43 protein-coding genes (2 of these 43 cut by a window edge) are annotated in these 57,671 nt (G+C 43.8%); 28 read left to right on the top strand and 15 right to left on the bottom strand.

The window, feature by feature from the left end; genetic code table 11:
- A protein-coding gene (fadJ, locus tag PSI14_RS06970; RefSeq protein ID WP_273575201.1) for a fatty acid oxidation complex subunit alpha FadJ crosses the window boundary here: on the top strand, positions 1 to 706 show its 3' portion. Its footprint begins 1,472 nt before the window's first position; 706 of the gene's 2,178 nt are visible here — the last part of the coding sequence; its start codon lies beyond the left edge, outside the window; it ends in the stop codon at positions 704 to 706.
- A 225-nt stretch (positions 707 to 931) separates the two neighbouring features.
- A complete protein-coding gene (gene sixA / locus PSI14_RS06965) occupies positions 932 to 1,417 on the top strand; it encodes a phosphohistidine phosphatase SixA (RefSeq protein ID WP_273575200.1) in 486 nt (161 codons plus the stop codon).
- 85 nt (positions 1,418 to 1,502) lie between these two features.
- Here the strand turns inward: sixA and smrB are convergent, their stop codons facing one another.
- On the bottom strand, positions 1,503 to 2,045 hold the full coding sequence (gene smrB, locus PSI14_RS06960; protein WP_273575199.1) for an endonuclease SmrB: 543 nt from the start codon (positions 2,043 to 2,045) through the stop codon (positions 1,503 to 1,505).
- Positions 2,046 to 2,245: 200 nt separating this feature from the next.
- On the opposite strand from smrB, the gene hutI reads away from it, so the two are divergent.
- From hutI to PSI14_RS06900, 12 genes are all read left to right on the top strand, one after another.
- Complete coding sequence (gene hutI / locus PSI14_RS06955; RefSeq protein WP_273575217.1) at positions 2,246 to 3,598, top strand: imidazolonepropionase; 1,353 nt, start codon at positions 2,246 to 2,248, stop codon at positions 3,596 to 3,598.
- Positions 3,599 to 3,616: 18 nt separating this feature from the next.
- Positions 3,617 to 4,576 carry a formimidoylglutamase gene (hutG, locus tag PSI14_RS06950; protein WP_273575197.1) on the top strand — a complete coding sequence of 320 codons (960 nt, stop codon included), beginning with the start codon at positions 3,617 to 3,619 and terminating at the stop codon, positions 4,574 to 4,576.
- Positions 4,577 to 4,607: 31 nt separating this feature from the next.
- Positions 4,608 to 5,327, top strand: coding sequence for a histidine utilization transcriptional repressor HutC (hutC, locus tag PSI14_RS06945; protein WP_273575196.1), 720 nt, complete (start codon positions 4,608 to 4,610; stop codon positions 5,325 to 5,327).
- Between the two features lie 291 nt (positions 5,328 to 5,618).
- On the top strand, positions 5,619 to 7,313 hold the full coding sequence (hutU, locus tag PSI14_RS06940; protein WP_273575195.1) for a urocanate hydratase: 1,695 nt from the start codon (positions 5,619 to 5,621) through the stop codon (positions 7,311 to 7,313).
- Positions 7,314 to 7,327: 14 nt separating this feature from the next.
- Positions 7,328 to 8,887, top strand: coding sequence for a histidine ammonia-lyase (hutH, locus tag PSI14_RS06935; RefSeq protein ID WP_273575194.1), 1,560 nt, complete (start codon positions 7,328 to 7,330; stop codon positions 8,885 to 8,887).
- A gap of 92 nt (positions 8,888 to 8,979) precedes the next feature.
- A complete protein-coding gene (locus tag PSI14_RS06930) occupies positions 8,980 to 10,338 on the top strand; it encodes an L-histidine transporter HutT (RefSeq protein WP_273575193.1) in 1,359 nt (452 codons plus the stop codon).
- Between the two features lie 225 nt (positions 10,339 to 10,563).
- Complete coding sequence (prmB, locus tag PSI14_RS06925; RefSeq protein ID WP_273575192.1) at positions 10,564 to 11,496, top strand: 50S ribosomal protein L3 N(5)-glutamine methyltransferase; 933 nt, start codon at positions 10,564 to 10,566, stop codon at positions 11,494 to 11,496.
- A gap of 214 nt (positions 11,497 to 11,710) precedes the next feature.
- Positions 11,711 to 12,796 (top strand): chorismate synthase, encoded by a 1,086-nt coding sequence (gene aroC, locus PSI14_RS06920; protein WP_273575191.1) that lies wholly within the window; start codon positions 11,711 to 11,713, stop codon positions 12,794 to 12,796.
- Positions 12,797 to 12,884: 88 nt separating this feature from the next.
- Entirely contained in the window at positions 12,885 to 13,685 is an 801-nt protein-coding gene (locus PSI14_RS06915) for a sulfite exporter TauE/SafE family protein (RefSeq protein WP_273575189.1), read from the top strand.
- A 21-nt stretch (positions 13,686 to 13,706) separates the two neighbouring features.
- Complete coding sequence (locus PSI14_RS06910) at positions 13,707 to 14,258, top strand: elongation factor P hydroxylase (protein ID WP_273575188.1); 552 nt, start codon at positions 13,707 to 13,709, stop codon at positions 14,256 to 14,258.
- A 22-nt stretch (positions 14,259 to 14,280) separates the two neighbouring features.
- Complete coding sequence (locus PSI14_RS06905) at positions 14,281 to 14,556, top strand: YfcL family protein (RefSeq protein ID WP_273575187.1); 276 nt, start codon at positions 14,281 to 14,283, stop codon at positions 14,554 to 14,556.
- Between the two features lie 878 nt (positions 14,557 to 15,434).
- Positions 15,435 to 15,968, top strand: coding sequence for a GNAT family N-acetyltransferase (locus tag PSI14_RS06900; protein WP_273575186.1), 534 nt, complete (start codon positions 15,435 to 15,437; stop codon positions 15,966 to 15,968).
- Between the two features lie 109 nt (positions 15,969 to 16,077).
- On the opposite strand, the gene mnmC is transcribed toward PSI14_RS06900, so the two are convergent.
- Positions 16,078 to 18,126 (bottom strand): bifunctional tRNA (5-methylaminomethyl-2-thiouridine)(34)-methyltransferase MnmC2/FAD-dependent 5-carboxymethylaminomethyl-2-thiouridine(34) oxidoreductase MnmC1, encoded by a 2,049-nt coding sequence (gene mnmC / locus PSI14_RS06895; protein WP_273575185.1) that lies wholly within the window; start codon positions 18,124 to 18,126, stop codon positions 16,078 to 16,080.
- 204 nt (positions 18,127 to 18,330) lie between these two features.
- Between mnmC and fabB the strand changes: the two genes are divergently transcribed.
- Positions 18,331 to 19,545 carry a beta-ketoacyl-ACP synthase I gene (gene fabB, locus PSI14_RS06890; protein WP_273553691.1) on the top strand — a complete coding sequence of 405 codons (1,215 nt, stop codon included), beginning with the start codon at positions 18,331 to 18,333 and terminating at the stop codon, positions 19,543 to 19,545.
- 95 nt (positions 19,546 to 19,640) lie between these two features.
- Here fabB and PSI14_RS06885 read toward each other — a convergent pair whose 3' ends face one another.
- From PSI14_RS06885 to PSI14_RS06875, 3 genes are read right to left on the bottom strand one after another with little or no spacing between them, the layout of a single operon-like run.
- The gene (locus PSI14_RS06885; RefSeq protein ID WP_273575183.1) at positions 19,641 to 21,161 is read right to left on the bottom strand and encodes a tripartite tricarboxylate transporter permease; all 1,521 of its coding nucleotides are present in this window, start codon (positions 21,159 to 21,161) and stop codon (positions 19,641 to 19,643) included.
- A gap of 10 nt (positions 21,162 to 21,171) precedes the next feature.
- Entirely contained in the window at positions 21,172 to 21,603 is a 432-nt protein-coding gene (locus PSI14_RS06880) for a tripartite tricarboxylate transporter TctB family protein (RefSeq protein WP_273575182.1), read from the bottom strand.
- A 13-nt stretch (positions 21,604 to 21,616) separates the two neighbouring features.
- Positions 21,617 to 22,591, bottom strand: coding sequence for a Bug family tripartite tricarboxylate transporter substrate binding protein (locus tag PSI14_RS06875; RefSeq protein WP_273575181.1), 975 nt, complete (start codon positions 22,589 to 22,591; stop codon positions 21,617 to 21,619).
- A gap of 313 nt (positions 22,592 to 22,904) precedes the next feature.
- On the opposite strand from PSI14_RS06875, the gene tctD reads away from it, so the two are divergent.
- Both tctD and PSI14_RS06865 read left to right on the top strand, forming a co-directional pair.
- On the top strand, positions 22,905 to 23,582 hold the full coding sequence (gene tctD, locus PSI14_RS06870; protein ID WP_273575180.1) for a transcriptional regulator TctD: 678 nt from the start codon (positions 22,905 to 22,907) through the stop codon (positions 23,580 to 23,582).
- A gap of 60 nt (positions 23,583 to 23,642) precedes the next feature.
- Positions 23,643 to 25,088 carry a sensor histidine kinase gene (locus tag PSI14_RS06865; protein WP_273575179.1) on the top strand — a complete coding sequence of 482 codons (1,446 nt, stop codon included), beginning with the start codon at positions 23,643 to 23,645 and terminating at the stop codon, positions 25,086 to 25,088.
- Here the strand turns inward: PSI14_RS06865 and PSI14_RS06860 are convergent.
- Positions 25,038 to 25,940 (bottom strand): DMT family transporter, encoded by a 903-nt coding sequence (locus tag PSI14_RS06860; RefSeq protein ID WP_273575178.1) that lies wholly within the window; start codon positions 25,938 to 25,940, stop codon positions 25,038 to 25,040. The genes PSI14_RS06865 and PSI14_RS06860 overlap by 51 nt on opposite strands.
- A 177-nt stretch (positions 25,941 to 26,117) precedes the next feature.
- Here PSI14_RS06860 and pdxB point away from each other — a divergent pair, with 177 nt between their 5' ends.
- From pdxB to PSI14_RS06810, 10 genes are all read left to right on the top strand, one after another.
- The gene (gene pdxB, locus PSI14_RS06855) at positions 26,118 to 27,245 is read left to right on the top strand and encodes a 4-phosphoerythronate dehydrogenase PdxB (RefSeq protein WP_273575177.1); all 1,128 of its coding nucleotides are present in this window, start codon (positions 26,118 to 26,120) and stop codon (positions 27,243 to 27,245) included.
- A gap of 50 nt (positions 27,246 to 27,295) precedes the next feature.
- Complete coding sequence (locus tag PSI14_RS06850) at positions 27,296 to 28,306, top strand: aspartate-semialdehyde dehydrogenase (RefSeq protein WP_273575176.1); 1,011 nt, start codon at positions 27,296 to 27,298, stop codon at positions 28,304 to 28,306.
- Positions 28,306 to 29,154 carry a tRNA pseudouridine(38-40) synthase TruA gene (gene truA / locus PSI14_RS06845; RefSeq protein ID WP_273575175.1) on the top strand — a complete coding sequence of 283 codons (849 nt, stop codon included), beginning with the start codon at positions 28,306 to 28,308 and terminating at the stop codon, positions 29,152 to 29,154. Before PSI14_RS06850 ends, truA begins: the two co-directional genes overlap by 1 nt.
- 56 nt (positions 29,155 to 29,210) lie before the next feature.
- A complete protein-coding gene (locus PSI14_RS06840; RefSeq protein ID WP_273575174.1) occupies positions 29,211 to 29,909 on the top strand; it encodes a DedA family protein in 699 nt (232 codons plus the stop codon).
- Between the two features lie 146 nt (positions 29,910 to 30,055).
- Entirely contained in the window at positions 30,056 to 31,003 is a 948-nt protein-coding gene (accD, locus tag PSI14_RS06835; RefSeq protein WP_273575173.1) for an acetyl-CoA carboxylase, carboxyltransferase subunit beta, read from the top strand.
- On the top strand, positions 30,996 to 32,291 hold the full coding sequence (gene folC, locus PSI14_RS06830; protein WP_273575172.1) for a bifunctional tetrahydrofolate synthase/dihydrofolate synthase: 1,296 nt from the start codon (positions 30,996 to 30,998) through the stop codon (positions 32,289 to 32,291). The genes accD and folC overlap by 8 nt, the downstream gene beginning before the upstream one ends.
- A complete protein-coding gene (gene dedD, locus PSI14_RS06825; protein WP_273575171.1) occupies positions 32,281 to 32,862 on the top strand; it encodes a cell division protein DedD in 582 nt (193 codons plus the stop codon). The genes folC and dedD overlap by 11 nt, the downstream gene beginning before the upstream one ends.
- A gap of 346 nt (positions 32,863 to 33,208) precedes the next feature.
- Positions 33,209 to 33,697 carry a colicin V production protein gene (gene cvpA, locus PSI14_RS06820; protein ID WP_273575170.1) on the top strand — a complete coding sequence of 163 codons (489 nt, stop codon included), beginning with the start codon at positions 33,209 to 33,211 and terminating at the stop codon, positions 33,695 to 33,697.
- A 32-nt stretch (positions 33,698 to 33,729) separates the two neighbouring features.
- On the top strand, positions 33,730 to 35,247 hold the full coding sequence (gene purF / locus PSI14_RS06815; protein ID WP_273575169.1) for an amidophosphoribosyltransferase: 1,518 nt from the start codon (positions 33,730 to 33,732) through the stop codon (positions 35,245 to 35,247).
- A gap of 109 nt (positions 35,248 to 35,356) precedes the next feature.
- A complete protein-coding gene (locus PSI14_RS06810) occupies positions 35,357 to 35,947 on the top strand; it encodes a UbiX family flavin prenyltransferase (RefSeq protein WP_273575168.1) in 591 nt (196 codons plus the stop codon).
- A gap of 27 nt (positions 35,948 to 35,974) precedes the next feature.
- Here PSI14_RS06810 and PSI14_RS06805 read toward each other — a convergent pair whose 3' ends face one another.
- From PSI14_RS06805 to PSI14_RS06780, 6 genes are all read right to left on the bottom strand, one after another.
- A complete protein-coding gene (locus PSI14_RS06805; protein ID WP_273575167.1) occupies positions 35,975 to 36,643 on the bottom strand; it encodes an alanine--tRNA ligase-related protein in 669 nt (222 codons plus the stop codon).
- 39 nt (positions 36,644 to 36,682) lie between these two features.
- Entirely contained in the window at positions 36,683 to 37,618 is a 936-nt protein-coding gene (locus PSI14_RS06800) for a LysO family transporter (protein ID WP_273575165.1), read from the bottom strand.
- A 3-nt stretch (positions 37,619 to 37,621) separates the two neighbouring features.
- A complete protein-coding gene (lysA, locus tag PSI14_RS06795) occupies positions 37,622 to 38,854 on the bottom strand; it encodes a diaminopimelate decarboxylase (protein WP_273575164.1) in 1,233 nt (410 codons plus the stop codon).
- Entirely contained in the window at positions 38,835 to 39,809 is a 975-nt protein-coding gene (locus PSI14_RS06790) for a PLP-dependent cysteine synthase family protein (RefSeq protein ID WP_273575162.1), read from the bottom strand. Before PSI14_RS06790 ends, lysA begins: the two co-directional genes overlap by 20 nt.
- Positions 39,810 to 40,174: 365 nt before the next feature.
- The gene (locus PSI14_RS06785) at positions 40,175 to 41,092 is read right to left on the bottom strand and encodes a TIGR01777 family oxidoreductase (protein ID WP_273575161.1); all 918 of its coding nucleotides are present in this window, start codon (positions 41,090 to 41,092) and stop codon (positions 40,175 to 40,177) included.
- 151 nt (positions 41,093 to 41,243) lie between these two features.
- The gene (locus tag PSI14_RS06780; protein WP_273575160.1) at positions 41,244 to 41,864 is read right to left on the bottom strand and encodes a glutathione binding-like protein; all 621 of its coding nucleotides are present in this window, start codon (positions 41,862 to 41,864) and stop codon (positions 41,244 to 41,246) included.
- A 204-nt stretch (positions 41,865 to 42,068) separates the two neighbouring features.
- Here PSI14_RS06780 and yfcD point away from each other — a divergent pair, with 204 nt between their 5' ends.
- Complete coding sequence (gene yfcD, locus PSI14_RS06775; protein ID WP_273575159.1) at positions 42,069 to 42,593, top strand: NUDIX hydrolase YfcD; 525 nt, start codon at positions 42,069 to 42,071, stop codon at positions 42,591 to 42,593.
- 135 nt (positions 42,594 to 42,728) lie between these two features.
- Here the strand turns inward: yfcD and PSI14_RS06770 are convergent, their stop codons facing one another.
- From PSI14_RS06770 to PSI14_RS06760, 3 genes are all read right to left on the bottom strand, one after another.
- Positions 42,729 to 43,355 (bottom strand): beta/gamma crystallin domain-containing protein, encoded by a 627-nt coding sequence (locus PSI14_RS06770; RefSeq protein ID WP_273575158.1) that lies wholly within the window; start codon positions 43,353 to 43,355, stop codon positions 42,729 to 42,731.
- 362 nt (positions 43,356 to 43,717) lie between these two features.
- Complete coding sequence (locus PSI14_RS06765) at positions 43,718 to 54,658, bottom strand: non-ribosomal peptide synthetase (protein ID WP_273575157.1); 10,941 nt, start codon at positions 54,656 to 54,658, stop codon at positions 43,718 to 43,720.
- Positions 54,659 to 54,662: 4 nt separating this feature from the next.
- Positions 54,663 to 57,671: the 3' portion of a non-ribosomal peptide synthetase gene (locus tag PSI14_RS06760; RefSeq protein WP_442316485.1), read on the bottom strand. 7,002 nt of this gene lie beyond the right edge of the window; 3,009 of the gene's 10,011 nt are visible here — the last part of the coding sequence; its start codon lies beyond the right edge, outside the window; it ends in the stop codon at positions 54,663 to 54,665.

Genomic DNA, 57,671 nt, shown 5'->3' with positions numbered 1-57,671 from the left:
GAAACAGGGAAAAACAGCCATTGTTGTCGGGGATAAAGCGGGATTCTATGTGAACCGAATTCTGACTCCTTACATTAATGAAGCGGGTTATTGTTTAGTGGAGGGGGAGCCGATTGAACATATTGATAATGCCTTAATGAATTTTGGTTTTCCTATTGGCCCAATCAATTTATTGGATGAAGTTGGCATAGATGTGGGCACCAAAATCATTCCTATTTTGGTAGAGCAATTGGGAAGTCGATTTGCTGCACCAGAGTTTTTGGACGCAATTTTGAAAGATGACCGCAAAGGCAAGAAAAATGGTCGTGGCTTCTATTCGTATACAAACAAAAAGGGTTTATTCTGGTCTTTTGGGAAAAAAGCCAAAAAAGTGGATGCATCTATCTATTCTTTATTAAAAATCAAACCTGCCGTAAAAATGTTGCCTGCTGATATTGCCCAGCGTTGTGTGATGCTTATGTTGAATGAAGCAGTTCGCTGTTTGGATGAGGGCATTATCAGAAACCCTCGTGATGGTGATATTGGTGCTGTATTTGGTATCGGATTCCCGCCATTCTTGGGAGGGCCATTCCGTTATATTGATAAGCTTGGTAGTGGTAAAGTCGTAGAAGTTTTACGGCGTCTGGAGTCGCAATATGGGGAAAGATTTGCTCCCTGTGAGCGCTTAGTCCAGATGGCTGAACAGAAAAATAAATTTCATGCATAACTAAATTTTATTTTTAAATCAATCAGATCGGCTCTTTTAGTTAAGGGCCGATTTTTTTATGGAAAATAATTGATTGTTTATAAAATCTATAGGGTATATATCGAGTATTAGCTTGATAATAGTGCCTGAGCTTACTTATTAATACTGTATAACCAATGGAATGTCTCAAAAAAGGCTAGTGTGAGTGGTCTTGGGATAGGTTTGCAATTAACTAAACGGTGGATTATGTACGTTTTTATTATGCGTCACGGTGATGCTGCTTTAGACGCAATCAGTGATGCAACACGGGAACTTACGCCTCAAGGGTGTCAAGAATCACAGAAAATGGCTTGTTGTCTTTCGCAGCAATCGCCTGATATTGAATGTGTTTTGGTCAGTCCTTATATCCGTGCAGCACAAACGCTGAAAGTAGTGAGAGAAAATTTGGCACTTCCTGACGATGAAGAAGTGCTGGCTGAGTTGACACCATCGGGTGATGTAGCGTTGGTTGCCAGTTATTTACACGTTTTGTCAACACAAGGGTGTAAATCTGTATTGGTGGTTTCTCATTTGCCGTTGGTTGGGTATTTGGTTTCTGAACTTTGCCCTGGGCAAATTCCCCCGATGTTTGCTACCTCCAGCATCGCTTGTGTCGAGTTGGATCACCAAACAGAAAAAGGGTGTCTGTTATGGCAAACATCTCCAGCACAGTTAGCAAAAAAACCTAACTAGACACCTTAATTATTGGTCTTTCATTACTGGTCTTTCATTACTGGTCTTTAATTACCAAATACTTTAATTCAATATAAAGACCAAATTAGCGCTGCGTAAACTCCTCCATCTCTACCAAAATGAGTAACGCAGCGTTCCCACCCCACTCTTTAGGGGCTTGATGGAAGGCAATAATATCAGGATGCTGAGCAAGCCATAACGGAGTTTGTTGTTTGAGAATATGTTTACCGTGACCATGCATAACACAGGCGCAATAAACGTTTTCACGACGACAGGCTGCAATTAATGCCCCAATTTCCTGTTTAGCTTGTAATTGGGTTAATCCATGTAGATCCAGAAAAAGCTCTGGGGAATAATCTCCACGACGCAATTTTTTCAGTTCATAATGATTGGCCCCTTCCCGAATATAACGAGTCGGGCCTTCCATATCTAAATTTGGCTGAAACTCATCGGAAAAATAGTAACTGGCATCGACCTGTTCTTGCATCAAGCGTTCAGAGGCAACATGGTTAATTTTGTTTCTTTTCGGAGGATGGGAAACCTTATCTTGCACCAGACGACGGGTTCCCGTAACGGATGTTCTAAATAGACTGATGTCTTCTGAGTTTAGTTGATGTTTTTTCTTCATTGCACGTTAATTTGCTTACAACTTTTGGTAAGTGTACATGATTTTTTGTGATTTTTCTTGGAAGCTATTGTTTTAAGTAACAAGTTGTTCACAAAATGATTTGACAATTATGTTTGGTTATAAAATAAATGTATATACAACATGAGGTCTGATACAAACAAGAAAAATAACAGGATGGTACAATGTCGATTGAACTAACAATGTCGATTGAACTAAGAGACACTGATGTCATATGGCGCAATGCCAAACTTGCTACAATGAACCCTGCAATTAAAAACACTTACCGTGCAAATGGTGATGGTGACAAAATTTATAGTGACCATATTGATGGTCTCAGCAGTTACGGCATATTAGAACAGCATGATCTTATTGTGAGGGATGAAAAGATCTTGGCGATTTTGCCGATGGGTAGCATACCAGCCAACCAGTGTAAGATTATAGATGTGGAGCAGCGGCTAATCACACCGGGCTTGATCGATTGCCACACTCACTTAGTTTTTGGCGGCAATAGAGCTTCTGAGTGGGAACAGCGCTTGAATGGCGTTTCTTATGAAGAAATTAGTGCAAAAGGTGGAGGTATTAATTCCACAGTCAATGCCACTCGTAATAGTTCAGCTCAACAATTGGAAATCGTGTCCCAGAAGCGTCTTAATGCATTGATTGCCGAAGGTGTGACAACAATTGAAATGAAATCAGGTTATGGGCTGGATCTGATAAATGAAGAAAAACAGTTGAATGTCGTGCGGACACTGGCACAGAAAAACCCCATCGAAATTAGCCCGACATTACTTTCTGCTCATGCCGTCCCTCCTGAATATAAACATGATCCTGATGCCTATATCGATTTAGTCTGTGATTCCATCCTGCCCACTCTCTGGCAAAAACAGTTATTCGAAGCTGTAGATGTATTTTGCGAAACTGTTGGTTTCAATCTGAAGCAAACCAAGCGTCTTTTTGCAACAGCAAAACGGCTGAATATTCCCGTGAAAGGCCATGTTGAGCAACTTTCCAATTTGGGAGGAAGCGAACTGGTTGCTGAATATCAAGGTTTGTCAGTTGATCACATTGAGCATTTGGATGAAAAGGGAATTGAAGCTCTCAGCCGTAGTGGAACAGTAGCTGTGTTGCTGCCCGGAGCATTTTATTTTCTGAGGGAAACTAAACGCCCTCCCATTGCGTTATTGCGCCAATATGGTGTCCCGATGGCTATTTCGACAGATTTCAACCCCGGCACCAGTCCTTTTGCTTCTTTACGCCTGATCATGAATATGGCTTGCGTACAATTTGGTTTAACGCCAGAAGAAGTGTGGCAGGGAGTAACTATTCATGCTGCCCGGGCATTAGGACGAGCGGATAGTCATGGTCAATTGGCAGCAGGTTTTATGGCTGATTTTATTGTATGGGACGCCCAGAATCCGGTTGATATCTTGTACGAACTGGGACATAACCCACTGGTTTATCGTGTTTATCACGGTGAAATCATGCATCGTGATCAATTAAATCGCCTTAGCGAATTAAATTATCTTAACGAACATCCTATTTGCGATAATTAACGGTGGCGAGGAAAAAATATGAATCTATGGCATCCAACATCAGAAAATATTTGGCAAGGGCGTAATGATCTTGCAGAAGCTGATAATGCATTACGTGTATTCCAAACAATAAAACAACCTGTCAGTTTCACTCCAGCAGAATTTCCTCACCACATTGCGCTATTGGGATTTGAATGCGATGAAGGCGTCAAACTCAATCAGGGGCGTCTGGGCGCGAAATCGGGACCTGAATATTTGCGCCAATCGTTGGCAAACTTAGCGAGTTATGATGGCCATGATAGGTTGGTGGATTTAGGAAATATTCGCGCCAATCCTGGTGAATTGAGTGAGGCGCAGAAGGCACTCAGTGATGCGGTATATGAATGCCAGCAGCATAATATGAAGACGCTGATCTTTGGTGGTGGACATGAAACCGCATTTGCCCATGGAATGGGGATTTACCGTGCGTTCCCAGAGCGGCGTGTTGGCATCATCAATTTTGATGCACATTTGGATCTGCGAAATGCGCCGCAGCCCACATCAGGAACCCCATTTCGGCAACTTGCCCATTACTGCCAGCAGAATCATCGCCCATTTAACTACAGTTGTGTTGGAGCTAGTTTGGCATCAAATACCCAAGCGTTATTGGATGAAGCTAATCATCTTGATGTCACAATTATTTGGGATACTCATTGCGTTGAATCCATGTTGGATAAGGTACAGCAGCAACTGCAAGATATAATCAATCAGGTTGATATTATTTATATGACGATTGATTTGGACGTGTTGCCAATTTGGCAAATGCCCGCCGTTTCTGCCCCTGCGGCGCTGGGGATTCCACTGGAGCGTTTATTGCCATTGGTTCAACTCATCTGTCAGAGCAAAAAATTGCAAGCCGTAGATTTAGTTGAGCTTAATCCTTTGTATGATATTCAAGGAATGGGCGGGAAAGCGGCCGCTCGTCTGGCATGGCAGTTGGTGCACTGGTGGAACGGATAGGCTGATGAGGAGCGTCAGTGGAGGAGAATAAGTGGAAGAGAGCAAAAATAAACCCGTGCCTTTGTATGCAAAAGTTAAACAAGCGATTATTGAAAAAATCTATACGGGGGAATGGAAACCGCATGATCGGGTTCCTTCGGAAGCTGAACTGGTCAAGCGATTTAACTGTAGTCGCATGACGGCTAACAGAGCATTGAGGGAGCTAACGGCAGAAGGTTTTCTATTTCGTTTGCAAGGAGTGGGATCGTTTGTTTCTGAGCCGAAAGGGCAATCTGCTTTATTTGAGATCCACAGTATTGCAGATGAAATTGCTTCCCGCTCTAACCGACATAGTTGCAAGGTGCTGAAACTCTCTGAAGTGAACGCCAATATGACTCAGGCTGTGGAATTCAATATTGCAGTAGGCACACTTCTTTATCATTCCATCATTGTCCATTATGAAAATGATGTACCGGTGCAAATTGAGGATCGCTATGTCAATGTTCAGGCAGCACCGGAGTATGTGAGGCAAGATTTTAGTCAGCAAACGGCCCATGATTACTTATCTCAGGTCGCACCACTGACAGAAGGAGAGCATGTTGTTGAAGCCGTTGCGGGAGATGCCCGTTCTTGTCGATTATTGCAAATTGAAGTCAATACACCTTGTTTGTTAATTAGCCGCCGCACTTGGTCGAAGGAATTTATTGTTTCCAGTGCTAAGTTATTGTTTCCAGGGCATCGATATAAATTGAAAGGACGTTTTAGTTCATAGTTTGTCTATCCAACCACAAAAAACCTCTTTTTCCTTTTTGGGCAGAAGAGGTTTTTTCATCAATCATTGTGACAGGAATGTAAAATCAATGTGACATTAAACACAAAACCAGCAAAAATATTTCCCTATTTATCACGGAATAAATCATTGTCATTTTATTGATTTTTATCATAAATAGTATTGCTCTCCGTATTATCAACTTTATCTTCGTCACATTTTTGCCTATTGAATATACATGTATATACAACTATACAATTAACAAAATCCATAAAGATGAAATAGGAAAAAACCGTGACGATGCAAAATAATAAATTCAGCAACGTAACCATTCGCTCTCCCAGAGGGACGCAACTCACAGCAAAAAGTTGGTTGACCGAAGCTCCACTTCGTATGCTCATGAATAATCTTGATCCCGATGTAGCAGAAAATCCCTGCGAATTGGTCGTTTATGGCGGAATTGGTCGTGCCGCCAGAAACTGGGCTTGCTATGAAAAAATCGTTGAAACTCTGAAAAATCTGGAAAATGACGAAACCCTGCTGGTGCAATCCGGTAAGCCCGTGGGCGTGTTTAAAACCCATGAGAACGCCCCACGTGTATTAATTGCAAACTCGAATTTGGTTCCACATTGGGCGACATGGGAACATTTTAATGAATTAGATGCCAAGGGACTGGCAATGTATGGTCAGATGACTGCCGGTAGTTGGATCTACATTGGAAGTCAGGGCATTGTTCAGGGTACTTACGAAACTTTTGTGGAAGCAGGTCGTCAACACTACAGCGGTAACTTAACCGGACGTTGGGTTTTGACTGCGGGTTTGGGAGGAATGGGTGGAGCCCAGCCACTGGCTGCAACATTGGCAGGTGTGTCTTCATTGACCATTGAGTGCCAGCAAAGCCGCATTGATTTTCGTTTGCGCACCAAATATGTGGATGAGCAGGCTGTTGATTTGGATGATGCTTTGGCGCGTATTGAACGTTATACCCAAGAAGGCAAAGCAGTATCTGTAGCATTGTGCGCTAATGCTGCTGAAATTTTGCCTGAATTGGTTCGCCGTGGTGTGCGTCCTGATATGGTAACAGACCAGACCAGCGCTCATGATCCATTACATGGCTATTTGCCTGCTGGTTGGACATGGGAAGAGTACTGCCGCCGTGCTGAAAGTGAACCAGACGTCGTGATTCAAGCGGCAAAAGCGTCGATGGCTGTACATGTCGAAGCCATGCTGGCTTTCCAAAAGCAGGGCATACCTACATTCGATTATGGTAATAACATCCGCCAAATGGCAAAAGAATCAGGTGTTGAACACGCCTTTGATTTCCCCGGATTTGTTCCTGCCTACATTCGTCCTCTGTTCTGCCGTGGTATCGGTCCTTTCCGCTGGTCGGCACTCTCCGGTGATCCTGAAGATATTTATAAAACTGATGCCAAAGTCAAAGAGTTATTGCCGGATGACACCCATTTACACCGTTGGTTGGATATGGCGAAAGAGCGCATCAGTTTCCAAGGGTTGCCTGCACGTATTTGCTGGGTAGGTTTGGGAGATCGTGCCAAATTAGGATTGGCATTCAATGAAATGGTTCGCAGCGGGGAACTTTCCGCACCTATCGTGATTGGCCGTGACCATTTGGATTCCGGCTCTGTTGCCAGCCCTAATCGTGAAACTGAATCCATGCAAGATGGTTCTGACGCTGTTTCTGATTGGCCGTTGTTGAATGCCTTGCTGAATACCGCCAGTGGAGCGACATGGGTTTCTCTGCATCATGGTGGTGGCGTTGGGATGGGGTTCTCTCAACATTCCGGCATGGTCATTGTTTGTGATGGAACTGATGAAGCCGCTGAACGCATTGCCCGTGTATTACACAACGATCCAGCAACGGGAGTTATGCGCCATGCTGATGCGGGTTATGAGGTAGCTATCCAGTGTGCGAAAGAGCAGGGACTAAACCTGCCAATGTTAGACCTGCCAGTGTCTGATACAAAATAAGGAGCGTTGTTGAAATGAGAAACATTACTATTCATCCGGGAAAAATGACACTTGAAGAATTACGCCATGTTTATCAGCATCCTGTTCACATTAGTTTGGACGAACAATGCTTTCCTGCCATTGAGAGCAGTGTCGCTTGTGTGAATCGCATCATCAGTGAAAACAGAACGGCTTATGGTATCAATACAGGTTTTGGCTTACTGGCGAATACCCGTATTGCTGAACAGGATTTGGAAGAATTGCAGCGCTCCATCGTGCTGTCACATGCTGCGGGAGTCGGTGAGCCTCTGCCGGATGAAATTGTCCGATTGATTATGGTACTGAAAATCAACAGCCTTGCCCGTGGCTACTCTGGCATTCGTCTGGAGGTGATTCAGGGGCTGGTTGCCTTGGTCAACGCTGAAATTTATCCTTGCATTCCAAGCAAAGGTTCAGTGGGGGCTTCCGGTGACTTGGCTCCATTGGCACATATGAGCCTGTTATTGTTGGGAGAAGGGAAAGCCCGCTATCGTGGTGAATGGCTGCCAGCAAAAGTCGCACTGGAAAAAGCAGGACTCAAGCCGATTTGTTTGGTTGCAAAAGAAGGGCTGGCGCTACTGAATGGTACACAAACTTCTACAGCTTTTGCTTTGAAAGGGCTTTTTGCCGCTGAAGATTTACTTGCATCAGCTATTATTTGTGGTGCCTTGTCTGTTGAAGCCGCGCTTGGCTCCCGTAAACCATTTGATGCGCGTATTCATGGTGCGCGAGGTCAGAAAGGCCAAATTGATGTGGCAGCCCTTTACCGTTTGGTATTGGAAGACCAGAGTGGAATTTCTGACTCGCACAAAAACTGCCCGAAAGTCCAAGATCCTTATTCATTGCGCTGCCAGCCACAAGTAATGGGGGCTTGTTTAACCCAAATCCGCCATGCTGCTGACGTAATTATGATTGAAGCCAATGCGGTTTCAGATAATCCGCTGGTATTTGCTGAAGAAGATGAAGTGATTTCTGGTGGTAACTTCCACGCTGAACCCGTTGCTATGGCATCGGATAATCTGGCGATCGCTTTGGCAGAAATTGGTTCATTGTCGGAACGCCGTATTGCCTTGCTAATGGACGGTAATATGTCCCAGTTGCCACCATTCTTGGTCAAAAACAGCGGTGTGAACTCCGGTTTTATGATTGCTCAAGTGACTGCGGCGGCTCTGGCAAGTGAAAACAAAGCGTTGGCGCATCCTTCCAGTGTCGATAGTCTGCCAACTTCTGCCAATCAGGAAGATCACGTTTCAATGGCACCCGCCGCAGGTCGTCGCCTGTGGGAAATGGCAGATAACGTGCGTGGAATTTTAGCAATTGAATGGTTGGCGGCATGTCAGGGCATGGATTTTCGTCATGGCTTGCAGAGCAGCCTGATTTTGGAGAAAGCCCGCCATATTCTCCGCAATAAAGTCGCGCATTATGATAAAGATCGCTTTTTCGCACCGGATATTGAGGAAGCAATCCAGTTGTTGGCTGAGCAGCAACTTTCTGCATTGTTGCCTGTTGGCAAGATCATAGAAAACATAGAAAACATAGAAATCATAGAAAACTAAGTACAAACACATCGTTTTAGGCCGGATAGCATTCGGCCTTATCGTAGTATTTATCTCTTCCAATCTAATAATAAAAGACACAAGGATAAATCATGCAAAACATCTCACAACTCAAGCGAGGGCTGAGCGTTCGCCACATTCGATTTATGGCTCTGGGATCGGCAATTGGCACAGGTCTTTTCTACGGTTCAGCGGAGGCCATTAAAGCGGCGGGGCCAGCGGTATTGTTGGCTTATGCAATAGGTGGCGCGGCAGTATTCATGGTCATGCGGGCATTGGGGGAAATGGCGGTACATCGTTCTGCACCGGGATCTTTCTCTTATTATGCCACCCACTATTTAGGGCCACTGGCGGGTTTTCTGACCGGATGGACTTACGTTTTTGAAATGTTAGTTGTTTGTCTTGCTGACGTCACCGCGTTCGGCATCTACATGAAGCTCTGGTTTCCCCATGTTGAACAGTGGATTTGGGTACTTAGCATTGTCTTTTTCATTGGGGCAATAAACCTGTGTAACGTCAAAGTCTTTGGTGAAATGGAATTTTGGCTTTCTATCATTAAGGTTGCTGCAATTATTGCCATGATTATCGGCGGTTTTGCCATAATGATATATGGATTTGGTCAAGAAACGGGTCATGTCACTGGCCTGTCTAACTTATGGGAACATGGTGGATTCATGCCTAACGGCATCGCGGGAGTGATAGCCTCGTTTACGGTCGTTATGTTTGCCTTTGGAGGTATTGAAGTTATTGGTATCACAGCCAGTGAAGCTAAAAATCCGGAAAAATCCATCCCACGGGCAATCAATGCCGTTCCGTTCCGTATCTTACTATTTTATGTTCTTACACTGTTTGTTTTGATGTGCATTTATCCGTGGAATCAAGTGGGACAAAGTGGCAGTCCATTTGTTCAGATATTCTCTAGTTTAGGAGTTGATTTAGCAGCCAATATTTTGAATATTGTCGTGATTACCGCTGCAATTTCTGCGATCAACAGTGATATTTTCGGCGCCGGGAGGATGATGTATGGTATGGCGCAGGAAAAACAGGCCCCGGCTACTTTTACGCAATTGACTAAAAGCGGAGTACCGTGGGTCACAGTGCTGGTAATGTCAGGGATCTTGTTGATAGGTGTTGTTTTAAATTATTTTCTGCCAGAAAAAGTCTTCGTCATCATTGCTTCTATCGCGACATTTGCCACCGTTTGGGTATGGTTGATGATTTTGCTGTCACAATATATTATGCGCCGTAAAATGCCGGCAGAAGAAGCCAAACAGCTTAAATTCCCAGTACCTTTTTGGCCTGTTGCACCGATTCTGACCATAGCTTTTATGGCATTTGTTATTGCTGTATTAGGCTATTTCCCCAATACCCGAATTGCATTGTATGTTGGGGTGGTATGGATAGCATTATTGACCATAAGCTATTATTTGTGGGTGAAAAAAGCCAAATAACCAGCAACTGATCTAAACATGCCGCTCTGCTTGTGTAGGGTGGCATTATACGATTTTCTCTCCCAATGCTTTCTTTTTCCTCTAATACGCTTTTTCCTCTAATGCCTTCTTTTCTCCCAAAGACAATCGATTCTTGAGATAATTCGCATGTTCAGAAAGCTGATTTGTGTCAGGGAACATGGCAAACTAGCGCGTTAATGCATTTTTATTATTTGGAGGTGGTTTTTGGATAAGATTTTTTTAGATGAGGCTGTTACAGAGTTACAGACCATTCAGGATATGCTGCGTTGGTCTACCAGTTGTTTTAATGCTGCCAATATCTATTATGGGCACGGAACGGATAATCCGTGGGATGAGGCTTTACAATTAGTTCTTCCCACGTTGCATTTGCCTCTGGATATTCCCGAAACAATGATGACATCGCGCTTAACATCAACAGAGCGCCATCGCATTGTTGAGTGTGTTTTACGTCGTATTAATGAGCGTATTCCAGTCGCTTACCTGACAAATCGTGCTTGGTTCTGTGGTCACGAATTTTATGTCGATGAACGGGTTCTGGTTCCTCGTTCACCGATTGGCGAATTGATTAACAATCAATTTGCAGGGCTGATTTCACATGAACCATCGACCATTTTGGATCTTTGCACTGGCAGCGGTTGTATTGCAATTGCATGTGCTCATGCATTTCCTGAAGCGGAAGTGGATGCAGTTGACATTTCAGCTGATGCGCTGGCGATCACTGAGCAGAATATCGAGAATCACGGTCTTTCCCATCGTGTCATTCCGATTCATTCGGATCTCTTCCGCGATATGCCACCAATAAAATATGATCTTATTGTCACTAATCCTCCATATGTGGATGAAGAAGACATGGACGATCTACCAGACGAATTCCGCTGTGAACCTGAATTGGGATTGGCTGCGGGAGTTGATGGATTGCAACTGGCTCGCCGTATTCTGGCGACAGCTCCTGATTTCCTCACGGAAGACGGGGTGCTTATTTGTGAAGTCGGTAACAGCATGGTACATCTGATTGAACAATATCCAGAAGTGCCATTTACATGGTTAGAGTTCGAACATGGTGGTGATGGTGTTTTCATGCTGACTCGCCAGCAACTGGTTGAGCATCACGAATATTTCCAACAATTCAAAGATTAATAATTTTTCATAGTACTCAATGATTAAAACAGACACTATATTAAATGATACCTAATCAAGTGAAAGCCATAGCGTAGCCAATAACATTGTGGTTTGAAATATGATGGGTTTAAAGGCAAATAAAATTGCTGAAATAAGATAGGTTTTAATCATTGGGTGAGTTATTGTTATTCGATCTCATTTTTAACGCATAAATAATGATGGCAGGGTAGGAATGGCAGGAAATAGTATTGGGCAGTTTTTTCGTGTCACCACATTTGGTGAATCTCACGGAATCGCACTGGGATGCATTGTTGATGGTGTTCCACCAGGCATTGCTATTACAGAAGCTGATTTGCAAATTGACTTGGACAGACGTCGCCCGGGCACTTCCCGTTATACGACACAGCGTCGTGAACCAGATCAAGTTCGTATTCTTTCAGGTGTTTTTGACGGAGTGACAACAGGGACCAGTATTGGCCTGATGATTGAAAACACCGATCAGCGTTCACAAGATTACAGTGCGATTAAAGATGTTTTCCGCCCAGGCCATGCTGACTATACCTACGAACAAAAATATGGACTGCGTGATTATCGTGGTGGCGGACGTTCATCAGCTCGTGAAACCGCGATGCGCGTCGCAGCAGGGGCAATTGCTAAAAAATACTTATTCGAAAAACACGGGATTCTTATTCGTGCCTGCCTGACCCAGATGGGTGATATTCATTGTGAACTGAAAGATTGGGATCTTGTTGAACAGAACCCTTTTTTCTGTCCCGACGCCAGTAAACTGACCCAACTTGATGAATTGCTTCGGGCATTGAAAAAAGAAGGCGATTCCATTGGCGCGAGAGTCAGTGTAGTTGCTGAAAACGTACCTGCGGGATTGGGCGAACCAGTGTTTGACCGTTTGGATGCAGATATAGCTCACGCCTTGATGAGTATTAACGCGGTGAAAGGCGTTGAAATCGGTGATGGTTTCGGTGTTGTAAATTTACGTGGAAGCGAAAACCGCGATGAAATTACGACTGAGGGATTTACCACTAATCATGCTGGTGGCATTTTAGGCGGGATTAGCAGTAGTCAGCCAATTGTTGCGCATATTGCCCTGAAACCGACATCCAGCATTATGGTGCCAGGTAAGACAATCAATCGCCAGGGAGAAGAGGTGGATATGGTAACTCGTGGCCGACACGATCCTTGTGTTGGTATCCGGGCTGTGCCTATTGCAGAAGCAATGATGGCGATTGTGCTTATGGACCACTCATTACGTCAGCGGGCACAATGTGCTGATGTGAGATCCCCGCTTCCACGTTGGTAGTTCAGGAAGAGGCTCCTGATATAAGCGCCCCGGCAGGTGCTGAAAGGCATCGTGATAATAAGCAAGCAGTTTTCTGGTGAAATGTATAATGGAATGGACATTGTTAGGGCCGGAAATTTATGGTTTCCTCTTTTTGGTTGCGCTAGTTGCGGGATTTATCGATTCTATTGCAGGGGGCGGTGGATTATTGACCATTCCCGCCTTGCTATCAGCAGGGGTTTCCCCTGTTCAGACACTGGCAACAAATAAATTACAGGCTGTGGGTAGCTCTTTATCTGCCAGCCTTTATTTTATCCGTCGCGGTATAGTGGATTTGCGTTCCCAGCGTTTTGCGATTGTCATGACAATAATGGGTGCCATGTTGGGAGCTTTGCTGGTTCAATTTGTGTCACCGGATTTTCTGCGTTATTTATTACCGGCTTTGGTGATAATTATCGGCCTTTATTTTCTATTGGTGCCGAATATTGGAGCAGAAGATCGGCAACGTCGTCTTGGTCCAATTGCATTTGGTTGTCTCGCCGGGTGTGGGGTTGGCTTTTACGATGGCGTGTTTGGGCCGGGAACGGGATCTTTTTTCGCGCTCTCTTATGTCATGTTTTGTGGCTACAATTTGGCAAAAGCAACAGCCCATGCCAAGGTACTGAACTTTGCATCTAACATCGGTGCCTTGGGGTTCTTTATTCTTGGTGGACAGGTCTTATGGCTGGTGGGTTCTGTGATGCTGATAGGGCAAATGATTGGTGCGAGGTTAGGCGCCGGTTTGGTGCTGAGCAGAGGGCAGAAACTTATTCGTCCGATGTTGGTGACTATTTCTTTTTTGATGAGCATCAAACTTCTTCATGACCATTATGGAGTTACTATCCGTTCTTGGTTGGCATTTTATTTTTGATTTAGGATCCTGCATTAATACATGACTGCACATCATTATCAACAACTGATTGAAATTTTTGATAATTGCTTTAGTAATGACTATAACACCCGTTTGATAAAAGGTGATGATGAGCCGATTTATCTACCTGCAAATGATGAAGTGAACTATAACCGAATAGTGTTTGCTCATGGCTTTTATGCCAGTGGATTGCATGAAATTTCTCATTGGTGCATTGCGGGAGAAGAGCGCCGCAAACTGGTTGATTTCGGTTACTGGTATTGCCCTGATGGGCGAGATGCTCAAACTCAGAGTGAATTCGAAAAAGTGGAGATCAAACCGCAGTCGCTGGAATGGTTATTCTGTGTAGCGGCGGGATTTTCCTTTAATATCAGTTGTGACAACCTTGAAGGCGATTTTGAGCCGGATCGCCTTGCTTTTCAGCGGAAAGTGCATGGGCAAATCATGCAATACCTTGAAAATGGGGTTCCCACACGAGCTGCACGCTTTATTCAAGGTCTGCAATCGTTTTACAATACGCCTCCACTAAAAGCAGAGCATTTTCCTTATCCGGAAAATCTCTTGGCTAATTGAAATTGATTTTGAGGAAAAAATAATGCTCGCAGAGTTTGAAACACGCATTCTGGCGCAAATTGATAATATGGTTGAACATGCCAGTGATGACGAATTATTTGCTGGTGGATACCTCCGCGGGCATCTGACATTAGCTGTTGCTGAATTAGAGCAAGAAGGGGCAAATACGGTTGAGCAGCTCCATCAGCGTGTTGAAGAAAGTGTTCACAAAGCAATTAAAGCGGGAGAATTGACTCCACCAGATCAGGCTTTAGTTTTGTCAACTTGGCAAAAATTGCTGGATAGTGCAAAAAATTAATTCATTGATACGCAATTATTTCTATTTAGGGCTATTTATATAGCCCTTTACTTTTTGGTTGAACAGAGTAATCAGTTACCTATGATTACAAAAAAATTCGTATTGACTCTCAATAATGAGAATAAATAGTGACATTTTCATATTTATTTATTTTTTTATCATAAATATAAAGTAAAGTGATATGGGTTTTAAATTTATCTTACAGTTAATAATTCAATTAATAGTATTCTTTTTATTAACATGGTTTTTATTGACGTTAATTTTATTTAAAAATAATTGTGTTGTTAATAGAACGTCTGATGATTAAAAAATGTAGGTATGATAAAGTTGGTGAAATAATATGGTAGGAGTGCATATTTTTTACATTCTGAGGTAACTTAAATATCTAAATAAGATGTTGCACAGGTAAAAACGGATATTGCCGTTATAAAGTCAAATTATGCGGTAAAGGCAGGTGCTTATGGGGTTAATCCATTGATTAATAAAGAAAATGGTTCCGTTCGCAGTGATGTGTCGTTACTGAGTAGTGAAATGGTATCTATGCGCAAGGACATTTCATCATTGAATAATGAAATGTCATCTGTACACGAGGATATATCTTCAATGAAGAAAGATATTGCTTCAATAAAGAAAGACATTTTATCTATACATCAGAGAGTATCATCTATACATGAAAGTATGTCTGATAAGATATTTTCCCAGACAAAATGGATGATAACAATAATGTTTGGTCTTTCTGGTATAATTATTGCTGCAATGAGGTTTATGTTATTGAATACGCACTAATGTAGAAAAATATAACCTCTGTAGGTGTGTTTTTAGGATATATTTTTTCTATTAATTAATTGAATAAAATTGCAAGGTGCTTAAGGTAATCTATGTTTTCTATTCGTTTAACACAAAAATCGGATGTAACCCAATTACCCGAAATAGAACATTCGGCTGCGAAATTATTTAGATTTATACCTGAATTGGCTTGGGTGGCCGATGGTCATATGCAAACGGAGCAGCAGCATTTAGAGTATATTGCGCAGAACAATAGCTGGGTTGCTCTTAATGAGATGTCTCAGCCTATTGGTTTTATCTTGGCTAAGCCGTTGGATGGTGGGCTACATATTATGGAGCTTTCTGTGCATGAAGATTGGCAGAGAAATGGCATCGGAAAGGCATTGATTAATAAGGTAATTGTGGTTGCAGAACAGTGCCATTTTAACGCTGTTACATTGACCACTTTTCGTTATGTTAACTGGAATGCTCCCTTTTATCACAGATTGGGATTTGAGATCTTAGATTCTCAGCAGATAACAGCGTCATTGCGCCAAATATTACAAAGTGAAATTGATTATGGATTTGCTGAAGAACAACGTTGTGCAATGAAACGGTTGCTTACTGTATCCACTATGCCTGAATAAGATAATGAGCCTGAGCATGGTTCCAGTTTTTGAGAATGAAGAGTTTGGAATTTACACCAGATATGACTTTTTCTATACCTGCATACCTGGTGTAAAAAGATCAACTTCTTTAAGGTTTTTCTGTTTTAACGGCTTTGCCGCGTAATAGTTTTCTAACCCAAAAGCGGTTTGGGTGTAATGCTGCTAATGTCTCATCATCAAGTGGCAGGGCTTCTCCAAAAATCTGGCTAGCCAATAATTCTGCACTTAAAGGAGCAGAACATAATCCACGCGAACCTAACGCACCAAGAACAAATAAGTTTGGGTAACAAGGAGACTCTTCGATGGCCTTATTAGCATTGACTTGCCGAGATAAATTTGCATATTTATCCATAAGTTCACTTAAAACAGGAACGTTCCCAACCATCGGCATATGATCCCGAATGACACACCGTATACCCTGGCGGGATTTTTCTTCTGAAATATCAACTTGCTGGGGCCAGTCAACATCAGGAAAACATTTTAATAAGCGTTCACGGTTTTCTTGTTGTTCGACAGAGGAGTATTGTGTATCCAATAGCTTGCGCTGATAACTGGCACCAATACAGTGATATTGATTATTAGGATTAACGGGTGTCATATAACCATCGTAACACAGCACACTTTTTAATTGGCGTAGGCTACCTGTAGTTGGGATATGGCTAACTTGCCCACGAACAGCAGTTACAGGAAGTTTTTTAGTCTGTTCAAATTGTGGCAGACAGTGACCATTAGCAATAATGGCAACATTGTGATTTTTGCATTGCAGGCTTTCTTTATGTTCAATTTGTAACTGCCAGCCGCTTTCACTTTGAATGAGCTGTGTTACTTTATGATTAAAATAAATCTGCATTCCACGCTGTTCAGCAAGTTTAATTATCGCTTGGGTGAGTTGTGCCGGGTATAACCATCCTCCTTGTGGGTAGTAAATACCTTCATAATTCACATCTAATCCACTTATGTGGCTTAATTGGTTGCGGTTCATACCAAGCGCGATTTCTTTTGGCCATGCTGTTCGTAGCATTTTGCTAATTTTGTTCGCACTTTTTTCATCATAAGCTAATTGACTGACGCCACACCATTGATGATCAAACAATACATTTTCGTCAATTAATTGATCATATTGACGACGGGCAAAAGTAAATGCTGATGTAAAGAAGCGTTCTAATGGATCGTCATTACCATTCAATAAGGGATAAATAGCACCTTGTTGATTACCTGATGCATTCTGAGCAGGCTGATCATCCTGACAATATAGCGTGACTTTGGCGCCACGGCGTAATAGAGCAAGTGCGGTCAGTGCGCTGGCAATGCCGCCACCGATGATTGCAATATCATCGACATGGAGGGCAGCTTTGCGAGAAAACCATGGTGCGTTGGATAAGGGAGTTGGGCCATTTAATGGAGATAAGGTACCGGTCAACATCTCCCTTTTACGCCCAAATCCTTTAAGTTTAGTGACATTAAAGCCTGCTTCTTGTAATCCTCGACGGACGATACCAGCAGATGTGAATGTTGCAAATGTACCTTCAGGGCGGCAAAATTTTGCCATTGCAGCGAACAACTGTTCACTCCACATTTGTGGATTTTTGGAGGGTGCAAAACCATCTAAAAACCAAGCATCAATTTTCCCTATCAGGTTTGAATTTACCTTTGGTAATAGATCATTTACATCCCCAAACCAAAGATCCAGAGTGACCGCACTATTATCCAGAATCAATCTATGACAACCTGCTAATGGTAAGGGCCATTGTTGACATAATTGTACAGAAAACTCATTAAGTTCAGGCCAGCGTTGATGTGCTGTTTTCAGGTCATCTGGTTTTAATGGATATTTTTCAAAACTGACATAATGAAGTCGTTTTAATACAGCTTCAGGATGTTGTTGTCTAAAATGAGAGAAAGTTCGCCAAAGTGTCAGAAAATTCAATCCAGTACCGAACCCTGTTTCTGCAATAACACACTCTGGACGGGAGTGTGTATTAAAGCGTTGAGGAAAATGGTTACCTTTCAAAAATACATATAAAGTTTCTTCTAAGCCATCTTGATTTGAAAAATAAACATCATCAAACTGCTCTGAAATGGGGGTGCCCTGCTCATTCCAGCTTAGGGTTGCGCTGTTGATAGTACGGTTTTTCACAATAATGCCTGTACTGTTGATAACAATAATATGGGGATTTTAATGGTCTTCATTTGTTTGCACCACCCATGGTAAAGCTTCAGAGTTGAATCTGGATCAATTTTTCCATGAGTTTTTAACCTGATCGGACTTGTTCGGCGTACAAGTGTACGCTAAAGTGCGAGTGAAGAAATCCCGCAGGTAAACATATTGATGAGGTAAGTAATGAAACGTGCAGTAATCACTGGTCTGGGTATTGTCTCCAGTATTGGTAATAACCAGAAAGAGGTGCTGGAATCTCTAAAAGAGGGCCGTTCCGGAATAACTTTCTCAGAAGAATTTAAAGAAATAGGAATGCGCAGCCATGTTTGGGGCAATGTAAAGCTGGATACTTCTGGTTTGATTGACCGCAAAACCCTACGTTTTATGAGTGATGCATCTGTTTATGCTTATCTGGCAATGGATGAGGCCATTAAAGATTCAGGCCTATCCGATGAACAAGTTTCTGACTTTCGTACTGGCTTAGTCGTTGGTTCAGGAGGCGGCTCTCCCTATAACCAAGTTGCTGGTTCAGATGGTATGCGTGCCCGTGGTTTGCGTGGGGTTGGGCCTTATATGGTCACACGTGCAATGGCTTCTGGCGTATCAGCTTGTTTAGCTACACCATTTAAAATCAAGGGAGTCAACTACTCCATCAGTTCTGCCTGCTCAACTTCTGCACACTGTATCGGTCATGCCGTTGAATTAATTCAACTCGGTAAGCAAGATGTTATTTTTGCTGGAGGCGGTGAAGAATTAAGCTGGGAAATGGCTTGTGAATTTGATGCAATGGGAGCACTTTCTACTAAATATAATGAAACACCAGAACAAGCTTCCCGCACTTATGATCAGAGCCGCGACGGTTTCGTGATTGCTGGCGGTGGCGGTATTGTTGTTGTTGAAGAATTAGAGCACGCATTGGCCCGTGGTGCACATATTTACGCTGAGATTATCGGTTATGGAGCAAATTCAGATGGCGCGGATATGGTCGCTCCTTCTGGAGAAGGCGCTGTGCGTTGTATGAAGATGGCATTAGACGGTGTTGAAGGTGGAGTCGATTACATTAATACCCACGGAACTTCAACGCCAATTGGTGATTTGAAAGAGCTGGAAGCCATCAGAGAGGTTTTTGGCGACAATACACCTGCTATTTCCGCTACTAAAGCGATGACAGGGCACTCATTGGGTGCAGCTGGTGCTCATGAAACGATTTACAGCTTATTGATGTTGGAGCATGGAATTATTGCACCAAGCATCAATATTGAAAACCTGGATGAAAAAGCACAGGGCATGAATATTATTACTGAACCAACCGAACGCGAGCTAAAAACAGTAATGTCCAATAGCTTCGGGTTCGGCGGTACAAATGCATCCCTGGTGATGCGCAAGTATTCAAACTAATTTTTACGTACTGAAAAAAAACTGAAAAATTCATTAACTGCAATGAATGATAGATAGCCAATCCATTGATTAGGTGGATTGGTTACTTTATTTAATTAGGGTGCTATGACTTTACTGCGTTGTTGGTTGCGGCGTTTATTAATGATGCGTAAAACGGGCGGGACAACAATCACCATTATCGCCAGAACCAGCAAAACTTGAGCAATCGTACTACTCCACAAGATCTCAAAATTTCCATTGCTGATTGATAATGCCCGTCGTAAGTTTTGTTCCAGCATTTCTCCTAAGACGAAGCCTAAAATTAATGGCGACATCGGGAAATTCATTTTTCGGAGTATGTAGCCGAAAACACCTAACCCGACCATTAACATAAGATCAAACGTGGTACTGTGGACGGCATATACTCCGACTGCGGAAATGATGGCTATTGAAGGAACCAGAAACCACGTTGGAATACTCAACATACGGGTAAATAGCCCAATCATCGGGATATTCATGATTAACAATAACACATTGGCAATCAATAAAGCTGCAACGAGTCCCCAAACGATATCAGGTTGTTCTGTGAACATAGTAGGGCCGGGAGTAATATTATAAAGCGTCAAAGCCCCTATCATCACAGCTGTTGTACCTGAGCCGGGTACACCGAGAGTCAGCATAGGAATGAATGAACCACAAGCTGACGCGTTATTAGCGGCTTCTGGTGCAGCTACACCACGGATATCACCTTTGCCAAATGAATCACTGTTACCACTGAGTCGTTTTTCTGTCATGTATGTGATTGCACTGGCGATTGTAGCTCCTGCACCGGGTAATATCCCCACGAAAAACCCAATGACTGAAGAACGTAAGGTTGGCCCCACGCAAGTTGCTGCTTCTTTTCTATTGAATAGTAAGCGCCCTGTTTTTTTAATTACTTTTTGACCTGCCGAAGTACTTTCCAGCATCAACAATATTTCACTGACTGAAAACAGCCCGATAACGACAACGATAAATTGAATACCATCGGAGAGGTGCACGTTATTGAAGGTGAAACGATAAACACCGGTATTGGAGTCTACACCGACAGTAGCCAAGCCCAGACCAATTAAGGCTGCGAACAGTGATTTTATGGGATTTTGGCTCATCATGCTGCCGAGGCAAGCAATAGCAAAAACCATCAATGCAAAATACTCAGCGGGTCCAAATGCCAAAGACCATTCTGCAAGAAGGGGAGCAAACAAAATAATTCCGGTGATGGCCAAAAGTGAACCACAAAATGAACTAACGGCTGAAATAGAGAGAGCTACACCTGCCCGCCCCTGTTTTGCCATTGGATAACCATCCAGGGTTGTCATGATCGCTGCCGCATCTCCCGGTACATTCAGTAAGATCGAAGATATACGGCCGCCATATTCGCAACCAATGTAAACGGTTGCCAGTAGAATTAAGGCAGATTCGGCAGGCAATTTTAATGCAAAAGCCAGTGGTAGTAAGATCGCTACCCCATTTATGGGGCCAAGTCCGGGCAATAGTCCAACAACAGTACCAATAAAACAACCAATCAGTGCAATGAGCAAGTTTTTGGGCACTAATGCGACTTCAAAACCTTGGCTCAGATATACCCAAGTATCCATCGTTATCTCCTTAACTGAGCCAACTGCCAATTGGCAGGGTGACATCTAACAGACGATCAAAAGCAAAAAAGAGTGAACTGCTGAGAAATACACCAGAAATAATCGCTGCAAGGAGTGTGGCGTTAAAAAGTAATGCTACACAGGTAGTCAATAATGTGGTTGCTAATGGGAACCCCAGCCACTCAAATGACCATGCATAAATGGCTAGCGAAGCAATCAACAAAACTAAGCGACGTAATACTTGTGGTGTCGGCCAATGGACGGTATCAGGTTTTTTCAATAGCAACAGTGAAGCACAGAGTACCATTAATGAAATAATAGCGATTGGAAATGGGCGGGGGCCCAGAGGTTCATAGCTATATTCGCTATGGATTCCCCATCCAATGACCAGCCCTATCCCACATAGCACTAGCCATACAGTAGCAAAGATACGATCGCTCATGACGCCACCCCTGTTATTTTGCTAAACCAAAGGATTTGGCTATCTCATGGTATTGAATAACTTGTTTTTTCACATAGTCATCCAACTCTTTGCCAGTCATGTTGAATTCAAATAATCCGCGTAGTTCACGTTGTTTTTTGAATTCATCAGATTGTTGGAGTTTTTTAAAGGTATCCACCCACCATTGATATTGTTCATCAGAAACTTTTGGCCCCATATAAAAACCACGAATGACTGGCCAGACGAGGTTATAGCCCTGTTCTTTTGCTGTTGGAATATTCGCCAGATCACCGTCTAGGCGTTTATCTGCATAAACCGCGAGTATGCGGATTTTATCGCCATTGATATAAGGCAACGTTTCACTCAGATCACCGGATACGACTTGAATATGATTACCCAATAGAGCAGTGATAGGTTCTCCACCACCTTCGAACGCGACATAGCGCATTTTGCGGGGATCAATACCAACCTCTTTTGCCAGTAATGCTGTTTTCATCCAGTCTTGACTGCCGATGGAAGCACCTGCACCAAACACAATGCTATCGGGAGCTTTTTTAAAAGCATCCATCAAATCTGTCAGGGTTTTGTAAGGAGAATCATGGCGCACAGCAATCATGCCGTAGTCCGTACCGGCACTAGCCAGCCAGCGCACATCATTTACGTTGTAGCGACCAAATTTTCCTTGTGCAAGATTCAATAAAGAACCTCCGGAAAAGGCGACGATAGTACCGCGGTCAGCAGGTCGTTGGGCAATGATGGCATTGTAAGCAACTGCACCGACACCTCCGGGCATAAATGTCACCCGCATGGGAGAATCTATGGTTTTGGTTTCCAATAGTGAAATCTGGACGAGTTTACAGGTTAAATCGAAACCACCACCAGGTTTGGCAGGAGCAATACATTCAGTTCTATTAGGGGCAGAAGTTGCAAAAGCGCAGGTACAAATAAGCAAGCTTGCAGCAGTTAATAATGTTTTGAAAGTTTTCAAGTTGATTCCTCACATAGCGCCAGTAAAGGATATGAATGACAAATTTCCGGCGCATGTCTATTTATAGAAGTGAAACCTTTATAGAAGCGAAACCTTTCAATTACCTTTCATTAACAATAAAAATTATCTGGATGTGACTTTAATCGCTTAATTTGCGCAGAGCTTCACATGATTGTGTTAATAAATTGTTTGCAAATGTGTTTTTTGTTAACCCGTAAACAATTGCTGAATCTTAACATTGCAATTGTGCAATATCTCCGCTTTATTCCTTTGGTTTATTTCAACAACATTAATTCAACAATAGGTATTATTCATGCGTCTCTTATTGGTTGAAGATCATCCAGAGTTATCACATTGGTTACAGAAGGCATTGAATAATTCTGGGTTTGTGGTTGATCTGGCTGAAGATGGTATTGTGGCAGATCAGCTTTTGCAGACTGAAAATTATACTTTATTGATTCTGGACGTTGCTTTACCCAGATTGGATGGGTTGTCTCTGTTATCCCGCTTGCGTAAACGTGATCAAAATTTACCTGTATTATTATTGACCGCCAAAACAGACGTTGCGGATCGTGTGAAGGGGCTGAATTCTGGTGCTGATGATTACCTGACCAAGCCTTTTGATTTTCAGGAGTTGGAAGCTCGTATTCGCGCATTATTGCGTCGCGGTACAGCTATGCCGCAGGAAACACAGACATTCGGATCATTGACTTATGAAGGTGAAGGGTATTTCGTATTGAATAATGTACCGTTGGTTCTGACACCCAGAGAATTATCTGTTTTAACAGCATTATTTCATCGTCGAGGGCGTCAGGTCTCTAAGCAACAACTGTTTGAGCAGGTATTTTCTCTATCGGATGAAGCGAATCCACAAAGCATAGAACTGTATGTTCATCGATTGCGGAAAAAATTACTTAATAGTGATATCGGGATCAAAACATTGCGTGGGTTGGGGTATCGACTGGAGCGGTTGACGCAATTAACTATTTGAAAGTAAAAACTATTTGAAAGTAAAAACTATTTGAAAAAACGAACTATTTGAAAATACGAAATGTTTGAAAATACGAAATACCTGAAAATACCGAGATCATTATTCCACCAATTGTTGCTGTTTTTTGGTGTACCACTACTGTTATTGGGCTGTGCTTCTGTTTATAGCCAGTATATCAGTGTGAGCAATGCCGCAATGTTGGCTTATGATAGAACGCTGCTTGCATCAGCAAGAACAGTCGCTGAACGTCTGGCTGTCCGGAATCAGAACTTGATCGTTGATGTACCTTATGTTGTTTTGGATAATTTCGAGCGAAATACGAATGAGCGTTTGTACTACCAAGTTATCTCACCGGAAGGAGAGACGATTTCTGGTTATGATGACCTTCCCCGAATACCGCAGAATATCCAGCGCTCACCTTTGTATACGGCATTGGCTTATTTTTATGATGCAGAGTATCAGGGACAGCCGATACGTGTAGTTGGGCTGTATCAGCCTGTCAATGAGGATGGCATTATGGGGATGGCATTGATATTGGTGGCTGAAACGGTAATTTCCCGCCAATATATGGCTCGTCAATTACTGCTCTCTTCGTTGGTTAATCAGGGGGCTGTCGTATTACTGACATTGCTCCTTGCTTATATTTTGCTCAATCTGTTGCTTAAACCGCTGCGAAAACTTTCAGGCATTATGGCCTGCCGTTCTGCTAATGATTTAACACCATTGCCAAATATTTTACCGTGGTCTGAACTTTTCCCATTACTTCAATCAATTAACCGATATATCGAAAGGTTGAAATTAATGGTTGGGCGCCAAGAGCGGTTCAGCGCAGACGCTTCCCATCAATTGAGAACACCTTTAGCTGTATTGAAAACGCAGGTTGCTGTAGCACGTGGTGATTTTAATCGAGAGCAGAGGGATAACATACTGATGGCGATTGATAAGAGCTTGGATAATATGATCTTATTGACTGATCGCTTGTTGCAACTTTCACAGCTTAAAGTGCATGAAAAAGAAGCAATACAAAACTATCAGCCAGTCAATATCGTGGAGTTATTGCAACAAGCCTGTTTTTCCCGTTTACAACAAGCAGAAAGTAAACATATTGATTTAGGCTATGAAGGTGAAGATGCCTTGTGGATCAAAGGCGATCCTCTGTTGTTGACTGAAATGTGCGCCAATTTACTGGACAATGCCATCAAATATACCCCTCAAATGGGGATAGTGACGGGAAGGGTTAACATCATGTCAGATAAAAATTACGGTTGCCTTGAGGTCGATGATTCAGGGCCGGGTATCGCTCAAGAAGATATCCATCAATCGTTCATGGCGTTCAACCGTTTGGATAATGCGGCAGGGCTGGAGGGGGCAGGGTTAGGGCTGACCATTGTTAAAGAAATCAGCCTCTATCATGATGCCACCCTCCAGCTTTTACCCAGTGAAGTGTTGGGTGGGTTACTGGTGAGAATTGTATTCAGGCTTCCTGCGAGTAAGCGGGATACGTAATTGTTGTGCGAGTATCACACCCGCCAGAACAATGCTGCCTCCGATCAAGTGATAACTGTGCATTTCTTCATGGAGAACCAAGATAGCAATGATGGCAGTAAATACGGGAGCTAGATTCATAAAAATAGAAGTCATGCTTGCGCCAATGCGAACGACGCCCTGTATCCATAAGTAGGGGGCAATAATTGAAGCGGGAACGCCGGCAAATAGAACGAAGGAAATATTATCAGTCGTTAACTGAATATTGTCGGTCATCATGAAATTGGGCAGAAGCAATAAAACGCCAAACCCAATTTGTACATAAAGTGATTGCCAGTTAGGTAATGGAATTGCCCAGCGTTTTGTTAAAACCCCATACAAGGCGTAAGAAGCTGCTGCGATAAACATCATCACTTCTCCGATGCCCATACCATGTTGCAATAGGGAAGAGGGATCGCCTTTGCTGACCAGCCACACAAGGCCGAATAGAGACAGAGCCGTACCGAGAGTGATCCCAACAGTAGGGGCAACCCGCAAGGCAAAGATGCTGATAATAACGGTTAATAATGGTATCAATGAAGTGAAAATGCCTATGATTGTTGCACTGACAGTATGGGCTGCGTAATACGCCAGACTTTGATTAAGCACCATGCCCAGAGATCCCATAATCAATAATTTCCACCAATATTGAGCAACAATTTTCCGCTGTTTCAGAACCGGCAATAAGATAAAAGGCGTCAAAACCAGAAAGGCAATGAACCATCGATAGAATGCAATTGCAGCGGGTTCAATAAGGGTGGCTGCCGCTTTACTGACAACGGCATTGATTGACCAGATCAGTACAGCGACGAGGGGAAACAATAAATTCTTCATTGAGTTAGGTTATTTATGTAAGTGTATCGTTCATTTATTTTAGCAGTAACCAATTTATTATATACATTGATAATTAGCCAACAAAGAGGCAACTTGAAAGATGAAGGTATATAGGTTTTATGCGGATAAAGTGGCAGAATAGCGAATTGCGCCCATTTAAGCCGTTGGATGAGAAAAGTGAAAATTCTGGTTGATGAAAATATGCCTTATGCTGAACAACTTTTTCAGCAATTGGGCGAAGTGCAGGCAATTCCCGGACGTCCTGTACCCGAGGGAGTTCTGGACGATGCCGATGCCTTTATGGTTCGATCTGTCACTAAAGTCAATGAATCCTTGTTGCAAGGCAGTTCGGTGAAATTTGTGGGAACTGCCACTGCGGGAATGGATCATGTTGATCAGCAGTGGTTGTCTCAGGCAGGGATTGGTTTTTCCGCCGCCTCTGGGTGTAACGCAATTGCCGTGGTTGAGTATGTATTTTCGGCGCTGATGCTATTGGCTGAGCAAGATCAGTTTCAACTCAAAGATAAAATTGTCGGGATTGTTGGTGTTGGCAATGTCGGCGGGCGCTTGGCTGACCGACTGGCAGCTTTGGGCGTGAAGACTTTATTATGCGATCCTCCCCGCGCAGATCGTGGTGATGACGGGGAGTTCTGGCCTTTGGAAAAATTGGTGAAAGAAGCGGATATTCTGACTTTTCATACACCTCTTAATCAATCTGGTCTATATCAGACCTATCATTTGGCCGATGCAGAATTACTTTCTGCATTACCGGACAACCGAATTTTAATTAATGCCAGCCGCGGTGAAGTGATTGATAATCAAGCATTACTTTCCGTATTGCAAAATGGGAAAAAATTACGTGTAGTGCTTGATGTTTGGGAACCAGAGCCTAACCTTTCTCTACCCCTGTTGGCTTTAGTTGATATTGGTACTTCTCATATTGCTGGTTATACCCTGGAAGGTAAAGCTCGTGGTACAACTCAGGTTTTTGAGGCTTATTGTGAGTTCTTGGGACAACCTCGCAAGACAGAGTTGGCTGATCTGTTGCCAACACCGGATTTTAGTCAGGTAACAGTGCAGGGAGAAGTGACACAAAGCGTCCTCAAGCGTTTGATGCATTTAGTGTATGATGTGCGCCGTGATGATGCACCCTTACGTCAGGTTGCAGATCAGAAGGGCGCGTTTGATCAGTTACGCAAGCACTATCCAGAACGTCGGGAATGGTCTTCCCTGACCGTGCATTGTGATTCAGAAGAGAGCGCTCAATTACTGTCCAGAATTGGATTTAATGCGAAAGTAATTTAATACAGGCGGTTCTGCCTGTCAGCAAAATAAGAGATGTGGAGAAAACCAACATGTCAGAAGGTTGGAATATTGCGCTTTTGGGTGCAACAGGCGCAGTAGGTGAAGCGATATTGGCGTTATTACAAGAACGTCAATTTCCGGTTGGTGAACTGCATCTTCTTGCCAGTGAACAAAGTATTGGAAAGATTCAGCGTTTTAATGGAAAAAACATTACTGTTCGTGATGTGGCAGAATTTGACTGGTCACAAGTACAGCTTGCTTTTTTTGCCGCGACAATGGAAATAACAGCACAGCATATTGAAAAAGCAACAGAATCTGGTTGCCTGGTGATCGATAGCAGTGGCTTGTTTGCGGCAGAGCCAGATGTGCCTTTGGTTGTTCCTGGCGTTAACCCATATGTATTGGCTGAATATCGTAACCGTAACATCATTGCTGTGGCAGATAGTTCAACAAGTCAGGTTCTGACCGCCATCAAGCCATTGATCGATGCGGCTGGAATTGCCCGTTTACATTTGACCAATATATTGTCAGTTTCCGTCCATGGCAAAACAGCCATTGATGAACTGGCAGGGCAGAGTGCTCGTTTATTAAATGGCATTCCACCGGATGAAGGATTTTTCAACAAGCAATTGGCTTTCAACTTACTGCCTTTATTGCCCGATGCGGAAGGTACGGTGCGTGAAGAACGTCGTATTGTCGATCAAGTTCGCAGAATATTGCAGGATGAAGGGCTGCCGGTTTCCGTAAGCTGTGTCCAGTCTTCCGTTTTCTATGGTATTGGACAGATGGTGAGTGTAGAAACATTGCGTCCGGTTGGCATAGAAGAAGCTCGCAGTGAATTTGAACGTATTGAAGAAATTCGGGTCTCAGAAGAGGGTGATTATCCGACTCAGGTCACCGATGCTTCAGGCAGTGATGTTTTAAGCATAGGTTGTCTGCGCAATGATTACGGTATGCCAGAAATGGTGCAATTTTGGTCGGTTGCCGACAATATCCGTTTTGGTGGCGCATTAATGGCGATTGAAATCGCAGAAAAACTGATGCAGGAGCAATTTTACTGATGTCTGATACAGAGCTGAGCCAGTCTGTGCCAGAGGCAAAGAAAGTGAAAATTGCACTGGGGATTGAATATGATGGCAGTCGATATTATGGTTGGCAGCGTCAGCAAGAAGTGAAAAGCGTACAGGGATGTTTGGAAAAAGCCCTGTCGAAAGTAGCTAATGAGCCAATTTCAGTTTTCTGTGCAGGCAGAACAGATGCAGGGGTACACGCGACTGGGCAGGTCGTCCATTTTGAAACCTCGGCGCAACGCAAAGATGCTGCATGGACAATGGGGGTGAATACGCATTTACCACCAGCTATTGCAGTACGTTGGGTCAAAACGGTGGATGATGAATTTCATGCTCGTTTCAGCGCAACAGCTCGCCGTTATCGTTATGTGATTTTCAATCATCGCTATCGTCCAGCGGTATTGGCGCAGGGTGTCACGCATTTTCATTATCCATTGGATGAGAAAAAAATGCATGAAGCGGCGCAAAGCTTGTTGGGAGAAAATGATTTTACTTCTTTCAGAGCGGTGCAGTGCCAGTCCAATTCACCATGGCGCAATATGATGCATATTAATGTTAGTCGGCACGGGCATTATATTGTCGTGGACATTAAGGCGAATGCCTTCGTTCATCACATGGTACGTAATATTGTTGGCAGTTTGCTGGAGATTGGCTGCGGCAATCAAGACATTGGCTGGATGGCTGAATTATTAGCACTGAAAGACAGGACAAAAGCGGCAGCAACAGCTAAATCCGAGGGCTTATATTTAGTTGCGGTGGATTATCCTGCGTGTTTTGGTTTACCTGAACCCATCATGGGGCCACTATTTCTGGGAAATGATTTAGCTTCTGGGAAATGATTTAATCTGACATTTTCGAATAATGACAGGGATGTTTGGTCATAACGAGGAATATTATGGAGTTTTTGACTCATTTTGTTGACTTTGCGAAATTCATTGTTGATTTTATTTTACACATTGATGCTCATTTAAAGGAATTGGTTAGGGACTATGGTAGTTGGGTATATGGCATTTTATTCCTGATCGTATTTTGCGAGACGGGCTTAGTGGTTACGCCATTTTTACCGGGAGATTCCTTGCTATTTGTGGCTGGCGCACTATCTGCATTAGATTCCAATGATCTTAATGTACACATCATGGCAGCCTTGATGATTACAGCCGCGATTATTGGTGATGCTGTAAACTATACTATCGGTAGAATTTTTGGTGAAAAACTGTTTACTAATCCAAATTCAAAAATTTTTCGCCATAGTTATTTAGATAAGACTCATGGGTTTTATGAAAAACATGGCGGGAAAGCAATAATTTTGGCTCGGTTTGTGCCAATTATTAGAACGTTTGCACCGTTCGTTGCAGGGATGGGGAAAATGTCTTACCGCCACTTTGCTGCTTATAATGTAATCGGTGCATTTATCTGGGTGCTATTATTCACTTATGCGGGTTATTTATTCGGTGATATGCCAATTATACAGGATAATCTGAAACTATTGATTGTTGCGATAATCTTTATTTCTATTCTGCCTGGCGTTATAGAAGTTTGGCGTCATCGCCGTGCCGCATCAAAAAAAGCGGCAGGTAGTGCAGTAGATAGATAAACAGCAGTAGATAAACAGTAGATAGCTAAGTAGATAACCGTAAACAGGTTTGAGCAGTTTTTTATCCACACTGCAATAGCATTGTGGTTTAATGGCACGTAAAACAAAAGCTGGCAGCAGCCAGGTTCAGACGGAAAGGTTCATTAATGAGCTGGATAGAAAAAATTCTAAATAAAAGCAAAATTATGCAAACTCGTAAGGCAAGCATACCTGAAGGAGTTTGGACAAAATGCGATAGTTGTGGTCAGGTACTTTATCGTGCTGAATTAGAGCGTAATCTTGAAGTGTGTCCGAAATGTGACCATCACATGCGCATTTCAGCCCGTAATAGATTGAATTCATTCTTGGATGAAGGTACTGGCACCGAATTAGGCAGTGAGCTGGAACCTAAAGATATCCTGAAATTCCGCGATACCAAGAAATACAAAGATCGCTTAGCTGCTGCTCAGAAGCAGACGCAAGAAAAAGATGCGCTGATCGTGATGAAAGGTAAGCTGCATGATATGCCAGTTGTGGCGGGTTCCTTTGAATTTAATTTTATGGGCGGCTCCATGGGTTCTGTTGTTGGTGCCCGTTTTGTCCGTGCTGTTGAGCAAGCTTTGGAAGATAGCTGCCCATTCGTCTGTTTTACTTCCAGTGGTGGGGCACGTATGCAAGAAGCCCTGATGTCATTGATGCAAATGGCAAAAACCAGTGCTGCGCTGGCAAAAATGCAAGATCGCGGTTTGCCTTATATTTGCGTTCTGACCAACCCAACAATGGGTGGGGTGACGGCAAGTCTGGGAATGCTTGGTGATATCAATATCGCTGAGCCTAAGGCATTGATTGGCTTTGCTGGCCCTCGAGTAATCGAGCAGACCGTGCGTGAAAAACTGCCGGAAGGTTTCCAGCGCAGTGAGTTCTTATTGCAGAAAGGTGCGATTGACATGATTGTACCTCGTACGGAAATGCGTGATAAAGTTGCCAGTCTGCTTGCAATGTTAACTCACAAGCCGCAGCTGGGCACAAAAGCGGAGTCAGTGGAAGAGATCGTTGTTGAATCTGCTGATGTCGAAGCTGAGATAAACATCAATCCTAATAAAGAAGATGTCTGATATTTTGCAAATTCCTCAAGCCACGTCGCCACTGATGACGTGGCTTTCCTACTTAGAAAACCTGCATACCAAAGCCATTGATATGGAGCTTGAGCGCGTAGGTAAACTTGGTCGCCAATTAGGCTTATTGAACCCTGCACCCAAAATCATCACGGTGTCAGGCACCAATGGCAAGGGGACTACTTGCCATACCCTTGAGTCTGTTTTTCTGGCAGCAGGGCTTAAAGTCGGTGTGTACAGTTCCCCACATTTGGTTCGCTATACCGAAAGAGTACGTATTCAAGGTAAAGAACCAACGGAACAAGATTTCTGTCGTGTATTCGCAGCGATTGAAACCCAGCGTGGCGATATCTCATTAACCTATTTTGAATACGGAACATTGGCAGCATTACAGCTTTTTAAAGAAGCTGATCTTGATGTTGTGATTTTGGAAGTCGGGTTGGGCGGTCGTTTGGATGCCACCAATATCGTCGATGCTGATATTGCCGCAATCACCAGCATTGCACTGGATCATACTGATTGGCTGGGAGCCGATCGCGAACATATTGGTCGTGAAAAAGCTGGCATTTTTCGTCGTGGGCATTTTGCGGTGGTGGGGGAGCATGATATGCCCCACTCAATTGCTGATGTTGCGGATGAACTGGGTGCGAAGCTCTTTCGTCGAGGTGTTGATTGGCACTTTTCACAGAATGAAAATAGCTGGAATTGGTTAAGCGACAACCAACAATTCAATGAATTGCCTTTACCCAATCTGCCATTGGCGAATGCAGCAACTGCGATGGGCGTGATCCACTGCTTGTTGCAGCAGGATGACAAAATCAGCCGAGCCATTAACGAACAGGCAATCCATGCAGGACTGAAAAATGCCCAATTACCGGGACGTTTTCAAATTGTCAGGGAAAATCCGCTGATTATTTTGGATGTGGCCCATAATCCACATGCTGCGGGCTATCTGGTTCAAAAATTAGCAGAACAGCCTCGTTCATCAGACAGTAAAATTCGTGGTGTGGTTGGCATGTTGGGAGACAAAGATATTGCGGGTACGCTTGCTTGTCTTTCTCAACAGATTAATGAATGGTACTGCGCATCATTACATGAACCGAGGGGAGAAAAAGCTGAAGTCTTGTCTGGGCATCTTATGCACGCCCGTACATTCTCCGACGTGGAAACAGCGTGGCAACGGGCAATAGAAGACGCATCAGTGCAAGATATCATCGTGGTTTGTGGCTCTTTCCATACTGTCGCGCATGTCATGGAGACACTGGAGGGTAAGGAAGATGGCCAGTAAATTTCAAAATCGCTTGGTTGGAACCTTCGTTCTTGTCGCATTGAGTGTGGTTGTTCTGCCTATAATTTTTGATGGCGATAAGAAATATAACGAAAGTAAATTTGCTTCGATTCCTTTGGTGTCAAAATCTGATAATGGTGAGGATATTCGCTCGATCCCACCATTGACACAAAGCGCGCCGCCTGTACCGCCTGTAAATGCGGTGGAAGCGATGCAATTACAGGAACAAAAGGCAGATACAGACGTGTTGTCTGAGCCAACGGTGAAACCCGAAGTACCTCCCCAGCGGAAAGTGGAAACTAAATCGAAGTCAGTAGAGCAAGCTCCTCAGGCAACGGCATATGTTGTTCAACTTGGCGCATTAAAAAATGCGGGTAAAGTTGATGAGATATTGGCAAAGCTGCGTCTTTTGGGGCATCAGGTATATACAGTTCCTTCTTCTCCGGTACAGGGACAGTTAACACGGATTTATGTCGGGCCGAATGCATCAAGGCAAAAACTGGAATCCGTTTTATCCGAATTAAGGCAAATCACGGGGTTACAAGGACAGATTAAAAACTATAAGCCATAATCGGATTGGCGCTTCATGGGGAGCTGGAAGCTTCCTATGATCATACCAAAAGCTCTACCATGGAGCTTATAACCAATGGATTTCAAGATGTGTCGCGGCGGCAAGTGAGTGAATCCAGCCAACAAAGAGACAACTTGAAATACGAAAGGTATAAAAGGGTTAAATATGACAGGTGATTTTCCATTGTGGAGACAGCAGTTAAAGATTAACCCATCACAGCGAATGCAGTTTATTTACTTACCGAAAATTATTTTCAGTAGAGTGATAAATCTACTACGCAAACGTTTTCGTTTTCTGTTAGAATGCGCCCGACCTGAATGTTGGGAGCCTGTTTTTGGATTAAAATATGGTCTGGATTGATTATACGATTATTGCCATCATTGGTTTCTCGGCACTGGTTAGCTTGATTCGTGGTTTTGTTCGCGAAGCGCTCTCTCTGGTAACGTGGGGTTGTGCTTTCTTTGTTGCAAGCCGTTTCTATACTTATCTGGCGGCGTATTTTACCCGTCTTGAAGATGAACTGGTACGTAATGGAATAGCGATTGCTATCTTATTCATTGCAACACTGATTGTTGGCGCGATAGTAAACTATGTCATTGGTTCACTTGTTCAGCGAACAGGCCTGTCAGGTACTGATCGGGTTCTGGGGGTCTGTTTTGGGGCCTTGCGCGGTGTCTTGATTGTCTCTGCTATTCTGTTTATTGCGGACTCTTTCACGCCACTTCCCAAAAGTCAGGATTGGCAACAATCACAACTGATCCCACAATTCAGTCAAATCATCAGGTGGTTTTTTGACTACCTACAAAGTGCGTCGAGTTTCCTGCCGGAGAGATAACGCTCTCCGCTCAGCTGATGAGGAAAGGCTACATGTGCGGTATTGTCGGTATCGTCGGTTTTACACCGGTTAACCAATCGATTTATGATGCATTAACGGTGCTTCAGCACCGTGGACAAGATGCAGCAGGTATTGCAACTATTGATGGTAACAATGGGTTTCGCTTACGTAAGGCTAATGGTTTGGTCAAAGATGTGTTTGAAACACGACACATGTTACGTTTACAGGGAACCATCGGGATTGGGCATGTTCGTTATCCTACAGCAGGCAGTTCCAGTGCATCCGAAGCGCAACCCTTTTATGTAAATTCTCCTTTTGGTATCACGTTGGCACATAACGGCAATCTGACAAACGCACATGAATTAAAAAAAATGCTGTTTGAAAATGCCCGCCGTCATGTCAACACAACCTCAGATTCTGAAATCCTACTGAATATTTTTGCTAATGAATTAACCCAATTTCCACATTTTCCATTAGCGCCTGATGATATTTTCTCGGCAGTTTCAAAAATGCACAAAAGAATTCGTGGCGCTTATGCTTGTGTTGCCATGATTATTGGGCATGGATTGGTTGCTTTTCGTGATCCACATGGCATTCGTCCTCTGGTGTTGGGCAAGAAAACACTGGAAGATGGCCACCATGAATATATGGTGGCATCAGAAAGTGTGGCGTTGGACACATTGGGTTATGAGTTTTTGCGTGATGTGGCTTCTGGTGAGGCGATTTATATCACTGAAAATGGGCAATTGTTTACTCGCCAGTGTGCGGAAACTCCGTCATTGACCCCTTGTTTGTTCGAATTTGTTTATCTTGCTCGTCCGGATTCTTTTATTGACAAGGTTTCGGTATATAACGCACGTTTGCGGATGGGGAGGAAATTGGGGGAAAAAATTGCCCGTGAATGGGAAGATTTACATATTGATGTCGTCATTCCCGTGCCGGAAACATCTTGTGACATCGCACTGGAAATCGCCCACATTCTGGATAAACCCTATCGTCAGGGATTTGTCAAAAATCGTTATGTCGGACGTACTTTTATCATGCCGGGTCAGCAGGAACGACGTAAATCGGTTCGTCGCAAACTGAATGCCAATCGTGCTGAATTCAGGGGTAAAAATGTCTTATTGGTGGATGACTCCATTGTACGTGGAACCACTTCTGAACAAATTGTTGAATTGGCACGTGAAGCGGGAGCCAAGAAAGTCTATTTTGCTTCGGCAGCACCGGAAGTTCGCTTCCCGAATGTTTATGGTATTGATATGCCGAATGCCAATGAGCTGATTGCCCACGGCCGCGAAGTGGATGAAATTCGCCAGCTCATTGGTGCTGATGCTTTGATATATCAAGACCTCCAAGATCTTGTTCAGGCAGTACAGGAAGAAAACCCTGATATTGAAAAATTCGAATGCTCTGTATTCGATGGTATCTATGTCACGAAAGACATTGACCAGATTTACCTCGATTATCTGGAAAACTTGCGTAAAGACGATGCCATGAAAGTGCTTGGACAGGGCGAAATAGAGAATCTGGAAATATATAATGAAGGATAATATTGTTATTATCATTCAGTTAAATACCCAATGGATTTCAAGATGCGTCGCAGCCAACAAAGAGGCAACTTGAAATACGAAGGGTATAGCCAGAATCTCAGAGGAAAACATGAAAAAATTGATTGTCGGGCTGACCGGAGCAAGTGGTGCGATTTATGGTGTCAGGTTACTGCAAGTTTTGCAGCCAGTAGAAGGCATTGAAACGCATTTGGTGATCAGCCAATCAGCTCGGCAGACTCTGGCATTGGAGACGGACTATACCCTGCGAGATGTACAGATATTGGCTGATGTCGTGCATGACAATCGTGATATTGCCGCATCCATTTCCTCTGGGTCCTTTAAAACATTGGGCATGGTAATTTTGCCTTGTTCGATAAAAACCCTATCAGGTATTGTGCATAGTTACACTGATGGCTTAATTACCCGTGCCGCCGATGTTGTTTTAAAAGAGAATCGCAAGTTAGTGCTGGGGGTGAGAGAAACTCCCTTGCACTTGGGGCACTTGCGATTAATGACTCAGGCCGCAGAAATTGGGGCGGTGATAATGCCGCCTGTTCCCGCATTTTATCATCGTCCTGAACATATTCAGGATATCATCGACCAGACGGTTAATCGTGTGCTGGATCAGTTCGATATTGACTTACCAGAAGATCTATTTAGCCGTTGGCAGGGTGCTAAACCCATCGGGTATAGCACTTAACCTTAGCAATTTTAGATGAAAGAACATTTAATCCACTAGCGTGATTTCTATTCTATTAATCCCTTTTCCTTTGTTTTTTCTTGAAAGTTTGACCTTTCCGATTTCTTTAGTATTGGAAACATGAGTGCCGCAACATAACATTTTTATGTTACGGCATTGCCAATACCTTAGCCCATCTTCTGCCGTGAAGGTGATTTCATTTTCTTGGGAAATGAAGTTATTAACTTGCTCTTCAAGGGAAGCGAGTAATTCAGCAGTAACACTTTCTGACATTTTATAATCAGTTCTATCTTTTTCCATATTAACAAAAGAGCCTTCTACTGATAAAAAACTGCTCATGTGCCTTATAAAATATTCAACAACATGGCTTGCAGAGTGCAAGCGCATAGTTCTGAGCCTATTTTCTTCATTAATGGAGGCTATAACCTGTTGTCCTACTTCGAACTCGGAAGTATCGACATAGTGCTTTATTGGAGAAGTAAAAGACAGTTTGTTGCTTTCATTTTGTTTCTCTTCAACACTAACAGCAGTCACAATTACGCCATTGATCTCGCCCGTATCGTAATTTTGGTTTCCTGATAATGGATAAAATAGCGTTTTATCTAAAACAATATAATCTTCACCAACCTCGATAACATTAGCGTTAAACGTACAGTCATAAGGAGCATCATCAAAAAGTCTTTTTGTCTGCAACATCATAGCCTCCGAAAATTAAAGCGATTATTAAAGCAATTATTAAAGCGAATAGAAAAAAGGAATAAGAAATGGCACAAGAATAGTGATGATGCCACCAGAAAGTAATGCAACGGGAACGTAAGAAATACCACAGTGTTTTTCTATAATAGGCAGGGTAACATCCATTGCGGTTGCCCCGGCGACACCAATTGCAATATTACCATTCCCTATACGTGAAAGTGTCGGTATCAGAAGTAATGCAATGACTTCACGAAATAAATCACACAGGAAAGCAACAGAGCCTAGCAATGGATCATTCATTTTTGTGAAGAGAATACCAGACAGGGTATACCAACCAAAACCTGAACTTACAGCTAAACTTTGAGTAAGAGATAATGGAATAAAAAAAGAAATTATTGCTGCGCCTATATAGGATGCTGCAATAGTAAAAAATGTCATTACGATATTGTAACGATTAAAAAATATTTCTTTCAAACTCAACCCCGACAAGGAGAGCTTCATAGCAATAACAAATATCAGAAGATATAACAACAAAGATATGACTATATCATAATCTATCTCTGGCGTTATTTTATAGTAACCAAGAAAGAAACCTATTATTACCAGACTTGCAAGTAAGATAGGATCCTTAATATAACCCATGATATCAAAATCATCTTTTTGATTATTACTGGTTGTTACTTTATTTTTTTTATTACCGACTGTTTTGATATGAAAAAACTTTAAAACAATCACTATAGATAAGGATGAGGCGAAAGCTATGCTTATAGCATTAATACCAACATCAGTTAGCTTGCTTATAATTTCAGGTATTGCGCCAATCGTTATCCCCATTAGGATTAATAGTGAGTAAAGGCACAGGTTAGAGACGAGATCAATTAACCTTATGTTTTTATGCTTAAAAAACTTATTAAAATTGAATCCGACAACAAATGCTATCAGTATTGGTAACAGGTTAGAGATGGCAATATTCATTAATTAATCCAAAAAACTAGTTGAGAAAAGATCTTCAAAATTTTCAGCTCTACGAATTTGTATAATAGAGCCATTTTTGTCCAGGATATATTCAGCAGGGCGTCGACGAAGATTGAAGTTTGAACTCATGGAGTAGCCATAAGCACCAACATCATTAATACAAATAAGATCTCCTTTTTTTGTTTTTGGTAAAGGCCTTTCACGAGTAAACACATCTCCTGATTGGCACAGGTTTCCTACAACATCATATTTTTCTATATGCTTTTCTTTAGAGCTAATGTTTTCAATGTGATGCCATGCATTATAGTAGAAACATCGAGGAAAATGGTTATATCCAGTATCTAATCCCATATAATTTCGATTTCCAAAACTTTTCAGGGAACTTACTTTAGCAACCAGCCTACCTGCATTTGCAACAAAGAACCTGCCCGGCTCAATAAGGAATTTTGTTTTATCGGATATATTAAAATTTTTCCTAAGCGAGTCCAAAGAACTTCTTATTGAACTGAGATCATATTGTTCATAGGATTTATAATCATAGCCGAAACCACCGCCGAAATTCAGATGAGAAAGGGAATCAAGTTGTATAGATAACTCCATTAAAAACTCAGCATTCTCAATATACATTTTTGTAGACATCTCACCTGATCCAGTATGAGAATGCAAGCCACTAATTTTTATTTTCTTGGCGTTACAAATTTTCTGGGCATGGTTGATTTCAGAAGGTGATATACCAAATTTAGACATCTCACCATTAGTAATAACTTTACTTGAATGACCCGCACCAATCCCGGTATTTACCCGCAAAGTAATCGATTTTTCCAATGAAGATATCTCTATATCATCTATATCATCTATATCATCTATATCATCTATATCATCTAGAGCATCAAGAGAACCAATGGATACATTTACATTTTTCTGAAAAGCAAACTCAATTTCACTTTTTGTCAGGCAATCCGCATTGTAATGTATTTTGTTAGAAGGAATATTGCACCTTAATGCCAGTTCTATTTCTTCTAGAGAACATGCATCAACACCAATGCCATATGAAAAAATCAGTTTTACAATGTAAGGATTAGAGTTTGCCTTCATTGCATAAAGGATTTCATAGTCGGAAGAGTTGAATTCATTTTTTAATTCACTGATATTTTTAATTATTTTTTCTTCACTGTATAGATAGAACGGCGTGCCATTATTTCTGGCTATTTTTTCTTCAACATTTACTTTTTTCATTTTTAATATCCTGTTGTTGAAATTTAGATATATAGCGTTCACCTGAGTCTGGAGAAATACACATTATTTTACACTTGGGGTTTTTATGTATTTCTTTTATAGCGGCGGCCACAACAGCCCCACTGGATAAACCTATGTCAATAGAATCATGATATCTTGTGAGGCGACAGGCAGAGAATGCTTCTTCGTCAGAAATTGCATATATATCATCAACAGCATCTTTTTTTATTATTCCTGGAATAAAGTTAGAACCAATGCCTTCAATATTCCAAGGTACGGGATGATATTCTGCACCTGAAAAATATTGTTGATATATAGAACCAATGGGATCGGCAACAATAAATCGTGCTTGGCTTCCTTTTTCACGAAAGTATTTATGTATTCCCATTAATGTTCCGCCAGAGCCAACACCACATACTATAGCATCAGCATTTAGCCCTCCCTGAAGCCACAGTTCTGGCGCAGTGGAAGAATAGTGTGCCATAACATTTGAATAGTTAAAAAATTGGTTGCAAAAATATCTACCTTTTTGATTTGCATATCTTTTTGCGACTTCAACATAATTATCTTCTGAATTAGCGCCTGCATCTGATGGCATGATAATTACATTAGCGCCATAGTATTTAAGTAAAAGTAGTTTTTCTTTACTGATCCTGTCATGGGTTACTATAGTGACTTTATACCCTTTTAAGTGACCAATCCAAGCAATCCCTATGCCTGTATTTCCTGAGGTTGCTTCGACTAACTCATCTCCTGGGGTGAGTTTTCCTGATAATTCTGCATCGGTGATTATTTTCAGTGCTACCCTATCTTTTATAGATCCTCCTGGATTATAAGACTCCAGCTTAATTTTAATATCACTCTCAGGATATACAGAAGTAAGAATGTTAACTGTTGGGGTAGTTCCGATTAAATTTAATATCCCAGAATTATTTTTCTTGCAAGTAATTCTCATGTTAACTCCTTTTGGGAGCGGTTTTTTTCACAATGATAATATATAAATAGCTTTTAGTTATAAAGACATGATTTTTGTTTACTCGCGGTATTGTTATCATCAATTAGTTATAATAACCACGTTTCTTGTATAATATGTGATTTTTAATTGTATTTATTTGTTTTTTGTTTCTTTGCTTTGTTTTCTGTCTTTTTTCTGATTTTATAAAATTACTTATAATCCTGATAAAATAAGTAGAAAAACTTATTTTATTGGTTTTTTAGCAATAAAATTAAATAATAAAAATAAGTTCAAGGCTGAATAATTTAATAATAAAAATTGTCAGATATATAGGTTTATTGGTCTATTAAGAAATAGCAAGAAGATTACAGGATATTATTTTTTGCCTTTATGACATCTTGCAAGGCTTCTTCTAATTGAAAATAACGGAAACCAAACCCGGCTTCTTCCAGCCTCTTCGGAATGGCTTGTTGACCACCCAAAACTAATTCCGCTGCTTCCCCCATCATTATTTTTAATACAAATTCAGGAATGCGTATGAAAGCAGGGCGGTGTAATACACTGGCGAGTGTGGAACTGAACAGTTCATTATGAACAGGATAAGGAGATGTCATATTAAAGGGGCCATGTAGCTCAGGCGATATCAATAGGTAATAGATACCATTGACCATGTCATCAATGTGTATCCACGGCATATATTGCTTGCCATTACCGATTGCTCCGCCTAAACCTAACCGAAACAGTGGCAGCATTTTTTGCAGTGCGCCACCTTTTGGGGCCAACACAATGCCTGTACGTAACAAGCATACGCGAGTTTTGTCGCTGCTGGCTTGTAACGCAAGTTGTTCCCAACGTTCACAAAGTTGATGGGCAAATTCATTGTGAGGAGAATCATCATCTTCGGTAACCACTGATTGTCCCTGATCACCATAATAGCCAACGGCTGAACCGGAAATAAATACAGATGGGGGAGAGTTACTGGCTTTAATTAGCTTGCTCAACTGTTCAGTGAGTTGCCAGCGGCTTTGACACAGTATCTCTTTTTGCTTCGGTGTCCATCGCTTATTGATGATGGGTTCGCCGGCAAGATTGATAACGGCATCAAAGCCGTTTAGATCGCGCAGGCCATTTAGTGTTGCCCAACATTCAACGCGATCAGAAAACAGAGAATCCACCTTTTGTGGTGAACGACTTAAAATGGTGATGGAGTGGGAGAGCGAGAGCAATTGGCAGGTCAAGCGATAACCAATCAATCCCGTTCCTCCCGTAATTAAGATACGCATAGCCACCCCCTACGACAAAAATAGATAATTGCGTATTGACTATAACAAGGGATGGCTTAAGTGGCAGCGAAATATGCTGCTATTTGTTACCAATATCAAGTTTTTTGGTGAAATATTTCTCCATTAACTGAATTTTTTACATATATCTGAGTCAGGCATCCTTATAGGCTGCTTGGGTCGCAGGGCGTTGACTGATTTTATCCAACCATTTTGCAACCGCAGGATAATCCTGCAAATCGACTTTTTGGTGTTCATGGCATTTAGCCCATGGATAAGTGGCAATATCCGCGATGCTGTATTCGTTTCCTCCGAGATAGGCAGTTTTTTCCAGTTGGGTATTTAGCACCTTGTATAAACGTTTTGTTTCTTCCACATAGCGTTTAATGGCGTAAGGTACAACTTCTGGAGCATAGCGATTGAAGTGGTGATTTTGACCGAGCATTGGGCCAAAGCCTGCAACTTGCCAAAACAGCCATTGCAATTGTTCTGTACGTTCACGCAAATCTGTGCTTAATAGCTGGCCTGTTTTGTTTGCCAGATAAAATAAAATGGCCCCTGATTCGAAGATGGAGATTGGTTCTCCGCCGTCGGCAGGTTGATGATCGACAATAGCCGGGATCTTGTTATTGGGTGCAATGGCAAGAAATTCAGGTTTGAACTGCTCTCCAGCGTTGATATTGATGGGATGAATGGTGTAAGGAATACCGGCTTCTTCGAGAAAGAGGGTAATCTTATAGCCATTTGGAGTTGGGGCATAATATAGATCTATCATATAATCTCCAGTAATAATAACTCATTGAAAAATATAGCAGTATTACATTACCATCGTTTGTCTGTAAAATGTCACAAATTTCTTGTGTTAGTGTTGGCGAATTTATTTCAGTCAATTATGGTAACTCTTATCTGTTTTTAGCCTCCTTAATCGGAGCATCACAGCAAAAACTGGCATTTAACTCATTGATAAAAGGTTTTTAGGATGGTGCAAGAAAAATCAGCAAGTATTGAATGGATTGACATCGTCAATGAAGACAATGAAGTGATTGCGCAGTCAACTCGTCAGCAGATGAGAGCGCAAAACTTGAGGCATCGGGCTACTTATATTGTAGTGCATGATGGTATGGGAAAAATTCTGGTTCAGCATCGTACAGAAACAAAAGACTTTTATCCGGGAAAATTGGATGCAACGGCAGGTGGTGTCGTTATGACAGGAGAAACTTTGCTTGATGCAGCTCGTCGGGAAGCCGAAGAGGAACTGGGAATTGCAGGTATTCCTTTTGCCGAGCATGGCATTTTTTATTATGAAGAGAAGACTTGTCGTATATGGGGTGGTCTGTTCAGTTGTGTTACTCATGGGCCATTTGCATTGCAGGAAGACGAAGTCACAACAGTTTACTGGTTAACGCCAGAAGAAATCACAGCTCGCTGTGATGAATTTACTTCGGACTCTTTGAAGGCGCTGTCTCTTTGGTTAGCACGTAATAAGCAGACAGAGCTGTCCTAGCATTTTTTTCTTACCTCTCTATCTCCTTGGATATAAGCCCCTTTATTATGGGGCTTTTTGATTTTTACTTTATTTTTACTTTATCGATTCTGATAAAGAGAATAATAAATTATTAACTTGGTATTTTACTTCTATTTAATGATTGGTAGGAAATTTTTCCAGGACGAAGTTAAAATGATAACTTCCTGCTTTTTCAAACCGCATATAAGGAGGTTTGGTTACATCGTAAGTGATGATATCAAGTTCTGTGCCATTATATGTAAAATAGACAGCACCTTGAGTGACTGGAATATTATTCTTATCAAAAACAACAACAGAGGTTACATATTGCTGACCATCTTTGGGAATTAAACCAACGATTTCATAGTCTCCATTTGAATAGCAATCCACGGGATCGGGGATGGTATGAGTTTGAATATGTACTCTAAATACCTGATCGACGCCTGATTCATTAATCAATTTTACCGCCAGTAAATCACAGTTTGTTGGCGATACAATAAACTTTGATAACCCTTTAATATCACTGAGATCTGGTTGGCTTGTATCCCATTCACGGTAAATTTGCCCAGGTTGACTATCATCACCATGTCGCCAGGCAAAAACGATAGAACCTTTTCCAATTTCAACGGAAAGAAATTTATCATTTAATGGTGTGCCTATTAAATTTACTTCAAGACTATTTTCCGGGTACTCATAAGAATCCCCGCTATAATCATTTTTAGTATAGAAGATAGCGCCTTTGGCTAATTTGTTTTTAGACATAATCAATATTTCCCTTATTTTTGGTTAAGAAAATGAATAACTAGAATAAAGATCTTGGTTTATATGTCAATATAATGGGAGGCTCTTATATTAATCCTGTTATTTAAAAATTATTTATTTGATTTTATATTAATTGTAATTAATAAATGATGCCATTTTAATTTGAAATATTTATTTTTATTTTCTTTTATAGCCGTGTTTATATTCAGGTAATTAGTTAAATAAATAATTGTGTTTGAGTCTGTTTTAGTAAATTATCAGTAATTACATAATTAATATAAAGTAGAATAAATATAAAGAATATTATATTTCTTGGGTTCGACTAATAAGAGCACCCGTATAAACGGGCGCTCTCAAATATCTTAATCGTCTCTTTTGCTTGTTATTTCATCAAGCAGTGCTTTGCCGACAGATTGAATACCGGGTTGTTGCATGATGGCAAGATGAGTACCCGTGACATCAATAATGGTTAACTGTGATTGTGGAACGACTTTATCCCAGCCAAGGCTAACACTATGTTCAGTATCTGCTTCTTGCTCCGTTGCCCTGAATAGGGTGATGTGAGTACCCGCAGGGCATACCGATGGTGCATGATAGTTAGCCGCAACAGAGATATTGTGATACAGCAACAGATGTTGTCTGACATTTTCAGGGGTAATACCATTCGGTAGCAGATCGTTCTCTTGTGCCAGTATGAATAGCGCATTGAAGTCACGTTCAAGCACCAGTTCATCGATTTCCTTTTGCAAGTTGTCAGGGAGATTCTCAGGTATGTTCTCCATGAAGAGGATCGTTTCATCAAAAACAAATCCAGCGTCTTTCTCTTCCTGCGTATAAGTATTTTCATAGCTGGCATGAGTGTCAAGAAGCCCGACAAGACAAACGGTTTCACCTTCTGTAACCAATTGGCAGGCCATTTCATAGGCAATAGATCCCCCAACAGACCAGCCAGCAAGGCAGTAAGGCCCTTGAATCTGTGCCTGACGGATGCATTCAACATACCCTTTAGCTCTGTCTTTCAAGCTGATTGGGGTATCCTCTTCCTCTGGAACAATATTGGCGACGAATCCATAAATTGGCATCTCTTTGTCGTCAATATAAGGAGCGAGATCGTAAGCATAATCAATGTTGCCCCCGACGGGATGAACCAGGAACAGCGCAGGTTTGGCATTGTCTTGATGATTATTTTCGCGATCACCTTTACGAATAGTCACTAAATTCGTCTGTTGGATAAGAGAGTTATCTGACTGAATAAATGTGACGAATTCACTGATGGTTGGATATGCAAGAAAATCGCGCATTGCAACATTAATACCCAAGACTTGGCGCAGCCGCACAACGATTTGTAAGGTTAACAAAGAGTGACCACCCAACTCAAAAAAGTGATCATGGCGCCCGACGCGTCCTATACCGAGGCACTCTTGCCACACTTCAGCCACGATATTTTCCATTTCTCCGATTGGAGCCTCATATCCTTGCGTGATAATGGCGGACTCATCCGGTGCAGGCAGAGCTTTGCGATCCAGTTTGCCGTTGGCGGACATCGGGAAAGCATCCAATATAACAAACGCGCTGGGGAGCATATTCTCCATCAGGCGTGTGCTCAATTGTTCGCGCAGTCGGGAAGGAGTGAGAATAATGTCTGATTGTGGAATGACATAAGCGACCAGACGTTTGTCACCATGCTTTTCTTCTCGGGCGATAACGACCGCATCACTGACTCCTTCACAAGTTGCCAGTTGTGCTTCGATTTCCCCCAATTCAACGCGGAATCCGCGGATCTTAACCTGAAAGTCATTACGCCCCAGATACTCAATCATGCCATTGGGCAGCCAGCGTCCCAGATCCCCCGTTTTATACATGCGGGCATCTGGTTGTTCGCTGAATGGGTCAGCAACAAATTTTTCTGCCGTCAAATCAGGGCGGTTTAAATAACCGCGGGCAACGCCAGCGCCACCAATATGGATTTCTCCACCCACACCAAGAGGAACAGGTTGTCCGAGCATATCCAGAATATAAATACGCGTATTGGGTAATGGGCGGCCAATCGGAATATTGTTGGTGATATCCAAAGATGATTTGTTATCCAGCGTCAATGTTGTGACGATAACTGTCGTTTCCGTCGGGCCATAAGAGTTAATCCAACGGCAGGACTGCGTTTCCGGCATCGATTGCCAACTCAACAAGTGACGCAGTTCCGCTTTCTCACCGCCGACGATAACTGTGTGCAGATATTGGCCGAAACCACTGCGCTCCGCCATCATCTCTTGTACCCACTGATGCCAGAAGGCAGTCGGCATATCCATGATAGTAATTTTCTGCTCGTTCAACAGGTTGACAAATTCCTCATCCGGTACTCGGATGTGAGCAGGGCGGAGAACCAACGTTGCACCGGAAGCGAGGGTTGGGAATATATCCGATACCGAAGTATCAAAGGCCACGGTTGCAAATTGCAGGATGCGATCACCCGCTTGAGGCTCACTGGTCTTGCGTTGAGCATGGATAAAGTTCACCACGTTGCGGTGTTCCAGCATGACGCCTTTCGGTTGTCCTGTGGAGCCGGAAGTATAAATGATATAGGCCAGATGATGTGGCTGGAGTCCTATTTTGCTGGTATCAGGGTTATGTACGGGCTGTTTCGCCACGTTGTTCTGATAGATTTCATCATCCAATAGCCAGACATTCACACCTTGTATCGGCAAACGTGCCTGTAAATGTTGCTGAGTCAGCAGTAACACGGGTTGGCTGTCCGATAACTGATAAGCCAATCGATTGACAGGATATTCTGGATCGAGAGGAACATAGCCTGCTCCCGCTTTGAGAATACCGCACATGCCAATGACCATGTCCAGACTGCGATCGGCACAGATAGCAATGCGATCATCCGGGCGCACACCCGCAGTAATCAGTTGGTGCGCCAATTGGTTGGCATGGCGGTTCAATTCCGCATAACTCAATTGTGTATCACCAAATACCAGTGCAGTGGCATCCGGCGTACGTTCCGCCTGTTGTTCGAACAGTTGATGGATCAACATATCCTGCCGATAGTCCATCGCAGTGTCATTAAAGCTCTCCAATAATTGACGGCGTTCTGCCAATGGCAGGATATCGATTGATTGGATTGATTGCTCAGGGGTATGTTGCAGTGCTGCCACAATGCCTTTCAGGGCCGCATTGACATAAGCATTGATGCGCACAGGATCAACTTTCTGGCTGCATTGTGCCGTGAGTTCGAATCCGTCATCAAAATCATCCACGTCCAGCGATAACGGGTAATTACTACGTTCCCCACTTTCCAGCTCTTGGATGCCTTCCCAGGCAGGTGAGTCGGATTGCTCTTCATCACGTGGGCTATGGCGGAAATTGAGCAAACTGTTAAACAATGGCAATGATGCCTGAACACCACTGCAACGCTGGGCAATTGCCAGCGGTGTCTGTTCATGATCCAGCAATTCGCTCAGGCACTGGTAGGTTTCCTGTACTGCCTGTCCAACTGTGCGTCCTTGTAATTGAATACGGACTGGCAGGGTATTGATAAACATACCGAGCACTTGGGAAGCACCCATACCACCCTGTAACCGACCCAGCAGAACCGTACCAAACACCACATCATCACGACCACAGCATTGCGCCAATACTTGTGCCCAAGCCACATGGAACAGAACCGCTGAGCTGATACCTTGCTGGCGGGCGCAATCACGGATTTGCTGTGCCAATTCGTCATCCAGCGTAAAGATATTTTCCACTATTTTATCGTGCTCACCGTGTTCATCGCGGTGGTTCCCCTGTACATCAAGTAATTCGAATGGCAGGGTCGGCTCTTCCACGTCGCCCAGTAACTGCTCGAAATAGGCCTTATGTACTTCAATCGGTATTTTACGGGTTTGGGCAATAAAATTACGGTAAGGCAGAGGAGCCGGCAGGCTCTCTTCTTCGCCCAAGATCAGTGCCTGCACTTCGCTGAAAATAATTTCCAGTGACAGATGGTCACAGACCAAATGGTGATGCAGCAAGCTCAGCCACCATAGATCAGCGTCAGGATCTTTGGCTATATGGGCTGCCAATAATGGTGCTCTGGTAATATCCAACCGTATTGAGTCAGGATCGGTAAGACGCTGTAATTGCGTTTCGGCACTTTCTCCGACTGATAATGTGACCTCAGTAATTGGCAGCGGCGCATGACGGTAGACAACTTGCACAGGTGTCGGCAGTTCTTGCCAGTGGAAAGCGCTGCGCTGAATATCATGGCGATTAATCACCTGTTGCAGCGCCTGCAAAAAACTATCCAGCCGTGTCCGACTGTCGAAGTTCATCAGAATGTTTTCGAGATAGGTATCGCCTTTTTCTTCCAGTAAATGGTGGTACAAAATACCTTCCTGCAATGGCCCAAGTGGATAAATATCCTGAACATTGGTGACACCACCCGGTACGCGGGCAACGATTTGGTCAATTTGTGCCTGAGTCAATTCCACCAGTGACAGCATATCTGGGGTAATGATCTGGCTGTCTTCGCGGATCAGATTAGGTGGAATGGTCAGTGCATCAGCATCTTGATCACTATTCTGATTTAAGCGGGTGCTCATGGTCGCCAGTGTTGGCGCAGAGAAGACGGCGCTGACATCAATCGATAGCCCTTGCTGACGCAATTGTTCGATCAGGCTGACAACCAGCAGTGAATGGCCGCCCAGTTCAAAGAAGTTGTCATGGCGTCCGACCTGTTCCAATTCCAAAATAGATTGCCAGACTGCCGCCAGTTTTTGTTCAATTTCGCCTTGTGGTGCCTCATATTCACGGCTGACGGTGGCAGTACGATCGGGGGCAGGCAATGCTTTGCGATCCAGTTTACCGTTAGCGGACATCGGGAAGGCATCCAGCATGACAAATGCACTGGGTAGCATGTAATCCATCAGGCTGGAACTGAGTTGTTCACGCAGATCTGCCGGTTTAAGTGTGATGTCGGTTTGTGGGATCACATAAGCGATTAAACGTTTGTCGCCCGTATCTTCTTCACGGGCGATGACGACGGCATCGCTGACACCCTCACAGGCTGCCAGTTGCGCCTCAATTTCTCCCAACTCAATGCGGAAGCCGCGTATCTTGACCTGAAAATCATTGCGCCCCAGATATTCAATCATGCCATTGGGCAGCCAGCGCCCCAAATCGCCGGTTTTGTACATCCGGGTATCTGCTTGTTTTCTGAACAGATGATTGCTGAACAGATGATTGCTGAATGGATCAGCAACAAATTTCTCTGCCGTCAAATCGGCGCGGTTCAGGTAACCACGGGCAACACCTGCGCCGGCGATGTGGATTTCGCCACTGACACCAATAGGAACGGGTTGACCATTAATATCCAGAATATAAATCCGGGTATTGGGCAACGGGCGACCAATCGGAATATTGTCGTTGATATACGGAGCCTGCCTGTCATCTACCGTCAGTGTGCTGGCAATAACGGTGGTTTCCGTCGGGCCGTAAGTGTTGATCCAACGGCAGGACTGAGTTTCCGGGCTGGATAACCAACTGATTAAGTGGCGGTATTCCGCTTTCTCGCCACCCACAATGATAGTGTGCAGGTAAGGGCTGAAACCACTGCGACCCGCCATCATTTCCTGCACCCAATGGTGCCAGAAGGCAGTTGGCATATCCATGATGGTGATTTTCTGCTCGCGCAGGAAAGTGACAAACGTGATATCCGGTATTCTGACATGAGGCGGACGCAGAACCAATGTCGCACCCGATGCGAGGGTAGGGAAAATATCAGACACAGAGGTATCAAATGCCACGGTCGCAAATTGCAGGATGCGATCACCTAATTTGGGTTCGCTGGTCTGGCGTTGGGCATGGATAAAGTTCACCACATTGCGGTGTTCCAGCATCACGCCTTTAGGCATTCCGGTAGAGCCGGAGGTATAAATGATATAAGCCAGATGGTGTGGCTCAAGCCCCAGTTGGTGAACATCCGGATTATGGGCGGGTTGTTTTGCCACGTTATTCTGATGGGCTTCATCATCCAATAAACAAATGGATATATTGTGTGTTGGATTGCATGTTGGTAAAAGCTCCTGCAAATGTTGCTGAGTGAGCAGTAATGCTGGCTTGCTGTCCGACAGTTGATAGGCCAGACGTTCGACAGGATATTCTGGATCGAGTGGAACATATCCCGCACCGGCTTTGAGAATCCCGTATATGCCAATGATCATATCCAAACTGCGGTCGACGCAAATTGCCACGCGATCATCCGGGCGTACGCCGGAGGCAATGAGCTGATGGGCCAGTTGGTTGGCATGGTGGTTCAGTTCAGCATAGCTCAGTTCGTTTTCGCCAAATACCAACGCAATGGCATCTGGTGTTCTCTCTGCCTGCTGTTCGAACAGTTGGTGAATTAAGACGTTTTGCGGATGATCGACGGCGGTATCATTAAACGTTTCCAGCAATTGAGTGCGTTCAGTCAGTGACAGGATGTCAATTGACTCAATGGCCTGTTCAGGTGCATGTTGCAGGGCAGCGACAATGCCTTCCAGGGCGGTATTCATATAGGCATTGATACGCGCCGGATTAATTTGCTGGCTGCATTGTGCAGTAAGCGAAAATCCGTCATCAAAATCGTCCACATCCAGTGCCAATGGATAGTTGCTGCGCTCTTCACTTTCCAGTTCGTCAATACCTTCCCAGGCAATTGAGGCGGCTTGTTCATCTTCGCGTGAATTATGGCGGAAGTTAAGCAGACTGTTAAACAGTGGCAATGGTGCCTGAATACCACTGCAACGTTGAGCAACGGCCAGAGGTGCCTGCTCATGTTCCAGAAGTGTACTTAACTGCTGATAAGTTTCCTGTACAGCCTGTTTAACGGTACGTGCCTGCAATTTAACCCGGATAGGCAAGGTGTTGATAAACATACCGAGCACTTCGGAAGCACCGATCCCACCTTGTAGCCGTCCCAACAGAACCGTGCCGAATACGACATCGTCTCGTCCACTGCATCGCGCCAGTACTTGTGCCCACGCGACATGGAACAGTACGGCAGAACTCATGCCCAACTGACGGGCGCAATCGCGGAGATTGTGAGCCAGTTTGCTATCCAGCGTGAAGACGTTTTCCTCTATCTCATTGAGGCTGCTGCCTTGTACATCAAGTAACCCGAATGGCAAGGTGGGTTCTTCTACATCCCCCAATAATTCGCGGAAATAGTTTTGATGAACTTCCAACGGCACATTGCGGATCTGCGCGATAAAGTTTCGGTAAGGCAATGGTGCTGGTAGATTTTTGCTTTCCCCCAAAAGCAGGGTTTGTATTTCGCCGAAAATCATATCCAGTGATATGTGATCACAAACTAAATGATGATATTGCAAGGAAAGCAGCCACTTGCCAGAAGATGGATCTTTCGCAATATGAGCCGCCAGCAGTGGTGCTTTGGTAATATCCATCCGTATTGAACGGGGATCGGTGAGACGACGTAATTGTGCTTCCGGAGATTCTGATGTTTCTGATAGCAATGTTTCTGATAGCAATTTTTCTGATAACAATGTTTCTGATAACAACGTTTCTGGTAACAACGTTTCTGATAACAACGTGAGTTCAATAATTGGCAGCGGAGCATGGCGAGAGACAACTTGCACTGGTTTAAGAAGCTCTTTCCAGTAAACGGCACTACGTAGAATATCGTGCCGGTCGATGACTTGCTGGAGCGCCTGTAAGAAACCATCCAACCGTGTCCGGCTGTCGAAAATCATCAAATGGTTATCCAGATAGAGATCACCTTCAGTTTCCAGCAAATGGTGGAATAAAATGCCTTCCTGCAATGGTCCCAATGGATAAATGTCCTGAACGTTGGGGATTCCGCCCGTTACATGGGAAACAATCTGGTCTATCTGGTTTTGAGTCAATTCCACCAGCGGCAACATATCTGGTGTAATAACAGCACTGTCTTCTTTGATCAGGTTAGGTGGGACTTCCTGTATGGTGGTGGCTTGATCGCTATTATGGCTGATAAGTGCACTCATGGCGGATAATGTTGGTGCAGAGAATACCGCACTGACATCAAGGGACAAACTGTGTTGGCGTAATTGCTCAATCAGGTTGACCACCAGTAATGAATGTCCGCCCAGCTCAAAGAAATTGTCTTGGCGCCCGACTTGTTCCAAATTCAGCAGGGATTGCCAGACTTCTGCCAGTTTCTGTTCAGTTTCGCCTTGAGGCGCTTCGTATTCCCGGCTGACGATAGCAGAATGATCAGGGGCCGGCAGGGCTTTGCGATCCAGTTTGCCGTTAGCTGACATCGGGAAAGCATCCAGTATGACAAATGCACTGGGCAGCATATGATCCATCAATCGGGTGCTCAGTTGCTTACGTAATTCAGCAGGGCTGAGTGCAACCCCTGTTTGTGGGATCAGATAAGCGACCAGACGTTTGTCACCCATACCTTCTTCACGAGCGATGACCACGGCATCGCTGACACCTTCATAGGCCGCCAGTTGCGTCTCAATTTCTCCCAGCTCAATGCGGAAGCCGCGTATCTTGACCTGAAAATCGTTGCGCCCCAGATATTCAATCATGCCATTGGGCAGCCAGCGCCCCAGATCGCCGGTTTTGTACATGCGTGCATCTGCTTGTTTGCTGAATGGATCAGCAACAAATTTCTCTGCCGTCAAATCGGGGCGGTTCAGATAGCCACGGGCAACACCTGCGCCGGCAATATGGATTTCACCACTGACACCGACAGGAACGGGCTGGCCGTGAGTATCCAGAATATAAATTCGGGTATTGAGCAACGGATAACCTATCGGGATGACACCTTCGAGATGCAATGGATTTTTGTTGTTCAGCTTCAATGTTGTGGCAATAACGGTGGTTTCCGTCGGGCCATAGGAGTTAATCCAGCGACAGGATTGGGTTTCCGCACTGGACAGCCAATTCATTAAATGACGATATTCCGCTTTTTCACCGCCCACAATAATGGTGTGCAGGTAAGGGCTAAAACCACTGCGACCCGCCATCATTTCCTGCACCCAATGGTGCCAGAAGGCGGTTGGCATATCCATGATGGTGATCTTCTGCTCGCGCAAGAAGTTGACAAAAGTAATATCCGGTATTCTGACATGAGGCGGACGCAGAACCAGTGTTGCTCCCGATGCAAGGGTAGGGAAAATATCAGACACTGAAGTATCAAATGCTACGGTCGCAAATTGCAGGATGCGATCACCCAACTTAGGTTCGCTGGTTTGATGCTGGGCATGGATAAAATTCACCACATTGCGGTGTTCCAGCATCACACCTTTAGGCATTCCGGTAGAGCCGGAAGTGTAGATGATATAAGCCAGATGGTGCGGCTCAAGTCCCAATTGATTGGCATCAGGATTATGGGCTGGCTGTTTTGCCACGCTATCCCGATTATTTTGATCATCCAGCAGCCAGACAGGGATGTCCTGTATTGGCAAGCGTGCTTGTAAATGTTGCTGAGTCAGCAATAACACGGGTTTGCTGTCCGACAACTGATAGGCCAAACGTTCGGCGGGGTATTCCGGATCAAGTGGAATATAGCCTGCACCGGCTTTAAGGATACCGTACATGCCAATAATCATATCCAGACTGCGATCAGCACAGATTGCAATAGGATCATCAGGGCGCACGCCGGACGCAATGAGCTGATGAGCCAACTGGTTGGCATGGTGGTTCAGTTCCGCATAACTTAGCTGGCTATCGCCAAACACTAACGCGACGGCGTCCGGGGTTCGCTCTACTTGTTGTTCAAACAGTTGGTGGATCAGGAATATTTGTGTATGCGGAAAAGCCGTATCATTGAAATCCACCAATACTTGAGTGCGTTGTTGTGGTTGCAATAGTGGCAAACTTTCCACCGATTGTGAATCATCCTTAACCATCGCAGTCAGAAGGGTTTGCAGGTAACTGGCGATGCGTTCAACACTGGCATGATCAAACAGATCACGGGAATATTCTAAATCGCCCACTATGCCATTTTCAGTATCATTCATGGAGAGGGTCAGATCGAAATGTGAACTGTTTTCGATCAGATTGATTTCACTGATAGTGGCATCCGGCAACTCTATACTTTGTTGTCCCGGCGTATTATCCACTGACATCATGACCTGAAAAATCGGGCTATGACTGAGACTGCGCGGTGGTTTCAGCGCTTCGACCAACTGTTCGAATGGCAGATCTTGATGTTCATAAGCTTTCAGAGCATGGGTTTTAATCCGGGCCAGCAAAGTGCTGACTGTTGGATTGTCATCTAATTGAACCCGCAGAGCCAATGTGTTGACAAAAAATCCAATCAGCGGTTCCAATTCGCGGTATTGCCGATTGGCTACCGGTGTGCCTATCACCAAGTCCTTCTGCCCGCTGAGGCGGGAAAGCAAGGTGGCCCATCCCGCCATCAGGGTCATGAACAATGTTGTCCCGTGGCGCTGGCTGAGGCGTTTTAATCCGGCACTTAATTCTACTGGCAGGGCAATATCAACATGCCCTCCCGCGTAACTTTGTTTCTCTGGGCGTGGCCTGTCAGTCGGCAGTTCCAAAAGTGAGGGAGCACCCTGTAACGCATCACGCCAGAAATTCACTTGTTTTTCCAGCGTTTCTCCCTGCAACCACTCTCTTTGCCAAAGAGCATAGTCAGCATACTGGAGTGTCAGGGCGGGCAGGGGATCTTTCTGCCCTTTACTGAATGCATGATAAAGTGTGGAAAGTTCGTGCATCAGGATATTGAGGGACCAACCATCAGAAATAATATGATGCTGGGTTAACAACAGGATATGTTCATTTTTCGCCAGTCGCAGCATACGGCCCCTGATAAGGGGGCCTTGTGCAAAATTAAATGGCTGACTGATTTCACGCTGGACTGTTTCATCAATGATGGTTTGTTGCTTTTCCGCAGATAAATGGCTGAGATCTTCCACTTCCAGAGAGAAGCCGTTATTTGGATCGCCAATGATTTGCAGGGCCTGGCCTTCTACCATCTTGATGTTGGTACGCAGAATTTCATGACGAGCGACAATTCTGTCCAGCGCTGTTTGCAGGGCATCCAGATTCAGATAGCCTTGCAGACGCAGGCCCCCCGGAATATGGTATGCCGTTTGTGCTGCCGGATCTAACTGCGCCAAGAACCACAATCGCTGCTGTGCCCAGGATAAGGGGAGAGTTTGCCGGTCAGCGCTTCTCGGTATAATTTGCCTTTTGTCCCTGATTTGCCCTTTTTCCCCAATCTGACTATTTTTGATGCGTTCGTTAAGTTTTTTCTGGAGTACCGCTTGTCTTAATTCAAGTAGGCTTAGTTCTTTGTTACTCATTTAATTAATTATCTCCATTTAGCAGGGCACGCAGTTCATCTTCAGACAAGTGCTCCAATTCTTTTTGCAGCGATTCGATATCTTCTTGTACGAAAAAGGTTTCGATCTGTCTTGACGCGATAAGCTCAGCGAGTTCAGAAAGTTCTGGATGAGCAAATATGTCTTGGATAGACACTTCAAGATGGAACTCATCACGCAATCTTGCCATTAACTGAATGATTGATAGGGAGTTTCCTCCTAAATCAAAGAAGCTGTCATGGCGTCCTATTTGTTCTAACCCCAATAAGCCTTGTAGGATGGTGGCGATCTGCTGTTCGATTTCCCCTTGGGGCGCTTCGTATTCACGGCTGGCGATGGCTGAACGATCCGGCGCTGGCAGTGCTTTGCGATCTAATTTGCCACTTCCGGTCAGCGGGAAGGATTCCAGCATGACAAACGCGTTGGGCACCATATAGCTGGCCAGATGGGTATTCAGTTGTTCACGCAGGCTGTTGGCATCGGGCGTGAAGTCGGATTGTGGTATGACATACGCCACCAGACGTTTGTCACCGGTTTCTTCTTCGCGGGCGATCACCACGGCATCCCTGACGCCTTCACAGGCAGCCAGTTGCGCCTCAATTTCTCCCAGCTCAATACGGAAGCCGCGTATCTTGACCTGAAAATCGTTGCGTCCCAGATATTCAATCATGCCGTTTGGCAGCCAGCGTCCCAGATCCCCCGTTTTATACATACGGGCATCTGTTTGTTCGCTGAATGGATCAGAAATAAATTTCTCTGCTGTCATTTCCGGCTTATTCAGATAACCCCGTGCGACACCCAAACCACCAATGTGAATTTCACCACTGACACCAACGGGAACAGGCTGACCGAGGGTATCCAAAATATAGATACGGGTATTGGGCAACGGGCGACCAATCGGAATGTTGTCATCGGTATACGGAACCTGTCTGTCATCTACCGTCAGAGTGGTGACAATAACCGTTGTTTCAGTCGGGCCATAGGAGTTGACCCAGCGGCAGGCGTGGGTTTCCGGGCTGGACAGCCAGCTCATTAAATGACGATGCTCCGCTTTCTCTCCACCCACAATGATGGTATGCAGATAGGGGCTGAAACCACTGCGACCCGCCATCATCTCCTGTACCCAGTGGTGCCAGAAGGCAGTTGGCATATCCATGATGGTAATTTTCTGCTCGCGCAAGAAGGTGACAAAGGTTGCGTCCGGTACTCTGATATGAGGTGGGCGCAGAACCAGTGTGGCACCCGATGCAAGGGTAGGGAAAATATCAGATACTGAAGTATCAAATGCCACGGTCGCAAATTGCAGGATACGATCGCCCAATTTAGGTTCACTGGTCTGGTGCTGGGCATGGATAAAGTTGACTACATTGCGGTGTTCCAGCATGACCCCTTTGGGTTGTCCGGTTGAACCGGAGGTATAAATGATATAGGCCAGATGGTGTGGCTGGAGGCCCATTTGGCTGGCATCAGGGTTATGGTCGGGCTGTTTTGCCACATTAATGCGGTGAGTTTCATCATCCAGCAACCAGACAGGTATGCCCTGTGTTGGCAAAAGTTCTTGTAAGTGCTTCTGAGTCAGCAATAGCGCAGGTTGGCTGTCCGATAGCTGATAAGCCAGTCGTTCGGCAGGGTATTCAGGATCGAGCGGAATATAACCCGCACCAGCTTTGAGGATACCGTACATGCCAATAATCATATCCAGACTGCGGTCGACACAAATGGCTACGCGATCATCAGGGCGCACGCCGGATGCAATGAGCTGATGTGCCAGTTGATTGGCGTGGTGGTTCAGTTCGGCATAACTCAATTGTCTGTCACCAAACACCAACGCGGTGGCATCAGGTGTCCGTTCCACTTGCTGTTCAAACAACGGGTGGATTAAGACATCTTGCGGATATTCGACGGCGGTATCGTTAAATGTTTCCAGTAATTGAGTGCGCTCTTCTGGAGACAGAATGTCGAGCGATTCAATTTTCTGCTCCGGTGCATGTTGCAGGGCTGCGACAATTCCTTTTAGCGCCATATCCATATAGGCATTGATACGTGCCGGATTAATCTGCTGACTGCATTGTGCGGTGAGCGCAAATCCATCGTCAAAATCATCAATATCCAGCGACAGCGGGTAGTTACTGCGTTCTTCGCCACTGAGTATCTGCATGCCTTCCCAAGCCAGTGATTCAGGTTGAGACTCATTGTGTGGGCTATGGCGGAAGTTCAGCAGGCTGTTAAACAGTGGTAATGGTGCCTGAATGCCACTGCAACGCTGGGCAACAGCCAGTGATGCTTGCTCGTGATCGAGTAATTCACTGAGTTGTTGATGGGTTTGTTGTACAGCTTCCTTGACGGTGCGAGTCTGTAACCGAACGCGGATAGGCAGGGTATTGATAAACATGCCGAGAACTTCGGAAGCCCCGACACCGCCCTGTAAACGTCCCAGCAGAACCGTACCAAATACGACATCATCCCGTCCGCTGCACCGAGCTAATACTTGTGCCCATGCAACATGAAACAGTACAGCAGAACTCATGCCCAATTGGCGGGCGCAATTACGCAGGTTTTGGGCGAGTTCACTGTTCAGTGTGACGGTATTTTCTACTATTTTATTATTGAAATTACTTTCACTGAGATTTTTTTCATTGGAATCGTTTTTATTGAGACTGCTTTCATCACGATGGCTGCCTTGTACATCCAGTAATCCAAACGGCAGGGTCGGCTCGTCGACATCCCCTAGCTGTTCGCGGAAATAGGCTTGATGAACTTCCAGCGGCACGCTGCGGGTTTGGGCAATAAAGTTACGATAAGGCAAAGGAGCCGGCAGGTTGTCATTTTCTCCTAATATCAGAGCCTGAATTTCATTGAAGATCATCCCTAATGAAATGTGGTCACAAACTAAATGATGGTGCAGCAAGGAGAGCAACCATTGTCCGGACTCAGGATCTTGGGCGATATGTGCCGTCAGAAGTGGGGCTTTGGTGATCTCTATCCGTACCGTGCG

This window comes from Xenorhabdus anantnagensis, assembly GCF_028598555.1.
Lineage (GTDB): Bacteria > Pseudomonadota > Gammaproteobacteria > Enterobacterales > Enterobacteriaceae > Xenorhabdus > Xenorhabdus anantnagensis.
This window is presented reverse-complemented; position numbering and strand designations above follow the sequence as displayed.

Bases quoted from the DNA above. Each gene is read 5' to 3' on its own strand.
- fabB (WP_273553691.1), top strand. From the start codon at position 18,331: ATGAAACGTGCAGTAATCACTGGTCTGGGTATTGTCTCCAGTATTGGT.
- dedD (WP_273575171.1), top strand. From the start codon at position 32,281: ATGGCCAGTAAATTTCAAAATCGCTTGGTTGGAACCTTCGTTCTTGTC.
- PSI14_RS06780 (WP_273575160.1), bottom strand. From the start codon at position 41,864: ATGATAGATCTATATTATGCCCCAACTCCAAATGGCTATAAGATTACC.
- sixA (WP_273575200.1), top strand. From the start codon at position 932: ATGTACGTTTTTATTATGCGTCACGGTGATGCTGCTTTAGACGCAATC.
- purF (WP_273575169.1), top strand. From the start codon at position 33,730: ATGTGCGGTATTGTCGGTATCGTCGGTTTTACACCGGTTAACCAATCG.
- PSI14_RS06900 (WP_273575186.1), top strand. From the start codon at position 15,435: ATGTTTTCTATTCGTTTAACACAAAAATCGGATGTAACCCAATTACCC.
- PSI14_RS06885 (WP_273575183.1), bottom strand. From the start codon at position 21,161: ATGGATACTTGGGTATATCTGAGCCAAGGTTTTGAAGTCGCATTAGTG.
- tctD (WP_273575180.1), top strand. From the start codon at position 22,905: ATGCGTCTCTTATTGGTTGAAGATCATCCAGAGTTATCACATTGGTTA.
- PSI14_RS06805 (WP_273575167.1), bottom strand. From the start codon at position 36,643: ATGTTGCAGACAAAAAGACTTTTTGATGATGCTCCTTATGACTGTACG.
- PSI14_RS06765 (WP_273575157.1), bottom strand. From the start codon at position 54,658: ATGAGTAACAAAGAACTAAGCCTACTTGAATTAAGACAAGCGGTACTC.
- PSI14_RS06905 (WP_273575187.1), top strand. From the start codon at position 14,281: ATGCTCGCAGAGTTTGAAACACGCATTCTGGCGCAAATTGATAATATG.
- smrB (WP_273575199.1), bottom strand. From the start codon at position 2,045: ATGAAGAAAAAACATCAACTAAACTCAGAAGACATCAGTCTATTTAGA.
- PSI14_RS06915 (WP_273575189.1), top strand. From the start codon at position 12,885: ATGGAATGGACATTGTTAGGGCCGGAAATTTATGGTTTCCTCTTTTTG.
- PSI14_RS06785 (WP_273575161.1), bottom strand. From the start codon at position 41,092: ATGCGTATCTTAATTACGGGAGGAACGGGATTGATTGGTTATCGCTTG.
- aroC (WP_273575191.1), top strand. From the start codon at position 11,711: ATGGCAGGAAATAGTATTGGGCAGTTTTTTCGTGTCACCACATTTGGT.
- PSI14_RS06910 (WP_273575188.1), top strand. From the start codon at position 13,707: ATGACTGCACATCATTATCAACAACTGATTGAAATTTTTGATAATTGC.
- PSI14_RS06840 (WP_273575174.1), top strand. From the start codon at position 29,211: ATGGAGTTTTTGACTCATTTTGTTGACTTTGCGAAATTCATTGTTGAT.
- PSI14_RS06865 (WP_273575179.1), top strand. From the start codon at position 23,643: ATGTTTGAAAATACGAAATACCTGAAAATACCGAGATCATTATTCCAC.
- cvpA (WP_273575170.1), top strand. From the start codon at position 33,209: ATGGTCTGGATTGATTATACGATTATTGCCATCATTGGTTTCTCGGCA.
- accD (WP_273575173.1), top strand. From the start codon at position 30,056: ATGAGCTGGATAGAAAAAATTCTAAATAAAAGCAAAATTATGCAAACT.
- lysA (WP_273575164.1), bottom strand. From the start codon at position 38,854: ATGAAAAAAGTAAATGTTGAAGAAAAAATAGCCAGAAATAATGGCACG.
- hutG (WP_273575197.1), top strand. From the start codon at position 3,617: ATGAATCTATGGCATCCAACATCAGAAAATATTTGGCAAGGGCGTAAT.
- hutI (WP_273575217.1), top strand. From the start codon at position 2,246: ATGTCGATTGAACTAAGAGACACTGATGTCATATGGCGCAATGCCAAA.
- truA (WP_273575175.1), top strand. From the start codon at position 28,306: ATGTCTGATACAGAGCTGAGCCAGTCTGTGCCAGAGGCAAAGAAAGTG.
- PSI14_RS06850 (WP_273575176.1), top strand. From the start codon at position 27,296: ATGTCAGAAGGTTGGAATATTGCGCTTTTGGGTGCAACAGGCGCAGTA.
- PSI14_RS06800 (WP_273575165.1), bottom strand. From the start codon at position 37,618: ATGAATATTGCCATCTCTAACCTGTTACCAATACTGATAGCATTTGTT.
- PSI14_RS06770 (WP_273575158.1), bottom strand. From the start codon at position 43,355: ATGTCTAAAAACAAATTAGCCAAAGGCGCTATCTTCTATACTAAAAAT.
- yfcD (WP_273575159.1), top strand. From the start codon at position 42,069: ATGGTGCAAGAAAAATCAGCAAGTATTGAATGGATTGACATCGTCAAT.
- PSI14_RS06790 (WP_273575162.1), bottom strand. From the start codon at position 39,809: ATGAGAATTACTTGCAAGAAAAATAATTCTGGGATATTAAATTTAATC.
- hutH (WP_273575194.1), top strand. From the start codon at position 7,328: ATGAGAAACATTACTATTCATCCGGGAAAAATGACACTTGAAGAATTA.
- PSI14_RS06810 (WP_273575168.1), top strand. From the start codon at position 35,357: ATGAAAAAATTGATTGTCGGGCTGACCGGAGCAAGTGGTGCGATTTAT.
- folC (WP_273575172.1), top strand. From the start codon at position 30,996: ATGTCTGATATTTTGCAAATTCCTCAAGCCACGTCGCCACTGATGACG.
- PSI14_RS06930 (WP_273575193.1), top strand. From the start codon at position 8,980: ATGCAAAACATCTCACAACTCAAGCGAGGGCTGAGCGTTCGCCACATT.
- PSI14_RS06880 (WP_273575182.1), bottom strand. From the start codon at position 21,603: ATGAGCGATCGTATCTTTGCTACTGTATGGCTAGTGCTATGTGGGATA.
- PSI14_RS06860 (WP_273575178.1), bottom strand. From the start codon at position 25,940: ATGAAGAATTTATTGTTTCCCCTCGTCGCTGTACTGATCTGGTCAATC.